The 55262-nt window shown below is 72.4% G+C and carries 45 protein-coding genes; 24 read left to right on the forward strand and 21 right to left on the reverse strand.

Annotated elements, in window-relative coordinates; translation table 11 throughout:
* Position 1: 1 nt before the first annotated feature.
* The 6 genes from NMK44_RS33090 to NMK44_RS33115 all read right to left on the reverse strand — a co-directional run bounded on the left by NMK44_RS33090 (position 2) and on the right by NMK44_RS33115 (position 8006).
* Entirely contained in the window at positions 2–1402 is a 1401-nt protein-coding gene (locus tag NMK44_RS33090) for an FG-GAP-like repeat-containing protein (protein WP_254750067.1), read from the reverse strand.
* 150 nt (positions 1403–1552) lie between these two features.
* Positions 1553–2665, reverse strand: coding sequence for a CobW family GTP-binding protein (locus tag NMK44_RS33095; RefSeq protein WP_254750069.1), 1113 nt, complete (start codon positions 2663–2665; stop codon positions 1553–1555).
* 75 nt (positions 2666–2740) lie between these two features.
* Positions 2741–4855 carry a HelD family protein gene (locus NMK44_RS33100; RefSeq protein WP_374215376.1) on the reverse strand — a complete coding sequence of 705 codons (2115 nt, stop codon included), beginning with the start codon at positions 4853–4855 and terminating at the stop codon, positions 2741–2743.
* Between the two features lie 150 nt (positions 4856–5005).
* Positions 5006–5650, reverse strand: a complete 645-nt coding sequence (locus tag NMK44_RS33105) for a TetR/AcrR family transcriptional regulator (RefSeq protein WP_254750071.1) — start codon at positions 5648–5650, stop codon at positions 5006–5008.
* 64 nt (positions 5651–5714) lie between these two features.
* Positions 5715–6722, reverse strand: a complete 1008-nt coding sequence (locus NMK44_RS33110; RefSeq protein WP_254750073.1) for an aldo/keto reductase — start codon at positions 6720–6722, stop codon at positions 5715–5717.
* Positions 6723–6974: 252 nt separating this feature from the next.
* Positions 6975–8006: a PLL family lectin gene (locus NMK44_RS33115; RefSeq protein WP_254750075.1), complete on the reverse strand. Its 1032-nt coding sequence runs from the start codon at positions 8004–8006 to the stop codon at positions 6975–6977.
* Between the two features lie 233 nt (positions 8007–8239).
* Here NMK44_RS33115 and NMK44_RS33120 point away from each other — a divergent pair, with 233 nt between their 5' ends.
* The 9 genes from NMK44_RS33120 (at position 8240) to NMK44_RS33160 (ending at position 17898) form a co-directional block, all read left to right on the forward strand.
* Entirely contained in the window at positions 8240–9241 is a 1002-nt protein-coding gene (locus NMK44_RS33120) for a hydroxyacid dehydrogenase (RefSeq protein ID WP_254750077.1), read from the forward strand.
* Between the two features lie 146 nt (positions 9242–9387).
* Positions 9388–10473, forward strand: coding sequence for a MerR family transcriptional regulator (locus NMK44_RS33125; protein ID WP_254750079.1), 1086 nt, complete (start codon positions 9388–9390; stop codon positions 10471–10473).
* Positions 10474–10676: 203 nt separating this feature from the next.
* Positions 10677–12590, forward strand: coding sequence for a glycoside hydrolase family 127 protein (locus NMK44_RS33130; RefSeq protein ID WP_254750081.1), 1914 nt, complete (start codon positions 10677–10679; stop codon positions 12588–12590).
* A 106-nt stretch (positions 12591–12696) separates the two neighbouring features.
* Complete coding sequence (locus NMK44_RS33135; protein WP_254750083.1) at positions 12697–12948, forward strand: SGM_3592 family protein; 252 nt, start codon at positions 12697–12699, stop codon at positions 12946–12948.
* Positions 12949–13075: 127 nt separating this feature from the next.
* Positions 13076–13906, forward strand: coding sequence for a basic amino acid ABC transporter substrate-binding protein (locus NMK44_RS33140; protein ID WP_254750085.1), 831 nt, complete (start codon positions 13076–13078; stop codon positions 13904–13906).
* A 40-nt stretch (positions 13907–13946) separates the two neighbouring features.
* Positions 13947–14732 carry an amino acid ABC transporter permease gene (locus NMK44_RS33145; protein WP_254750087.1) on the forward strand — a complete coding sequence of 262 codons (786 nt, stop codon included), beginning with the start codon at positions 13947–13949 and terminating at the stop codon, positions 14730–14732.
* A 5-nt stretch (positions 14733–14737) separates the two neighbouring features.
* Entirely contained in the window at positions 14738–15568 is an 831-nt protein-coding gene (locus NMK44_RS33150; protein WP_254750089.1) for an amino acid ABC transporter ATP-binding protein, read from the forward strand.
* 140 nt (positions 15569–15708) lie between these two features.
* Positions 15709–16677: an acetylxylan esterase gene (locus NMK44_RS33155; RefSeq protein ID WP_254750091.1), complete on the forward strand. Its 969-nt coding sequence runs from the start codon at positions 15709–15711 to the stop codon at positions 16675–16677.
* 81 nt (positions 16678–16758) lie between these two features.
* Positions 16759–17898, forward strand: a complete 1140-nt coding sequence (locus tag NMK44_RS33160; RefSeq protein WP_254750093.1) for a CaiB/BaiF CoA transferase family protein — start codon at positions 16759–16761, stop codon at positions 17896–17898.
* A gap of 42 nt (positions 17899–17940) precedes the next feature.
* Here the strand turns inward: NMK44_RS33160 and NMK44_RS33165 are convergent, their stop codons facing one another.
* Positions 17941–19800, reverse strand: a complete 1860-nt coding sequence (locus NMK44_RS33165) for an ABC transporter ATP-binding protein (protein ID WP_254750095.1) — start codon at positions 19798–19800, stop codon at positions 17941–17943.
* A 140-nt stretch (positions 19801–19940) separates the two neighbouring features.
* Between NMK44_RS33165 and NMK44_RS33170 the strand changes: the two genes are divergently transcribed.
* Complete coding sequence (locus tag NMK44_RS33170; RefSeq protein ID WP_254750097.1) at positions 19941–20381, forward strand: MarR family winged helix-turn-helix transcriptional regulator; 441 nt, start codon at positions 19941–19943, stop codon at positions 20379–20381.
* Positions 20382–20442: 61 nt separating this feature from the next.
* Here the strand turns inward: NMK44_RS33170 and NMK44_RS33175 are convergent, their stop codons facing one another.
* A complete protein-coding gene (locus tag NMK44_RS33175; protein ID WP_254750099.1) occupies positions 20443–21840 on the reverse strand; it encodes an alpha-amylase in 1398 nt (465 codons plus the stop codon).
* 278 nt (positions 21841–22118) lie between these two features.
* Complete coding sequence (locus tag NMK44_RS33180) at positions 22119–22853, reverse strand: L,D-transpeptidase family protein (RefSeq protein WP_254750101.1); 735 nt, start codon at positions 22851–22853, stop codon at positions 22119–22121.
* Between the two features lie 154 nt (positions 22854–23007).
* Here NMK44_RS33180 and NMK44_RS33185 point away from each other — a divergent pair, with 154 nt between their 5' ends.
* Together NMK44_RS33185 and NMK44_RS33190 are read left to right on the forward strand one after the other, a co-directional pair.
* The gene (locus NMK44_RS33185; protein ID WP_254750103.1) at positions 23008–24993 is read left to right on the forward strand and encodes an ABC transporter transmembrane domain-containing protein; all 1986 of its coding nucleotides are present in this window, start codon (positions 23008–23010) and stop codon (positions 24991–24993) included.
* A complete protein-coding gene (locus NMK44_RS33190; protein ID WP_254750106.1) occupies positions 24990–26771 on the forward strand; it encodes an ABC transporter ATP-binding protein in 1782 nt (593 codons plus the stop codon). The genes NMK44_RS33185 and NMK44_RS33190 overlap by 4 nt, the downstream gene beginning before the upstream one ends.
* Positions 26772–26854: 83 nt before the next feature.
* Here NMK44_RS33190 and NMK44_RS33195 read toward each other — a convergent pair whose 3' ends face one another.
* Positions 26855–27646, reverse strand: coding sequence for a metal-dependent hydrolase (locus NMK44_RS33195; RefSeq protein WP_254750108.1), 792 nt, complete (start codon positions 27644–27646; stop codon positions 26855–26857).
* Positions 27647–27782: 136 nt separating this feature from the next.
* Between NMK44_RS33195 and NMK44_RS33200 the strand changes: the two genes are divergently transcribed.
* Positions 27783–30302: a DEAD/DEAH box helicase gene (locus NMK44_RS33200; protein ID WP_254750110.1), complete on the forward strand. Its 2520-nt coding sequence runs from the start codon at positions 27783–27785 to the stop codon at positions 30300–30302.
* Positions 30303–30366: 64 nt separating this feature from the next.
* The gene (locus NMK44_RS33205) at positions 30367–31248 is read left to right on the forward strand and encodes an acyl-CoA thioesterase (RefSeq protein WP_254750112.1); all 882 of its coding nucleotides are present in this window, start codon (positions 30367–30369) and stop codon (positions 31246–31248) included.
* Positions 31249–31285: 37 nt separating this feature from the next.
* On the opposite strand, the gene NMK44_RS33210 is transcribed toward NMK44_RS33205, so the two are convergent.
* Complete coding sequence (locus tag NMK44_RS33210) at positions 31286–32215, reverse strand: DUF6397 family protein (RefSeq protein ID WP_254750114.1); 930 nt, start codon at positions 32213–32215, stop codon at positions 31286–31288.
* A gap of 169 nt (positions 32216–32384) precedes the next feature.
* Complete coding sequence (locus NMK44_RS33215; protein ID WP_254750116.1) at positions 32385–32789, reverse strand: roadblock/LC7 domain-containing protein; 405 nt, start codon at positions 32787–32789, stop codon at positions 32385–32387.
* Between the two features lie 118 nt (positions 32790–32907).
* Here NMK44_RS33215 and NMK44_RS33220 point away from each other — a divergent pair, with 118 nt between their 5' ends.
* Positions 32908–33336: a PPOX class F420-dependent oxidoreductase gene (locus NMK44_RS33220; protein ID WP_254750118.1), complete on the forward strand. Its 429-nt coding sequence runs from the start codon at positions 32908–32910 to the stop codon at positions 33334–33336.
* A gap of 109 nt (positions 33337–33445) precedes the next feature.
* On the opposite strand, the gene NMK44_RS33225 is transcribed toward NMK44_RS33220, so the two are convergent.
* Together NMK44_RS33225 and NMK44_RS33230 are read right to left on the reverse strand one after the other, a co-directional pair.
* The gene (locus NMK44_RS33225) at positions 33446–34636 is read right to left on the reverse strand and encodes a zinc-dependent alcohol dehydrogenase (RefSeq protein ID WP_254750120.1); all 1191 of its coding nucleotides are present in this window, start codon (positions 34634–34636) and stop codon (positions 33446–33448) included.
* On the reverse strand, positions 34605–35123 hold the full coding sequence (locus NMK44_RS33230) for a roadblock/LC7 domain-containing protein (protein WP_254750122.1): 519 nt from the start codon (positions 35121–35123) through the stop codon (positions 34605–34607). The genes NMK44_RS33225 and NMK44_RS33230 overlap by 32 nt, the downstream gene beginning before the upstream one ends.
* A gap of 308 nt (positions 35124–35431) precedes the next feature.
* Between NMK44_RS33230 and NMK44_RS33235 the strand changes: the two genes are divergently transcribed.
* A complete protein-coding gene (locus NMK44_RS33235; RefSeq protein ID WP_254750124.1) occupies positions 35432–36070 on the forward strand; it encodes a class I SAM-dependent methyltransferase in 639 nt (212 codons plus the stop codon).
* 68 nt (positions 36071–36138) lie between these two features.
* On the opposite strand, the gene NMK44_RS33240 is transcribed toward NMK44_RS33235, so the two are convergent.
* Positions 36139–36906 (reverse strand): alpha/beta fold hydrolase, encoded by a 768-nt coding sequence (locus NMK44_RS33240; RefSeq protein WP_254750158.1) that lies wholly within the window; start codon positions 36904–36906, stop codon positions 36139–36141.
* Positions 36907–37013: 107 nt separating this feature from the next.
* Here NMK44_RS33240 and NMK44_RS33245 point away from each other — a divergent pair, with 107 nt between their 5' ends.
* Positions 37014–37550: a PadR family transcriptional regulator gene (locus NMK44_RS33245; RefSeq protein WP_254750126.1), complete on the forward strand. Its 537-nt coding sequence runs from the start codon at positions 37014–37016 to the stop codon at positions 37548–37550.
* Between the two features lie 97 nt (positions 37551–37647).
* A complete protein-coding gene (locus NMK44_RS33250) occupies positions 37648–38442 on the forward strand; it encodes a hypothetical protein (protein WP_254750128.1) in 795 nt (264 codons plus the stop codon).
* A gap of 92 nt (positions 38443–38534) precedes the next feature.
* On the opposite strand, the gene NMK44_RS33255 is transcribed toward NMK44_RS33250, so the two are convergent.
* The gene (locus tag NMK44_RS33255; protein WP_254750130.1) at positions 38535–42158 is read right to left on the reverse strand and encodes a hypothetical protein; all 3624 of its coding nucleotides are present in this window, start codon (positions 42156–42158) and stop codon (positions 38535–38537) included.
* Between the two features lie 205 nt (positions 42159–42363).
* On the opposite strand from NMK44_RS33255, the gene NMK44_RS33260 reads away from it, so the two are divergent.
* Positions 42364–42675, forward strand: coding sequence for an immunity protein CdiI family protein (locus tag NMK44_RS33260; protein ID WP_254750132.1), 312 nt, complete (start codon positions 42364–42366; stop codon positions 42673–42675).
* A 218-nt stretch (positions 42676–42893) separates the two neighbouring features.
* Here NMK44_RS33260 and NMK44_RS33265 read toward each other — a convergent pair whose 3' ends face one another.
* The gene (locus NMK44_RS33265; protein ID WP_254750160.1) at positions 42894–43076 is read right to left on the reverse strand and encodes a tail-anchor membrane protein; all 183 of its coding nucleotides are present in this window, start codon (positions 43074–43076) and stop codon (positions 42894–42896) included.
* 167 nt (positions 43077–43243) lie between these two features.
* On the opposite strand from NMK44_RS33265, the gene NMK44_RS33270 reads away from it, so the two are divergent.
* Together NMK44_RS33270 and NMK44_RS33275 are read left to right on the forward strand one after the other, a co-directional pair.
* A complete protein-coding gene (locus NMK44_RS33270; protein WP_254750134.1) occupies positions 43244–46189 on the forward strand; it encodes an SCO1167/SCO6262 family helicase in 2946 nt (981 codons plus the stop codon).
* On the forward strand, positions 46186–47511 hold the full coding sequence (locus NMK44_RS33275; RefSeq protein WP_254750136.1) for an SWIM zinc finger family protein: 1326 nt from the start codon (positions 46186–46188) through the stop codon (positions 47509–47511). The genes NMK44_RS33270 and NMK44_RS33275 overlap by 4 nt, the downstream gene beginning before the upstream one ends.
* Before the next feature lie 86 nt (positions 47512–47597).
* Here the strand turns inward: NMK44_RS33275 and xylA are convergent, their stop codons facing one another.
* Positions 47598–48770: a xylose isomerase gene (gene xylA / locus NMK44_RS33280; protein WP_254750138.1), complete on the reverse strand. Its 1173-nt coding sequence runs from the start codon at positions 48768–48770 to the stop codon at positions 47598–47600.
* Between the two features lie 141 nt (positions 48771–48911).
* On the opposite strand from xylA, the gene xylB reads away from it, so the two are divergent.
* Positions 48912–50354, forward strand: a complete 1443-nt coding sequence (gene xylB, locus NMK44_RS33285; RefSeq protein WP_374215377.1) for a xylulokinase — start codon at positions 48912–48914, stop codon at positions 50352–50354.
* Positions 50355–50378: 24 nt separating this feature from the next.
* Entirely contained in the window at positions 50379–51620 is a 1242-nt protein-coding gene (locus NMK44_RS33290; RefSeq protein WP_254750142.1) for an ROK family protein, read from the forward strand.
* On the opposite strand, the gene NMK44_RS33295 is transcribed toward NMK44_RS33290, so the two are convergent.
* The 3 genes from NMK44_RS33295 to NMK44_RS33305 all read right to left on the reverse strand — a co-directional run bounded on the left by NMK44_RS33295 (position 51589) and on the right by NMK44_RS33305 (position 54009).
* Complete coding sequence (locus NMK44_RS33295) at positions 51589–52593, reverse strand: GNAT family N-acetyltransferase (RefSeq protein ID WP_254750144.1); 1005 nt, start codon at positions 52591–52593, stop codon at positions 51589–51591. The genes NMK44_RS33290 and NMK44_RS33295 overlap by 32 nt on opposite strands.
* Positions 52590–53078, reverse strand: coding sequence for a GNAT family N-acetyltransferase (locus NMK44_RS33300; protein WP_254750146.1), 489 nt, complete (start codon positions 53076–53078; stop codon positions 52590–52592). The genes NMK44_RS33295 and NMK44_RS33300 overlap by 4 nt, the downstream gene beginning before the upstream one ends.
* Positions 53079–53145: 67 nt before the next feature.
* Positions 53146–54009: a phosphatidylinositol-specific phospholipase C/glycerophosphodiester phosphodiesterase family protein gene (locus NMK44_RS33305; RefSeq protein WP_254750148.1), complete on the reverse strand. Its 864-nt coding sequence runs from the start codon at positions 54007–54009 to the stop codon at positions 53146–53148.
* Between the two features lie 358 nt (positions 54010–54367).
* Between NMK44_RS33305 and NMK44_RS33310 the strand changes: the two genes are divergently transcribed.
* Positions 54368–55262 (forward strand): family 2B encapsulin nanocompartment shell protein (locus NMK44_RS33310; RefSeq protein ID WP_254750150.1); only part of this gene is annotated, 895 nt, incomplete at its 3' end.

Consider the following 55262-nt stretch of genomic DNA (forward strand, 5'->3'; position numbering starts at 1 on the left):
CTCAGCGCTGGAACTCGGTGCCCAGGACCGCGCCGGGCTCGGCGCCGCCGAGCGCGGCGGGGCCGAAGGAGACCGCGCCGTCGGTGGTGAGGCCACCGGGCTGGCCACGCAGGACCCAGGCGGCACCGCTGGAGGTCTGGGTGCCGTCCTCATCGGGGGCGCCCACGGCCAGGTCGGCCTTGCGGTCGCCGTTGGTGTCGCCGAGGCGCACCGCGGCACCGAAGCGGTCGCCCGCCTCACCGGCACCCGGAACACCGGCGGTGTCCTGGGTGAAGGCCTGGGCACCGGTGCCGGACAGACCGCCCGAGCCGCCGTAGAGCTGGACGACGCTGCCCGCGTCCTTGCCGCTGTCGATGTCCTCGTAGGGGATGCCGACGGCGATGTCCGCGTAGCCGTCGCCGTTGGCGTCACCGGCGCTCAGCTCGTAACCGAACTGGTCACCGTCCTCGTTGACGCCCGGCACGCCCGGGGTGTTCTGGTCGATCACCTTGGTGCGGGTGGTGCTCGGACCGGACGCGGTGCCGTAGAGGACCTTGATGGTGCCGTGGTCGTACGGCAGGTTCTCCACGACGTTGTCCGGCACCGTGCGCATCACCAGATCGGCGTGGCCGTCCTTGTCGACATCGCCGATGGCCGCCGAGGCGCCGTGGTCGAGCCGGGCGGAGGACTTGGTCAGGCCGTTGCCGCCGCCCTTCCAGAACAGGGTGGCCTGGGACATCTCCTCGAAGGCATGGGTGGTGACGACGTCGTCCTTGCCGTCTCCGGTGACATCGCCCGTGGTCAGGCTGGTGGGCGCGTCGATCTCCCCGGTGTCGGCGGTGGCCTCGGAGGCGGCGGCGCCGTCGCGGGTGAACGGACCGAACCGGACGCGCAGGGCGGTCGTGGCATCCGGGGCGGTGCCGACCTGGGTGAGGTCGATCAGGTCGGCGTGGCCGTCACCGTTGATGTCACCTCCGGCGATGATGCTGGTGCCGAAGTTGTCACCGTCGCCCTTGGGCAGTTCGGTGCCGCTGGTGAGACCGTTGGCCGAACCCCACAGGACGGTGACGTCCGGTTTGTTGCTGGACTGGACCGCGAGATCGGTGTAGCCGTCGCCGTCGAAGTCACGGGCGACCGTGCGCTGTCCGAACCGGGCGTCGGCCGCCGGGTTCCCGGGGACGCCCGCGGCGTCCTGGCCGATGATCTGCCGGTGGCCGGTGTCGGCGCCGGAAGCGGAGCCGTAGACGACCGCGACGTAACCCGCCTTGGCCTTGCCGGCCACCGTGCCGCCGGGCGCGGAGACGGCCAGGTCGGCGAATCCGTCCTTGTTGAAGTCAGCGTCCTGGCTGGTGGCGGCCGCGGCGGCACGGGTGGAGCCGGCGGCGCCGGCAGAGGGGGCGGCAAAGATGGCGGGGGTGGTCACGAGTGCGACCACCGTCGCGCAGCGCGCAACGGTGGAAAGGGAACGGGGGCGCACACATCCTCCTGCTCATTGGCAAGCGTTTACCTCATAGACACCCATCAGGACTGCTGTGATCGCCTGAGAGTTGCGTGCCGCAGCGCAGGTAATTTCCTAGACCGACGAAATTCCGCCAGTCATATCGGCTCCCTCGAACAGGTCGGACCCATCGGGCTCAACGGACTTATCGGCCTCCTCGGCCTGTACATACCGCAGAACGCCCATCATCTGCCGGTCGTCGACCTCACCGGGGGCGGTCTCCACGCAGTCCGCGAAACGCTTGCCGAGGTTGTCCGAGTTGATACCGGTGCCGATCATCACCAGCTGGGTGGTGCGGGGCTCTCCGCGCTCCCAGGGCACGGGCTGGAAGCGGAGGAACGAACCGACCGCGTGCAGCCCGTACTTGTATTCACCCCCGGCGCCCGCGAAGTGCAGATACCCCTTGATGCGGTACAGACCCGGGGAACGGCTGTCGAGCACATCCATGACGCGCCGGGGGTTCAGCGGTTCGGCGGAGGTGAACTCCACGCTCTCGTAGGCGGTGTGGAGATGACGGCTGTGATCGTCCTCCCCGTCGCCGCACAGATCGGCGAAGGAGAGCTGCCGGAAACGCTCCTCGGGGGTGGTGCGGGGCTGGTGGTCGAAGAGCAGGGCGGGGTCGACCCGGCCGTGCTCGGCGGTCAGGACCGGGACCCCCGGGGCGATCTCCTCGACCGTGCGCAGGACGGACCGGCGCTCCTCCTCCCCCACCCGGTCGGTCTTGTTCAGCACCACGAGGTCGGCAGCGCGCACATGACGGTCGAGCTCGGGATGGCGCTCCCGGGTACGGGGGAACTCCGCGGCGTCCACCACCTCCACCAGCCCGCCGTAGACGATCCGCTCACTGGTGCTGGACAGCAGGGAACGGATCATGCTCTGGGGTTCGGCGAGACCACTGGCCTCGATCACCACCACATCGATGCGCAGGGCGGGGTCGGTGAGCCGCTGGAGCATGTCGTCGATCTCGGAGGCGTCCGCGGCGCAGCACAGACAGCCGTTCTCGATGGGGATCATCGAGTCCACCTGTCCGGCGACGGCCAGGGCATCGATGTTGACGCTGCCGAAGTCATTGACGATGACGCCGATGCGGGTGCCCGCGCTGTCCCGCATCAGATGGTTGAGCATGGTGGTCTTCCCGGAGCCCAGGAAGCCCGTGAGGAGGATGACGGGGATCCGTGGTGTGGCCAAGGGTGCGTCTCCGTACGGCGTGGTGGGGCGGTCGCGGGCGGACCGCTCATGCTATCCGGGCACCCGCTTCCGCGATCACCGCAGGGCGTCCGGCAGCGGGCGGTGATGGAGCACGTCGAGCCGGGAGACGGCCCGGGTGAGGACCACATACAGCCGGTGGAGACCGCGGGGTTCGGCGTCCACGATGGCCGCGGGTTCGGCCACGACGACATGGTCGTACTCCAGGCCCTTGGCCACGATGGCGGGCAGGACGGTGACGCGTGCGACACCGTCCGGCTCCTCGGCCGCGGCGGTCGCGATCCCGGCCCGCTCGAGCGCCTGCGCCAACCGTGCCGTGTCCGCGGCGGCGGCGATCACGGCGATCGAACCGTCCCGCTCCAGGGCGCCGCGGACGGTCGCCACCACCTCCTCGGTGAGTCCTGCCGTCCGGCGGATCCGCAGGCTTCCGTCCCGGCGCAGCGAGCGCGCCACGGGTACGTCGACCGGAAGCGCGGCCAGGAGGCGGTTGGCGAGGTCGACGATGGCCCCGGGGACCCGGAATCCGGTGGTCAACGGCACCACGGTGGCCTCCGGCTTCCCCAGGTGGCCCAGGTGTTCGGCCCAACTGCGGGCGGCCCAGGGGGTGGTGCCCTGCGCGAGATCACCGAGAACGGTGAGGGAGCCGAATCCGGCGCGGCGGGCGATGGCGCGGCACTGCATCGCGGAGAGATCCTGTGCCTCGTCGACCACGATATGGCCGTAGCCCGCGGGTCGTTCGACGAGCCCGGCCACCTCGTCGAGGAGTATCAGGTCCGCCGCCGACCACCGGGCACTCCTGAACGACCGCGGTGGTTTCCGCCAGAGCAGGGCCGACTGCTCCTGTGCGGTGAGCAGTCCGTCGGCGGCGCGGGCCAGCGCGCCGGCGTCGCCGAACAGCTCGGCCAGCACCTCCTCCGGGCGCACGGCGGGCCATACGCCGTTCACGAACGCGGTCATGGCGGCGGACCGCTCCATCCGCCGCAGCCACGCGGTGCTCGGCGGTCCGGCACGGCGCTCGGCCTGACGCTGGAGGAGCCCGACCGCGCGGGACCGCACCCGCTCGCGTCCGATCGCGTACGGCGGGCGGGCGGCGCGCACCTCCTCGACGATCCGCTCCAGTTCATCGAGCGGGATACGGCGGCGGTAGGAGCCGTCGGGCACGGCGAGCGGTTCGGCGGGCGGCCCGACCCGGCCGTAGAGCGCGCGGGCGAGCACGGCCGCCATCCGCGAGTCGTGCTTGAGCTCCGCGGCGGCCGGGGCGTCGGTCGCGCCCACGGGGTGGCGGGCGATCTCGTCCTCCAGCGTGCACTGACGGATATCGGCCTCACCGAGCGCAGGCAGCACCTCGGCGATATAGCGCAGGAAGGCACGGTTGGGGCCGAGGATCAGAAGGCCACCGCGCTGGATGCGCTGGGGGTGGGTGTAGAGCAGATAGGCGGCGCGGTGCAGGCCGACGGCGGTCTTGCCGGTGCCGGGCGCGCCCTGGACACAGACCGAGTCGGTCAGTTCGCCGCGGACCAGGTCGTCCTGCTCGGGCTGGATGGTGGCGGCGATATCGCGCATCGGCCCCACGCGCGGGCGCTCGATCTCGCCGGTGACGATCCGGCTGGGATCCTGACGGGCCCGGCCGGAGGTGAGGTGCTCGTCCTCGATCCCGGTGAGGTCCTCCGCGTCGCCACGGCTGAAGGGCGCCCATCCGAAGCGGCGGCGGACCGCCACGCCCTGGGGGTCACGGGGGCCTGCCTGGTAGAAGGCGCGGGAGACGGGAGCCCGCCAGTCGATCACCATCGGGGGTGCCGAGGGGTGCTCGACGATCCGGCGGCGGCCGATGTGATAGCGCTGACCGCGGTGGTCCCCGGCTTCGGGGTCGTGGCCGAAGTCGAGCCGGCCGAAGAAGAGCGGGGTGTCCGGCTCCTCGGCCAGCTCCTTGGCGTAGCTGCGCAGATGACGGCCGAGGACCTCGGCATCCGCGCCGCTGCCCGACACGTCCTCACCGGTGATGACCTGGTCACCCGCCCCGTGCACCATCCGGTCCAGCGCCGCGCGGCAGGAGTCGTGGTAGGCGCGTTCCTCGGCGAGCTGCCCGGTGAGCGCGTCGGCGGGATCCGCGGTGTCCGCGGGGAGCCCCCGGTCCGGCCCGGCGCCGCGGATGTGCTGTTCGGTCGTGGTCATGGCTGTGCCGCCCCCTCGTGCCGTTCGACCGGACCAGCATAGCGTGACTCAGTCAGTTTTTTAACCCGGTCACGTTTTTTATCGGGGGAACGTCACCGAGACGGATCCCGGCCCGGCAGGGCGCTGCGGATCGGGCGTTGGCAGCGACGCTCAGGCGTAGGGAGTGAGGCCCGAGCGCAGCATGGTGAAGGCACGTTCGGCGGCGGTGACCGCGTCCGGGTGAACGCCCCAGGCGGTGGCTCCCGCCTCCACCCGGCGCCAGTTCTCCTGGGCCAGGATGCGCTGGACGGCGATGATCTGGCCCGCGGCGATGCGGGCGGTGATGTCATCCGGTCCCTCCTTCTCCTCAGCCGCCTCCGCGAGGGCCGCGGCGAGCGCGTCCTCCGAGCGGCCGGTGTACGCGAAGAGCCGTGCGACCAGGCTGGGGGTGCCGTACAGCAGCCGGTGGAAGGCGAGCACCTCGGCGTCGTCGTTGAGCCCGGTCACCGGATCGTGGCGGTCCAGTCCGTCCAGGAAGTGACGCCGCAGCGCCTCCAGGGGCGCCTCCCCCGCCGTCCGACCCCGCACCACCCGGGCCGCCTCGTCCTCGTGGTCGGCGAACCGGTGGAGCGCCAGATCCTCCTTCGAGGCGAAGTAGCGGAACAGGGTGGGCTTGGACACCTCGGCCGCGGCCGCCACATCGGCGACGGACACCTCGTCGAACCCCCGCTGGAGGAACAGCGAGATCGCCGTCTCGGAGATCGTCCGGTACATCCGCTGCTTCTTGCGTTCCCGCAGGCCCGTCTCACCGCTCATGGGTGAACCGTAGCCGCCGGTGCCTCCCCGGCGGGCGTGCGTCCGCCGGGGAGGCACCGGCCCCTCAGGGAAGGTCCACCCCGGCCTCCACGGAGAGCCGGTCGATCTCGGCGAGTTCGGCGTCGGTGAAGCCGGGCGAGTCCAGCACCGCGACGTTCTGCTCGAGCTGGGTGACACTGCTCGCGCCGATCAGCACCGAGACCACCCGTGGGTCCCGCAGCACCCATGCCAGTGCCATCTGGGCGAGGGTCTGACCGCGCCCCTCGGCCAGCTTGTTGAGCGCGCGCAGCAGGGTGAGGCGCTCCTCGGTGAGCGCGTCCCGGGTGAGGAAGTGGCCGAGCGCCATCCGGGAGTCGGCGGGCACCCCGTGCAGATAGCGGTCGGTGAGCTGGCCCTGAGCGAGGGGCGAGAAGGCGATGACGCCGACACCCGCCCGCGCCGAGGACTCCAGCACCCCACCCTCGACCCCGCGCTGGAGCATCGAGTACGGATGCTGGTTGATCAGGTACGGGGTGCGCAGCTCCGTCAGGATCGCGGCCGCCTCGTCGATCGCCTCCGGGGGATAGTTGGACAGCCCCGCGTAGAGCGCCTTGCCCTGCCGCACCGCGCTGTCGAGCGCGCCCATCGTCTCCTCGAGGGGCGTGTCCGGGTCGAAGCGGTGGGAGTAGAAGACATCGACGTGGTCCAGCCCCATCCGGGACAGCGACTGGTCGAGGCTGGCGAGGAGGTACTTGCGGGAACCCCATTCGCCGTACGGGCCGGGCCACATGAGGTACCCGGCCTTGGTGGCGATGAACAGCTCGTCACGGTAGGGGCGGAAGTCCTGGGCGAAGACGGTGCCGAAGTTGGCCTCGGCGCTGCCGGGCGGCGGGCCGTAGTTGTTGGCCAGGTCGATATGGGTGACCCCGAGGTCGACGGCGCGGCGCAGCACCGCGCGCTGTGTCCCGAGCGGGTGGGTGTCACCGAAGTTGTGCCACAGACCGAGCGAGACCTTCGGCAGCAGCACTCCGCTGCGTCCGCAGCGCTGGTACTGCATGGAGTCGTAGCGGTCGTCCGAGGCGATGTGGACCATGCGGCGCTTCCTTGTCCTCGACGGGGCGTCCGGGGCGGACGGATGCCTCCCCGGGCGGAGCGGGGATTCCGCCGCGCCGAGCCTGTCAGGTCTGCGCCGGAGCCGCGACGTCGCGCCCGTCGGCTCATCCGTTAGGGGGCCGGAAACGAAAAGGAGCCGCACACATACAAGAGGCCAGCAGTGTGGGCATCACTGCCGGCGCTCGTCACGGCCTCGGGGTGCGCGATGAGGCCGGTCGCGGTGCGGTGGCCGTCAGACGAACGTCTGGCGCTGGAGCCAGAGGTCCCTGGCGGTTCCGCTGCCCTGGAGGAACACGTACAGCAGGTTCTCCTCGTTGAGGATGGGCACGCTCACACCCGCCGATCCGATCGATCCGCCGAGCGACTGGAACCCGGTGTAGGTCGGGTCGTTCTCGGTGGACTGGACGGCGACCCACAGGGCGTTGTCGGTCGCCTTGATGAACACGTTGATCCGGCCGTCCTGGCCCAGACCGCAGGTGGGGCGCCAGACGATCTGCCCGCCCAGCTGGACCGGGGCGACGAAGGAGTCGTAGTCGTCGCTCTGCCCCACGCGCCACACCGCGGCGTCGGATCCGCGGAAGAAGATCTGCACCCGCCCCGCGGCGTCCAGACACACCGAAGGGCGGCTGGTGACGTTGCTCGCCGCCAGACCGAAGGGCTCCCAGGTGTTGGAGTTCGGGGAGCTCTGCTGGATGGTGTACAGCGTGTCCCCGACACCCTTGGTGGCCACCACGATGCGCCCTCCACCGTCCAGGACGGGCGAGGGGGTGGCGCGGACGGCCCCGCCGAGGGAGGTCGGTCCGGTGTAGGTCTCGTACAGCAGGTCCTGGTTGCGGATGAACCACAGCGCACCGTCGGTGCCGGGGAAGAACACCTGGATGCGGCCGTCGGCGTTGAGCACCGCGGCCGGGTCGTCACCGATGTTGTTCACCAGCCGCTGAGGGCCGCTGTAGCCGCCGTTGAGACTGGTCTGGGTGATGACCTCGAGGTGGTTGTCCGGGGTCCGGTAGAAGACGCGGATCTTGCCGTCCTTGCCGCGGATCGGGGCGGGGATGCCGTCGATCGACACGCCGGTGTACTGGAACCAGCCGAGCCAACTGCCGTCACGCCCCTCGACCCTGCTCCACAGGACGTTGGACCCGCCACGGATGAAGACCTGCACGCGGTCGTCGGCGAACAGGACCGGGGCGGGCTCCGAGTGGATACCGCCTTCCAGGTTGATCCAGGTACCCCACACGGTTCCGGGTGTGGTGGATATGGACATGAGGAACCTCCCTCTTCTCGTGAGACCACGAGAGCGCACAGGTGTGCACGGATACACCCTCAGTGCCCGGGGAAAGCATGGCGAATACCTGAAGAGGGGAAGATTCCGGTATATGACTGACTATTAACAATAAGACTGCTATATGAGATTGAACCGCTTCGCTTTCTGACTGGCCTGTCTCCGCACGGCGAGAGAGGCTGATCGCCTCTCATCTGTGTCACCAGGAGGCCACGGTGCCCGACTCTCCCGCCGCGCTGTTCGTGATGGACCCCGTCCATCTTCCGAAGCTCTTCCCAGTACCGCTGCTGGACCGTCTCGCGACGTCCGTGACGATCCCGGCCGGCGCCGCCGTCCGGCCGTCGGAGGTGACCGGCGCCGACCCGGCCGCCGTGGAGGTACTGATCACCGGCTGGGGCTGTGAACCGCTGACCGCCGAGGTGCTCGACGGACTGCCGAGACTGCGCGCGGTCCTGCACGCCGCGGGCAGCGTCAAGGGCCATATCACCCCCGCCTGCTGGGAACGCGGCCTCCTGGTCTCCTCCGCCGCGGCCGCCAACGCCCTGCCCGTCGCCGAGTTCACCCTCGCCACCATCCTGCTGGCGGGCAAGGACACCTTGCGGCTGCGCGCCCTGTACGCCGCCGAGCACCGTTTCCCCACCCCCGCGAGGACGGCGCACATCGGCAACTTCCGGCGCCTGGTGGGGCTCGTGGGCGCGTCCCGGATCGGCCGCCGGGTGATCGAGCTGTTGCGCCCCTTCGATCTGGACGTGGCGGTGTACGACCCGCATCTGGAGGCCGCCGAGGCGGCGGCGCTCGGCGTCCGCACGCTGCCGCTGGACGAACTCGTGGCCACCAGCGACGTGCTGAGCCTGCACGCCCCGTCGCTGCCCGCCACCCGGCATCTGCTCGACGCGCGCCGACTGGCCCTGATGCCGGACGGCGCCACGCTGATCAACACCGCGCGCGGCACCCTGGTCGACACCGACGCCCTGGTGGCCGAGCTGTCCGGCGGCCGGATCTCCGCGGTCCTGGATGTCACCGAACCGGAGCCACTGCCTTCCAAATCCCCCCTGTTCACCCTCCCCAACGTCCTGCTCACCCCCCATGTCGCGGGGGCGCTGGGCCATGAACTGGAGCGCTTGGGCGCGGCCGTGGCCGACGAGGTGGAGCGGGTGGTGGCGGGGGCGCCGCCGCTCCACCGGGTGCTGCCCGGCGACCTCGGCCGGATCGCCTAGGGCCTGCCCGGCGGGGTCCGGGCGCCGGACACGATCCACCGGACCGGGGTCCCGGGGGAACCGCCGCCGCTCAGTTGACCTTCCTCCCGGGGGAAGGCTCAGCATCGTGGTGACCGGGCGGGGCGCCCGGTCCGAGGAGGGCGGACATGGAGTTGTTGACGATCGGGGCGTTCGCGCGGGCGGCGCGGCTGTCCGCCAAGGCGCTCCGTCGCTACGACGAGCTCGGGCTGCTCACACCCGCCCGGGTCGATCCGTACTCCGGCTACCGCTTCTACGACCCGGCCCAGTTGGAACGGGCCCGGCTGGTGGTCTGGCTGCGGCGGCTGGGCATGCCGCTGGCCCGGATCCAGGCCGTGTGCGAGCTGGAACCCCGGGCCGCGGCCCGGGAGGTCCGCGCGTTCTGGGCACAGGTCGAGGCGGACACGGCGGCCCGGCGGGAACTGGCCGCCTTCCTCGACGACCATCTGTCCGGGAAGGACACCGCGATGTCTTCTGCTCACCCCACCCTGGGAATCCGCTACGCCGTGCTCTCCGACACCGGCTCCGTCCGTGAGAGCAACGAGGACGTCGGCTATGCCGGACCCCGGCTGTTCGCCGTGGCCGACGGTTTCGGCGGCGGTCGGCACGCCAGTGAGGCGGCGGTCGAGGCGCTCAAACCGCTGGAGTCGGAGGTGCCGGGCGGTGAACTGCTGAGCGCGCTGGAGGACGCGGCCCGACGGGTGCACGCCTCGGTCAGCGAACTCGCCGCGTCGGACCCGGCGCTGGCCGGGGTCGGCACCACCCTCACCGCGCTGGTGTGGTCGGGTTCCGAGCTGGGCCTGGTGCATATCGGGGACTCCCGCGCCTATCTGCTGCGCGAGGGCGAGCTGTTCCAGATCACACATGACCACACTCTGGTGCAGTCGATGGTGGACGACGGGCGGCTCACACCGGAGGAGGCCGCCTCCCACCCCCAACGGGCGCTGCTGTTGCGGGCCGTGCGCTGTGGCTCGGACTTCACACCGGACCTCACGCTGCGGGACGCCCGGGACGGTGACCGCTACCTGCTGTGTTCGGACGGGCTGAGCGGTGTCGTGGCCGACGAGGACATCCGGCGCGTCCTGGTCGCGGAGTCCGATCCGGGGCGGGCGGTCCGGACGTTGGTCGCCCTCGCCCAGCGGGCGGGCGGTCCGGACAACGTCACCTGTGTGGTGGCGCACGTCGCCGAGCGGCGCGCCCTGGTCCCGGCCTGAGCGGTCCGGGCCCTCCGGGTCAACCGCCCCCGTTCGCGGGGGCGGTGGGAACGATCCCTGGGGAAGGTGGCACCGATCCCTAGGCGATTGGGGGCTTGTCGCGGGCAAAGTGCCTGCTTATGCTCACCGCGGCGACCGGTTCCCGTGCCTGTGACCAGGAGACCCCACAGGATCACCGGCGGTCGGCCGTAAGGGGAAAGCACATGTCCGCAGGACCGATCCGCCTCTCGCCGGAGGCCCGCACCGCGCTGCGCCCGGCGACTGCGGCCCGTATCACCGGTGGCTTCTGGGCCACCCGACGCCGTATCAACGCGGAAGTCAGTGTTCCGCAGGGGTGGGAGGGGCTCGCGGCGGCGGCCGCCGAGCAGCCTTCGCCGGACGCGGAGGAACACCTGTGGCTGGAGGCGGCGTCCTGGCAGCTCGCCGAGGGCGGTGCGGGCACGGCGTTCCAGGAACTGGCCGAGCGGGTGGGCCGACTGGTCGGCGCGGCGCGCGCCGAGGAGGAGCGCCGGGAGCCGTCCGCCCCGGTCCGGCCCGTGGAACGGCGGTGGCCGGCGTCGGTATCGGAGCGTGCGCCGGCGGTCCCGGAGACCGAGCTGCGCGACGCGGTCCCGCTCCTCCAGGCCGCGGTGGCGCACCGGCGGGCCACCGGCGAGAGCACCCTGCTCGATGTGGCGCAGCGCTCCGCGGATCGCATCGGCGCACTCTTCGACGCGGGGGCCGACATGGAGCCGGTGTGCGGACCCCCGGGGATCGGCGCGGCGCTGGTCGAGCTGTACCGGGAGACCGGGGAGCGGCGTCACCTCGAACTCGCCGAGTACCTCCTGGACCGGCGGGAGCGGGACGGTCTTGACACCGGTGCGCGGGAGGACGGGCCCGACGGGCCCGGCACCGATCCGGAAGGCGCACGGCGCCGGGACCCGCTGCCGGTGCGGGAGGCATCGCAGGTCACCGGACACGCGGTGGACCGGCTGCGACTGCTGACCGGGGTCGCCGATCTGGCGGCCGAGACCGGCGACCGGGGGCTGCGGGAGGCCCTGGTGCGGCTGTGGGAGGACATGGCCGCCACCAAGACCCATGTGACGGGCGGGGTGGCCGCCCGGGACGCCGGGGAGTCCTTCGGGGACGCCTACGAGCTGCCGCCGGACCGGGCGTACGCGGAGATCTGCGCGGCCGTCGCCGCCATCGGGTTCGGCTGGCGGATGGCGCTGCTGACCGGCGACGCCCACTACAGCGATCTCATCGAACGCACCCTGTTCAACGCCTTCGCGGCCGGGGTCTCGCTGGACGGCACGCGCTGGTCCGGGGTGAATCCGCTCCAGGTCCGCGGCCACGACGAGGGAGCACCGGCCGGGCGACCGGGACGCACTCCGTGGTCCGGCGCCGGCTGCTGTCCGCCCCGCGCGGTACGGCTGCTGGCCTCACTGCCGCACTACATGGTGAGCGGCGACGCCGACGGACTCCAGCTGCACCAGTACGCCTCCGGCTCGTACGCGGCGGGTGGCGGCGCCGTGCGGGTCGGCACCGCCTACCCCTGGGAGGGCCGTATCGCGGTGGTGGTGGACGAGGTCCCCGAGGACACCGACTGGACGCTGTCGCTGCGCATCCCGCCCTGGGCGCGGGAGTACGAGGTGACGGTCGGCGGTACGCCCCGGACGGAACGGGCCCGGGACGGCTGGCTGCGGCTTCGGCGGCGCTGGCGGCCCGGTGAGGTGGTGGTGCTGAGCCTGCCGCTGTCCCCGCGGCGGACCCGGCCGGACGCACGGATCGACGCGGTCCGCGGCTGTGTCGCGATCGAGCGGGGACCGCTGGTGTACTGCCTGGAGGGAGCGGACCTGCCGGAGGGGATCCGGCTCGACGACCTCGCGCTGCATCCGGGCGCGCCGCTGGACGAGGAGCACCGGCCGGGACTGCTCGGCGGGGTGACGGTGATCACGACCCGTGGACTGCGCAGAGCGGTCCGCTCCCGCGTGTGGTGGCCCTACACCGACGGTGGCGATGGTGCGGAAGGGGCCGAGGTGCCCACCGACCCGGTGCCGGTCCATCTGACCGGAATCCCCTACTACGCCTGGGCGAACCGCGCGGACGGCCCGATGCGGGTGTGGATCCCGGTGTAGCGCCGTGCCCGGGGCACGGGCCGGACCGGAACTCGGCCGGTGCCCCGTGCGTTCCCCGTTCGAGGGAGTGTGTGCCCCAGCGGCACCGGCGGACGGGAGGTGCCCTGTGAGCACCGGATCCACGGACCGGGGACCGGACGACGACGCGGAGGGCGCGGACGGCGCGGACCGCTGGGACGACGTCGTGCTCGACGAGGACTTCATACGCGGAGCGGAGGTCTCCGAGCCCGCCGCGCGGACCCGGATGCTGAGGGAGCGCTGGCGGAGCGGAGGTCCCGAGCCCCAGCCCTGGCGGGCGGACGAGCCACCGGCAGGCTGGTTCTGGAGCAAGCGCCGCAGGTGGCGACGGCGCCGCTGACCGTCACGCCGTTATCCGCTCGCAACGCACACGACGGGTACATCCGGGCGCCACCGATGGCAGGATGCGGGCCATCTCACTGATCACGCGTTCCGTGGGGTCGTCCCCGACCATGTCCGGAGGTGCCGTGTCCGCTCGCTCCGCACTGTCCGCCACTGCCATCGCCGCAGCGTCCGTCCTGCTGGCCGGGTGCACCAGTACCGCGTCGTCCGGCTCCGGCGGCTCGAAGATCAGCCTGGTGCAGTCCGGGAAACTCACGACCTGTACCCATCTGCCGTACGCGCCCTTCCAGTCCAAGGAGGGCAAGAAGATCGTCGGGTTCGATGTGGACCTGGTCGACCTGGTCGCCTCGTCACTCAAGGTCGAGCAGGAGATCGTCGACACGCCCTTCGAGGGCATCCAGTCCGGGGAGGACCTCAACGCCAACAAGTGCGATGTCGCCGCCGCCGGCATGACCATCAACGACGTGCGGGAGAAGAACCTCGACTTCTCCGACCCCTATTTCGAGGCCACCCAGGCCCTGGTGACCAAGAAAGGCGAGCCCTACTCCTCACTCGGCGATCTTGACGGCAAGAAGCTGGCCGTACAGCAGGGAACCACCGGGGAGGCGTATGCCCAGAAGCGCGCCAAGGGTGCGAAGCTGGTCCAGTTCGAGGACCTCGCGCTGCTGCTGACCGCCGTGAAGACCGGCCAGGTCGACGCGGGCGTCAATGACAACGGTGTGCTCTACGACTACGTCAAGGACAACCCCGACACCGAGGTCACGGCCGAGTTCAACACCGGTGAGCAGTACGGCATCGCCGTGCGCACGGGCAATGACGCCCTGCGCAAGAAGGTCAACAAGGTGCTGAAACAGGCCCGTTCGGACGGCCGCTACGACCGGATCTACAAGAAGTGGTTCGGCACCGCGCCCAAGAAACCCACCAAGAAGGCCGCCACGGAGCCCGCCGCGAACTGACGCCCGCGACCGTCACCGGAGCTGAGGAGTCCGCACAGTTATGGCAATGACCCGTCGGCAGCGGGCGCGGGCGATACGGGCGGTGCAGTACGCCGTGCTCGTCGCCGTGCTGCTCGTCTTCGTCCTGGCCGCGGACTGGGGTGAGCTGCGCCGCGCGTTCTTCGACGCGGAGGTCGCCCGGTCCCTGTTCCCCGATGTCATCACCACCGCCCTGGTCAACACCGTCGTCTACACCCTGCTCGGGTTCGGTTTCGGGCTGGTGCTGGGGCTGGTGCTCGCGTTGATGCGGCTGTCCCAGGTGCCGCCCTACCGCTGGCTGTCGATCGCCTACATCGAGTTCTTCCGCGGCGTTCCGGCGCTGCTGGTCTTCATCGCGCTGGGCTTCGGTGTGCCGCTCGCCTTCCAGGTGGCCCTGGACCGATACGTCACCGTGATGCTGGCGCTCGGCCTGGTGGGCGCCGCCTATATGGCGGAGACGATCCGCGCGGGTATCCAGGCGGTGCCCAAGGGGCAGATGGAGGCGGCGCGTTCGCTGGGCATGTCCCACGGCCGCGCGATGGTCTCGATCATCATTCCGCAGGCGTTCCGGATCGTGCTGCCGCCGCTCACCAATGAGCTGATCCTGCTCACCAAGGACTCGTCCCTGGTCTATCTGCTGGGACTCTCCCTGGACCAGTACGAACTGTCCAAGTTCGGCCGGGACGCGCTCAATCAGCACCGCAGTCTGACCCCGATCCTGGTGGCCGGGGTGTGCTACCTGGTCATCACCGTTCCGCTGGGACATCTGGTGCGGCGGCTCGAGGCCCGTACGGCGAAGGCGAGGTGAGAGGAATGGACAAGGCCACGGAGGAGGCCGGGCGGCCGGACGGTGTCGCCATCCGGGTCGAGAACCTGCACAAGTCCTTCGGTGAACTGGAGGTCCTCAAGGGCATCGACCTCACGGTCCGGCGGGGCGAGGTGGTGTGTGTGATCGGTCCCTCGGGGTCGGGCAAATCCACCCTGCTGCGCTGTGTGAACCTCCTGGAGGAGCCCACCTCCGGCTCGGTGACCGTGGCCGGGGCGGAGGTCACCGATCCGGACGTGGACATCGACCGGGTACGGCGCCGGATCGGCATGGTGTTCCAGGCGTTCAATCTGTTCCCGCACCTCACGGCGCTGGAGAACCTCACCATCGCCCAGCGCCGGGTACTGCGCCGCGACAAGGCGGCGGCGCGCCGTATCGGCCGGGAGAACCTGGCGCGGGTCGGTCTGACCGCCAAGGAGGACGCCTATCCGGCACAGCTCTCCGGCGGACAGCAGCAGCGGGTGGCCATCGCGCGGGCGCTGTCCATGGACCCGGAGCTGATGCTGTTCGACGAGCCGACCTCGGCCCTCGACCCGGAGCTGGTCGGCGATGTCCTCGCCGTCATGCGCGCCCTGGCCGACGAGGGGATGACGATGCTCGTGGTCACCCATGAGATGAGCTTCGCCCGCGAGGTCGCGGACCGGGTCGTCTTCATGGACGACGGAGTGATCGTGGAGGAGGGCGGTCCGGAGCGGGTGGTGGCCGACCCCAGCCATCCACGGACCCGGGCGTTCCTCAACCGGGTGCTGGACCCGGCCGCGGCCCGGGTCGGCGAGGTGCCGGACACCGGACCGCACGACGCCCGGGCCGACCGCTGAGCATGAGCACGGGGCCGCGTGTGACGGTGCGCGGCCCCGCACCGCGGCCCCATGATCATTATTCTCTTGACCACCGGTTCGAACGCTGATCGGATACCCGGATACCCGTTGGTACACGGATACTCCGGAGGTCCTGCCGCGTGTTTGTCGATCTGCCCCTGGACCAGTTGCACAGCTACCGTCCCCGGCTGCCCGAGCCCGAGGGCTTCGACGCCTTCTGGGAGCGCACCCTGACCGAGGCGCGCACGGTCGACCTGGACCCGGTGTTCACGCCGTACGACGCGGGGCTCGACCGGGTGCGGACCGAGGACGTGGAGTTCTCCGGTTTCGGCGGACACCGGATACGCGGCTGGCTGCTGGCCCCGCGGGACGCGACCGGTCCGCTGCCGTGTGTGGTGCAGTACCTCGGCTACAGCCGTGGACGCGGACTGCCGCACGACTGGCTGCTGTGGCCGTCGGTGGGCTACGCCGTCCTCGTGATGGACACCCGCGGCCAGGGTTGGTCGCCGCACTCCCCCGGCGCGACCTCCGATCCGGTGGGCGGTACCGGTCCCGAGTCGCCGGGCATGATGACCAAGGGCGTCCTCTCGCCGGAGGACTACTACTACCGTCGGCTCTACACCGACGCCGTGCGCGCGGTCGAGGCGGCCCGGTCGCATCCGCTGGTGGACCCCGGACGGATCGTGGTCAGTGGTGCCAGCCAGGGCGGCGGTATGGCCCTCGCCGTCGCCGGGCTGGTGTCCGATCTGGCCGGCGCGCTGGTGGATGTGCCGTTCATGACGCACATCCGGCGCGCGATCGAGATCACCGACGACGATCCCTACGGTGAGGTGGCCCGCTTCTGTGCCGGGCAGCGTCATCTGACGGACCAGGTGCTCACCACGCTCGACCACTTCGACGGGCTCAACTTCGCGGCGCGCGCCCAGGCTCCCGCGCTGATCTCGACCGCGCTGCGCGATGAGATCACCCCGACGTCCTGCGGTTTCGCTGCGTACCACCACTACGCGGGCGAGAAGGAACTGAAGGTGTGGCCGTTCAACGGTCATGAGGGCGGTTCCACCCACCAGCAGGCGGAGCAGATCACCTTCCTGCGGCGGCTGCTCGGCTGAGCCGTGCGGGGGCGGCGGCGTTGGCCACCGCCCCGCGCGGGGAAGACAGTGGCCCATCCGCAATCCGAAGGAGCGTCCTCCGTGTCCGCACAGCCGCTGGACGGCATCACCGTCGTCGCCCTGGAACAGGCCGTCGCGGCCCCGTACGCCACCCGCCAGCTCGCCGACCTGGGCGCACGGGTCATCAAGGTCGAACGGCCCGGACGGGGCGACTTCGCGCGTGACTACGACCGTGCGGTCAAGGGGGCCTCGGCCTACTTCGTCTGGATCAACCGCGGCAAGGAGAGCGTCGTCCTGGACGTCAAGGACGACGCCGACCGGGCCGTCCTGGACGGGCTGCTCGCCCGCGCGGACGTCTTCGTGCACAATCTGGCGCCCGGTGCGGTGGAACGGCTCGGTCTCGGCCCCCAGGCCCTGCGGGCAAAGCACCCCCGTCTGATCACCTGTGCCATCTCGGGGTACGGCGACAGCGGGCCGTACCGCGACAAGAAGGCGTACGATCTGCTCATCCAGTGCGAGACCGGGCTGCTGTCCATCACCGGGAGCCCCGCGGAACCGGCCCGGCCCGGGATCTCGATCGCGGATATCGCGGGCGGGATGTACGCCTACAGCGGGATCCTCACCGCGCTGTACGAGCGGGAGCGCACCGGCGAGGGGACGGATCTGAGCGTCAGTCTCCTGGACGCGCTGGGCGAGTGGATGGGGCATCCGTACTTCAGTCAGCAGTACGGCGGAACTCCCGTGGCCCGCAGCGGGGCCCGCCATCCGTCGATCTCCCCATACGGCGCCTACACCTGCGGCGACGGGGCGCAGGTATTCCTGAGCGTCCAGAACGACCGGGAGTGGGTCGCCCTGTGCGAACGGGTGGTGCGCCGCCCGGAGCTGATCCGTGATCCGCGGTTCGCGGACAACCCGCTGCGCCGCGCCCATGACGAGAAGCTGACGGCCGAGCTGGAGGAGTGCTTCGCGGGGCACACCGCCGACGGACTGATCGCGCTGCTGGACGGGGCGGGCATCGCCAACGCCCGGTTGCGGGATGTCTCCCAGTTCGCCGCCCATCCCCAGCTGGAGGCCCGCGACCGCTGGGGGGAGTTCGGCTCCCCCGTCGGACCGCTGCGGGGACTGCTGCCGCCGGTCGAGGTGGCGGGCCGCCGGGCGCCGATGCGTCCGGTACCGGAACTCGGCGAGCACACGGATGCGGTGCGCGCCGAGTTCACCTGACCCGCCGTCCCCCGGGCAGCGCGACGGGCTCCGGCGCAGGCGCTAAGCGGTCGGGGCCGTCTGGACCGCCGGGACCGGGTCCTGGCCCTGGTCCGCCGGGGCGGGTGACTGGGCGTCGCGGCGCACCAGTGCGGCGTAGCGGCCGTCCCGGGCCATCAGCTCCTGGTGGGTGCCGCGCTCGGCGATCCGGCCGCCGTCGAGCACCACGATCTGGTCGGCGTCCCGCACGGTGGACAGCCGGTGGGCGATGGTGATGGTGGTGCGTCCTGCGGACAGGGCGTCGATGGCGTCCTGGACCGCCTGTTCGGTACGGGTGTCGAGGGCGCTGGTGGCCTCGTCGAGGATCAGCACCGGCGGATCGCGCAGGATCGTCCGGGCGATGGCCAGGCGCTGCTTCTCCCCGCCGGAGAACCGGTAGCCCCGTTCGCCGACCAGGGTGTCGTAGCCGTCGGGCAGGGAGGCGATGTGGTCGTGGATCTGAGCGGCCTTCGCCGCGGCCACGAGGTGGTCATGGGTCGCGTCCGGCTTGGCGAAGCGCAGGTTGTCGGCGACGGAGGCGTGGAAGAGGTACGTCTCCTGGGAGACGACGCCGACCGCGCGGGCGAGGGTGTCGAAGTCGAGGTCCCGGACGTCGACTCCGTCGATCAGCACCCGGCCGCCGGTCACGTCGTACAGCCGGGGCACCAGATAGCTGAGGGTGGTCTTACCGGAGCCGGTCGGGCCGACGACGGCCAGGCTGCCGCCCGCGGGGACGGTCAGCTCGACCCCGCGCAGCGTGCCGGCGGCGGACTCGGGTTCCCGGGTGTCGTAGTCGAAGTCGACGCCTTCGAAGCGGACCTCGCCGCGCACGCTCTCCAGCCGCCGGGGCTCGGCGGGTTCGGTGATGTCGATCGGCAGGTCGAGATACTCGAAGATGCGGGCGAAAAGCGCGAGGGAGGTCTGCACCTGGACCCCGGTGGACAGCAGGCTCACCGTGGGCCGGAACAGACCCTGCTGGAGCGAGACGAAGGCGACGAGGGTGCCGATGGAGACCGACGGGCCGCCCGAGCGCAGGGTGATTCCGGCGGCCCAGTAGATGACGGCGGGCATGGCGGCCATCACGATGCCGATGGTGGACATCCGCCAGCGCCCGGCCATGCTGGAGCGGACCTCGAGGCCGACCAGACGCTCGGACTCCCGGGAGAACTCCTCGGTGAGCGAGGCGGAACGGCCCATGGTGCGGCCGAGCAGGATGCCGCTCACCGACAGCGATTCGGTGACCATCGCGGACATCGCGGCCATCTGCTTCTGGCGCTGGGAGGTGATCTTCTTGCGCTCGTCGCCGACGCGGCGGCTGATCCAGACGAACAGCGGCAGCAGGAGCAGCGAGATCACGGTCAGCCGCCAGTCGAGGGCCAGCATGGCGACCACGGTGGCGACGACGCTGGTGAGGTTGGAGACCAGCGAGGTCGCGGTGGACGTGACGGTGGCCTGCATCCCGCCGATGTCATTGGCGATCCGGGACTGGACCTCACCGGTGCGGGTGCGGGTGAAGAAGGCGAGCGGCATCCGCTGGAGGCGGTCGTATACGGCGGTGCGCAGATCGTGCATCACCCGCTGGCCGACCGTGGTGGAGATGAAGGTCTGGAGTACGCCGAAGCAACTGGTGACCACGGCCGCGGCGATCATGCCGAGGGCCAGCAGGGTCAGCAGTCCGGTGCGGCGTTCGGGGATCGCGGTGTCGAGGACCTCGCGCAGCAGGAACGGCGAGGCCACCGAGACCAGCGCCGAGGCGGCGACGAGCAGGCCGACCACGGCGAGGCGGCTGCGGTAGGGGTGGAAGAGCCGGAGGATGCGCCGCACCTGGGCGGGGCGTTCCGGTTCCGCGGGCGATGGGGTCCATGACGAATCGTCGCGGTGCATGGGCTCCTTCTGGTGGCAGGGTCCGGCGGTGGGGAAGGCGCCACCATCGGGGACCGGACGGTCCGGTCGGCGAAGCTATCGGAGCATAGCTCATTGTTACCTAAGCTCACAATGAACACGATCCTGATAGACTTCCGATCATGCCCGAGCCCGAGACCTCCGGCCTCCTGGCGGAGCAATTGCTCCAGCTGACCCGGAAGCTGCACCGCGCCCAGAAGCGCCACCTGGAGCCGCTGGGCATCACCCCCGCGCAGTCCCGGCTGCTGCGCACGGTCGCGCACACCGACGAGCCACCGCGGATGGCGGACCTGGCACGGCGCCTGGATGTGGTGCCGCGCGCGGTGACCACGCTGGTGGACGCCCTGGAGTCACACGGTTCGGTGCGCCGGATGCCGGATCCGACCAACCGGCGGGTGATCCGGGTCGAGCTCACGGACACCGGCCGGTCGACGCTGCGGGCGCTGCGCGAAGCCCGGCGGTCGGCAGCCGAGGACATCCTGGCACCGCTCAGCGCCGAGCAGCGGGAGACCCTGGGCGGCCTGCTGGACACCCTCTCCACCGCGCATGACCGCCCGTGCTGACGCGCCCCGTGGACAGGTCCGGTGTCCACGGGGCGCGTCGGTGACGGTCGGGGGCGGGCGGTCAGCCCTTGGCGCCGGTGTGCAGCGCCAGTGCGCTCCTGGCCGGGAGGGTGGTGCGCAGCGTGCCGTCGTCGGCGACGGTCACCGTATTGCCTTCGCACTTCTCCGGTGACGCCTTGGCCACGTTGCAGTAGGTACCCGCCGGGAGCGAGGTGCGGAAGGTCTCGCTCAGCTCACCGCCGCCGTTGTTGAGGGCGACGAACCCCTTGTCGCCACGGCTGAAGGCGAGGGCACTGCCGCCGTTGTCCCACCAGTCCTTGAGCTCGGCACCGGCGACCTGGTTGCGGAAGCCGACCATGCCGGTGATGTCGGTCCTGGCGTGGGTGCAGGTCCATCCCCCACCGTCGCTACAGCTCGCCGCACCGCCCGCGGGCGGGCCCGCGTCCTTGTCGGTCCACTCGTAGCCGGAGTACACGTTCGGCGAACCGTAGGGCGAGGCGAGCATGAAGACGCTGGCGAGGGTGTAGGACGCGCCGTCCTTGTAGGTGAGGGTCGAGCCATTGCGCTCGGTGTCCCAGTTGTCGACGAAGGTCCGGGCCTTGTCACCGCTCAGCTTTCCGTCGGCCACCGACTTCAGCTGGGCGATGTCGCCGCCCTGGAACGCGCTCTTGAGGTGGCTGCCGTAGCGGAACTCGTCGACGTCGCCGATCCCGGTGTACTCCTCGGGCGAGACGGCCTCGCCCCCGCCGTAGATGACCTCGGAGACCCACAGGCCCGGATCGGCCATCTTGCCCTTGATGGCGGCGAGGTCGTCGGCGGCCATGTGCTTGGCGGCGTCGATGCGGAACCCGTCCACGCCGAGCGAACGGAGGTCGCCGAGGTACGCGGCGATGGCGCCGCGGACGTAGTCGCTGCCGGTGTCGAGGTCGGAGAGGCCGACGAGTTCGCAGTTCTGGACGTCACCGCGGTCGTTGTAGTCGGCGATGTCCTTGCGGCAGCCGTGGAAGTCCTGGTCCTGGTAGGTGCCCGGATAGGTGTACTTGGAGTACGACGTACCGCCGGTGCCGGTACCCGAACCCGACGACATGTGGTTGATGACCGCGTCGGCGATGACCTTCACACCCGCCTGGTGACAGGCGCCCACCATGTTCTTGAAGGCCTCCCGGTCACCGAGCCGTCCGGCGATCCGGTAGCTGACGGGCTGGTAGGAGGTCCACCACTGGCCGCCCTGGATGTGCTCGGAGGCGGGCGAGACCTCCACATAGCCGTAGCCCGCCGGGCCGAGCGAGTCCTTGCACGCCTGCGCGACCGCCTCGTACTTCCACTCGAACAGGGTGGCGGTGACCGTCTTGTCGCCCGGTGGGGTGGCCTGGGAGGGCCAGGGGGCGGCGGTGGCGATGGCGGCTGCGGTCAGCAGCCCGGCCAGTGTTCCGCCCAGCAGACGGGACCGGTGTCGCATAAAGCGGCTCCTTCGGGATCCGGGCACCGAAGTGCCCACGAAGGCAGCCACGCGCCAGGCCACCGTGGGGGGAAGCGGAACTGCCGCCCCGGGGGCGGTGGTTCCGCACGGCAGCCTGCCGGTCTGGCGCTGAACACGTCAAGACATGGCGCAAATGTTTCCAGTCACTTGCAGAAAAATCTTGCGCCGGTGGGGTACGGGCGCCGGGGCGGACGACGGGTGGCGCAGCGTCAGGCCAGCACCACGTCGGGCCGGCACGACGTCGGACCGGCGCGGCCTCAGGCGGCCAGATGCGCGCCGTCCCCCATGACCACCACCGGATGCTGTTTCGGGTCGAGGTTCTTCAGCAGGTACTCCATACCGGACTTGGAGAGGCTGACGCAGCCCGACGTACCGCTGCCGTGGTCCATGTGCAGCCAGATCGACCCACCCTTGCGCTGCCCCTCCGGGCGGGTGGGGTCGAGCGGTGAGGTGCCCTTGACGCGGTTGTAGTCGATGGCGATGACGTAGTTGAAGTCCGTCCAGTGCGACTTGGGCCAGTAGTGCGGGGCGGCGAAGGAGCCGGACGCGGTGTAGGGCAGCCGGGCGCCGGGATCGGGCAGCACCCCGCCCGCGTCGCTGAGCGTGTAGACGCCCACCGGACTGCGCTTGTCACCCTCGTGGTGGCTCGTCGTCCAGCCGCGCTTGCCGTTGTGCGCGACCCAATCCCGGGTGCGCTCCCAGGACTTGCCCCGCTTGGTGTACAGCACGACGGTGGAGTCGGCGGAGTTCACGCCTTTGCCGTAGACCGCGATGACCTGACGGGCGTCGGCGGGGATCCGTGACTGGAGGCCGTCACCGACCTTCGGGATGCGGGTGGGGTCCGGCGCGGGCGCTCCGCCGCGCTGCGCCCGCCCGCCTTCGCCGCCCTTGTCGCCACCGCTGTCGCCCCCACCGCCACAGGCCGTGAGGAGCAGGAGGGCGGCGGCGGCCGCGGCCGCCGTACGGATGGACTTCGTGCCGGACATTCGCATGTCCCCCATCGTCCCATCCCGGCACGAAAGCACCGCGGGCGGAGTGGCGTGTTCCCTGCTCCTGGTGGAAAAACCAGTTGAATTCGCACCTCCCCAAGGGCGAACCTGGCTCGTCCGTCCGCCAGCCCGCGCACCGCCCGAGACCTGGGACGTCATGCACATTCGCGATCTTCCGTACACCGATCCCGGCAGACCCGACGTACGGTCAGGTCCCCGGTTTCTGCTCTGGCTCGGGAGGAACCAGCTGGGCGGGCAGATCAAGGCCGCGCTGTGGGGACTGCTGCACATGGCGGCCCTGGTGTGCTTCCCCGCGGCGATCGGCTTCGGGGTGCAGGCGGTGGTGGACCGCTCCGGTGCGCGGCTCGCGCAGGCCGGCGCGCTGATGGTGGGACTGACCGTGCTCACGGCGCTCGGGGACGCGATGCTGCACCGGGCGGCCGTCACCAACTGGATCACCGCGGCGGCACGGGTGCAGCAGCTGCTGGCCCGCAAGGCCGTGGAACTGGGCTCGGCGCTGACCCGGAGGGTGGCCGCGGGCGAGGTGGTGGCGGTCTCCACCGGCGACGTCGAGAAGATCGGCTGGTTCGTCGAGGCGCTGTCCCGCTTCACCGCGGCCGCCGTCACCACCATCGGGGTGTGCGTGGCCCTGGTCCTCTACCAGCCGGCGCTGGGCGCGGTGGTGGCCGTCGGGGTGCCCGCGCTGGCGCTTGCCGTACTGCCGTTGCTGCCGCCCGCCGCCCGGCGGGCCGAGGAGCAGCGGGACAAGGCGGGACGCGCGACCGAGCTGGCTTCGGACACCGTGGCCGGGCTGCGGGTGCTGCGCGGGATCGGCGGCGAGGAACTGTTCCTCGGGCGCTACCGGCGCGCATCGCAGGAGGTGCGGGTGGCCGCGGTGCGCAGCGCGCGGATGTGGGCGCTGATCGCCGCCGTCCAGGTGGCGCTGCCGGGACTGCTGTTGATCGGTGTTGTCTGGTACGGCGCGGCGCTGGCCCAGGACGGACGGATCGCGGTAGGTGAGCTGGTCACCGTCTACAGCGCGGTCACCTTCCTCCTCTTCCCGCTGCGCCACTTCGAGGAGATCGCCATGGCGTACTCCTTCTCCCGGCCGTCCGCGCGGCGGGCGGCGCGCGTGCTGGCCTTGGAGCGTCCGGCGCCTGGGCAGGGCAACGGCGCCGAGGGGACGCCCGGCGAGGCGCACGGCGCAGGCGCCGGGGACGACCGGCCGGCCCCATCCGGCGGCGATCTGTACGACCCGGCGAGCAGCATGCTGGCACCGGCCGGCCGGCTGACCGCCGTGGTCTGCGGTGATCCAGATGCGGCGGGACGGCTGGCGGACCGGCTGGGCGGGCATCCCCCGGAGCACGGTGCGGATGCCGGAGACGCGAGGCCGGCGCCGTCCGCGCTGCTGGGCGGGGTCGCCCTCGACGGGCTGTCGCTGGCCGCGGCGCGCGGCGCGGTGCTGGTACAGGACAAGGATCCGGTGCTGCTCTCGGGGACGCTCACCGAACTGCTCGATGTACCGCGGTCGGGCCGGGTCACCGCGCGGGAGGCGCTGGACGCGGCCCAGTGCGGCGATGTGCTGGAGGCGCTGGCGCAGGCGTCCCTGGACGAGGAGGGCGAGGCCGACGCGCTGCGCACACGGATCACCGAGCGCGGCCGCTCGCTCTCCGGCGGCCAGCGGCAGCGTCTGGCGCTGGCCCGTTCGCTGGTGACCGACCCGGAGGTGCTGGTGCTCGACGAGCCCACTTCCGCGGTGGATTCGCACACCGAGACACGGATCGCCGAGGGGGTGCGGCGGCTGCGGGAGGGCCGGACCACGGTCGTCCTCACCTCCAGCCCCCTGCTGCTGGACCGGGCCGACCGGGTGGTCTTCGTACGCGAGGGCGAGGCGGCCGGGGCGGGCACCCATCGGGAGCTGCTGCGCGACGACCCCGAGTACCGGGCGGTCGTCACCCGTGAGCCGGAGGAGGAGCCCGGCGGGCGGGCGGCTCCGCCCAACGGGCCGGACGGCACGAAGGAAGTGACCGGTGCCCAGCCGTTGAACGGAGTCGCGGCCCGGTCCGGCTCGCTCCCGTGGCCGGAGAGCGAGGGTCCCGGGGACGCCGGGCGGATCGAGGAACAGATCGAGGAGTCGGCATGATCGGCGTGGCACCCCCCGCCTACGACCCGGCCGCACCGGAGTCGGCGACGACCTTGCCGGTCGGCACACCTCCCACCGTGCGGGCCTACGTCCGCGAGCTGCTGAGCCGGCACCGCCGGGCGTTCACCGTACTGATGGTGGTCAACGCCACCGCCGTACTCGCCTCGATGGTCGGTCCGCACCTGCTCGGCGGTCTCGTCGAGGACCTCTCGGAGGGCCGGGACGATCTGCACATCGGGCGCACCGTCGCGCTGTTCGCGGTGGCGCTGGCGGTACAGACCGTCTTCGTGCGGATGGTGCGGCTGCGCGGCGCGGTCCTGGGCGAGCAGATGCTCGCGGATCTGCGCGAGGACTTCCTCGTACGGTCGGTGGGGTTGCCACCGGGGGTGCTGGAGCGGGCCGGGACCGGTGATCTGCTCTCCCGCATCACCACCGATATCGACCGGCTGGCGAACGCCATGCGTGAGGCCGTGCCCCAGCTGGCCATCGGTGTCGTCTGGACCGGGCTGCTGCTGGGCGCGCTGACCGTGACCGCCCCGCCGCTGGGCCTGGCGGTCCTGGTCGCGCTGCCGGTGCTGGTGGTCGGCTGCCTCTGGTACTACCGGCGGGCGCCGTCCGCCTACCGCTCGGAGGCCGCCGGGTACGCCGCGGTGTCGGCCTCCCTGACCGAGACGGTGGACGCCGGGCGCACCATCGAGTCCCATCGGCTGGGCGACCGCCGGATCGCCCAGTCGGAGCTGCGCATCCGCCAGTGGACCGCGTGGGAAAGGTACACGCTCTGGCTGCGGTCGGTGCTGTTCCCCGTGATCAACGTGACGTACACGCTGATCACCGGTTCGGTGCTGATGATCGGCGGCTACTGCGTGATGCGGGGCTGGATGTCCATCGGGGAACTGACGACCGGGGCCCTGCTGTCGCAGATGCTGGTCGAGCCGATCGGGCTGATCCTGCGCTGGTACGACGAGCTCCAGGTCGCCCAGGTCTCGCTGGCCCGGCTGGTGGGGGTGCGGGAGATCGAGGAGGGGCCCGGTGACGACGGGGTGGCACCCGAGGGCCGGGAGGTCCGCGCCGACGAGGTGCGCTTCGGCTACCGGACGGGCAGCGATGTGCTGCACGGGGTGTCCATGAGGGTGCCGCCGGGGACCCGGCTGGCGCTGGTGGGGCCCTCGGGGGCGGGCAAGTCCACACTGGGACGGCTGCTCGCCGGGATCTACGCGCCCCGGGCGGGCGAGGTGACCCTCGGTGGCGCGGAGCTGGCGCGGATGCCCGCGGAGCGGGTGCGCGAGCATGTCGCGCTGGTCAACCAGGAGCACCATGTGTTCGTGGGCTCGCTGCGGGACAACCTGCTGCTGGCCCGTACCTCCGCACCGGACGCGGAGCTGTGGGCGGCGCTGGGCGCGGTGGACGCCGACGGGTGGGCGCGGGCGCTGGAGAGCGGTCTGGACACCGAGGTGGGCTCGGGCGGGCTGGCGCTCACCCCGGCCCAGGCACAGCAGATCGCGCTCGCCCGGCTGGTGCTCGCCGATCCGCACACCCTGGTGCTGGACGAGGCGACCTCGCTGCTGGACCCGCGGGCGGCGCGCCATCTGGAGCGCTCGCTGGGGCGGGTGCTGGAGGGCCGGACCGTGGTCGCCATCGCCCACCGGCTGCACACCGCGCATGACGCCGATGTGATCGCCGTGGTCGAGGCGGGCCATATCAGCGAACTCGGCAGCCATGACGAACTCGTCGCGGCGGACGGGGCGTACGCGGCGCTGTGGCACTCCTGGCACCGGTGAGTCCGCCGGCGCCGACGCGTCCCGGCTGACGCCCCGGCCCGGTGGAACCCGGGCCGGGGCGGCCGGACGCCGTACGCAAGCGGTCAGATGATGCCGAGTGCGCCCAGGCCGCCCACTCCGCCGAGCACCATGAAGACCGGCATCAGCACCTTCAACTCCACCCAGCTGCCCGCACGGAAGCGCATCGGCTTCGGCGGACCGATCGGGTACCAGCGCTTGCGGCCGATCGGGATGGGCCACAGGATCGGGCAGCCGGAGATGGTCAGGGCGTCGCCGATGTCGTGCACCAGGGCACCGAGGACGATCGGCAGTCCCAGCCAGAGGTATTCCTGGCCGGGCGCGGTGAAGAGCCAGTCGGCACCGTTGCCCGGTTTGTTCAGGATGTCCGCGAGGATCCAGGCGCTCGTCGCGCCGAGCAGCCAGACCAGCACATCGCTGGACACCCGGGCCGCCCGCCACAGCAGCCCCTCGACGGCCAGCACCATATGGACGAAGAGGATCCCGAGGACGGCCCAGCGGCCGCCGACCACGGCGAGCACCGAGGCACCGCCACCGATCAGGACGGCCCAGACCCAGGTGTGGGTGAGGGTGCGGTGCCCGCCGGTACGGCGGGCGTCGCCGGGCTTCCTGGTCGCCTTGTAGACCGAGTACGAGATCTTGTCGATCACTTCGCACAGGCCCCGGGAGATCGGCCCGAAGGCGCGGGATATCGTCGCCGCCTTGTGGTCGAGGTCGGGGGCGAGCGCCGCTCCGGCGCAGATCAGCGCTCCGACGACCAGCACCGGCCAGGGCATCTCGTGGCCGGCCGCCGCGGCCGCCGCCCCCACCCCCAGCCAGGCCGCCGCTCCGGACAGCGAATGCGCCGGTCCCATCATGGTCGTACCCCGCCCCTGTTCGTGCCCGCGCCCAGGCGGGAGTTGGTTGTCTCGGCCCGCCACACCCTAGCGGCGGACGATCTTCGTGCGCACGGCCGGTTCCCGTCCCGCCGGGGAAAGCAGGCAGTATAGGGACGTGACTCTTATCGATCAGCTGCCGAGCGACGCCGACCCCGACGCCCTTTTCGAGGCTTTCTCGTCCTGGGTCGAGGAGCGGGGCATCTCTCTCTACCCCGCCCAGGAGGAAGCGCTGATCGAGGTGGTGTCGGGTGCGAACGTCATCCTGTCCACCCCGACCGGTTCGGGGAAGAGCCTGGTGGCGGCGGGCGCCCACTTCGCAGCCCTCGCCCGTGACCAGGTCACCTTCTACACCGCGCCGATCAAGGCCCTGGTCTCGGAGAAGTTCTTCGAGCTGTGCAAGATGTTCGGCACCGAGAACGTCGGCATGCTGACCGGTGACGCGTCGGTCAACGCGGACGCGCCGGTCATCTGCTGTACGGCCGAGGTGCTGGCGTCCATCGCCCTGCGGGACGGCAAGGACGCCGACATCGGCCAGGTGGTGATGGACGAGTTCCACTTCTATGCGGAGCCGGACCGGGGCTGGGCCTGGCAGATCCCGCTGCTGGAGCTGCCGCAGGCGCAGTTCATCCTGATGTCCGCGACGCTCGGCGATGTGAACCGGTTCGAGGAGGACCTGACCCGGCGCACCGGACGCCCCACCGCGGTGGTCCGGTCGGCGACGCGGCCGGTGCCGCTCAGCTATGAGTACCGCACGACACCGCTCACCGAGACGCTGACCGAACTGCTGGAGACCCGGCAGGCGCCGGTCTACATCGTGCACTTCACGCAGGCCGCCGCGGTGGAGCGGGCGCAGGCGCTGATGAGCATCAATATGTGCACCCGCGAGGAGAAGGATGAGATCGCCTCGCTGATCGGCAACTTCCGGTTCACCACCAAGTTCGGCCGGAACCTCTCCCGTTATGTCCGGCACGGGATCGGGGTGCATCACGCGGGGATGCTGCCCAAGTACCGGCGGCTGGTGGAGAAGCTGGCGCAGGCCGGACTGCTGAAGGTCATCTGCGGTACGGACACCCTCGGAGTGGGCGTGAACGTGCCGATCCGGACGGTGCTGTTCACCGCGCTGACGAAGTACGACGGGCAGCGGGTGCGGACGCTGCGGGCACGGGAGTTCCACCAGATCGCGGGCCGTGCCGGACGGGCCGGTTTCGACACCGCGGGCTTCGTGGTGGCACAGGCGCCCGAGCATGTCGTGGAGAACGAGAAGGCGCTCGCGAAGGCCGGGGACGATCCGAAGAAGCGCCGCAAGGTGGTCCGCAAGAAGGCGCCGGAGGGCTTCGTCAACTGGGGGCAGAACACCTTCGAGAAGCTGATCGCCTCCGACCCCGAGCCGCTCACCTCGCGCTTCCGCGTCACCCACGCGATGCTGCTGTCGATCATCGCCCGCCCGGGCGATGCCTTCGAGGGCATGCGGCGGCTGCTGGAGGACAACCACGAGCCGCGCAAGAACCAGCTGCGGCACATCCGCCGGGCCATCGCCATCTACCGCTCCCTCCTGGACGGCGGTGTGGTCGAGCGGCTCGACACACCGGACGCCGAGGGCCGTATCGTCCGGCTGACGGTGGATCTGCAGCAGGACTTCGCGCTCAACCAGCCGCTGTCCACCTTCGCGCTCGCCGCGTTCGAGCTGCTGGACCCCGAATCGCCGTCCTACGCGCTGGACATGGTCTCGGTCGTGGAGTCGACGCTCGACGACCCGCGGCAGATCCTGGCCGCCCAGCAGAACAAGGCGCGCGGCGAGGCGGTGTCCGCGATGAAGGCGGACGGGGTGGAGTACGAGGAGCGCATGGAGCGCCTCCAGGACGTCTCCTACCCCAAGCCGCTGGAGGAGCTGCTGTCCCACGCCTACGGCCTCTACCGCAAGAGCCATCCGTGGGTCGGGGACCATCCGCTGTCGCCCAAGTCGGTGATCCGCGACATGTACGAACGGGCGATGACCTTCACCGAGTTCACCTCGTTCTACGACCTCGCCCGGACCGAAGGCATCGTGCTGCGCTACCTGGCCGGCGCCTACAAGGCGCTGGACCACACGGTGCCCGACGATCTGAAGTCGGACGACTTCGAGGACATCATCGCCTGGCTCGGTGAGATGGTGCGCCAGGTCGACTCCAGCCTCCTCGACGAATGGGAGCAGCTTGCCAATCCGGAGGAGGAGTCCGCGGAGGAGGCGCAGGAGCGCGCCGACCAGGTCCGGCCGGTCACCGCGAACGCCCGCGCCTTCCGCGTCCTGGTGCGCAACGCCCTGTTCCGCCGGGTGGAGCTGGCCGCACTCGACCACGTCGGCGAACTCGGCGAGATGGACGCCGACGCCGGCTGGGACGAGGACGCCTGGGCAGAGGCGATGGACACGTACTGGGAGGAGTACGAGGACCTGGGCACCGGACCGCAGGCCCGCGGGCCGAAGCTGCTGCGGATCGAGGAGCACCCCGAGGACGGGCTGTGGCGGGTGCGGCAGACCTTCGACGACCCCAAGGGCGACCACGACTGGGGTATCTCGGCGGAGGTCGATCTGACCGCCTCCGACGAGGAGGGCCGCGCCGTGGTCCGGATCACCGACGTGGGTCCGCTGTCGGGGTAGCCTCCTGAGCCCCGTCCCCGCCGCGAGCCGCCTCGCGGGCACCCACAGCGAAGGAACGCCGCTGATGACCAATCCCGCCGAACGTCTGGTGGATCTGCTCGATCTGGAGCGGATCGAGGAGAACATCTTCCGCGGTCTGAGCCCCGACGAGTCGCTCCAGCGGGTCTTCGGCGGCCAGGTGGCCGGGCAGGCGCTGGTGGCGGCCGGGCGCACCACCGACGGACAGCGCCCGGTGCATTCGCTGCACGCGTACTTCCTGCGGCCGGGGCGGCCGGGCGTGCCCATCGTGTACCAGGTGGAGCGCGTCCGGGACGGACGCTCCTTCACCACACGCCGGGTCGTCGCCGTCCAGCAGGGTCGGACGATCTTCAATCTGACGGCCTCCTTCCATCTTCCGGAGCCGGGCATCGAGCAGCAGTTGCCGATGCCGGAGGTACCCGAGCCGGAGAGCCTGCCGAAACTCCCCGACGAGATCCGCGCCCATCTGGGGACCCTCCCCGAGGCCCTCGCGCGGATGGAGCGCCGTCAGCCCTTCGACATCCGCTACGTGGAGCGGCTGCGCTGGACGGATGACGAGCTCAAGGGCGCGGAGCCGCGCAGCGCCGTCTGGATGCGGGCGGTCGGACCGCTCGGGGACGATCCGCTGGTGCACACCTGTGCGCTCACCTACGCGAGCGACATGATGCTGCTGGACGCGGTGCGGGTCCCGGTCGAGCCGCTGTGGGGCCGCCGGGGCTTCGACATGGCCTCACTGGACCACGCCATGTGGTTCCACCGGCCGTTCCGCACCGATGAGTGGTTCCTCTACGACCAGGAGTCTCCCGTGGCCACCGGCGGCCGCGGACTGGCGCGCGGCCGGATCTACAACCGTCAGGGACAGCTGCTGGTCTCGGTGGTGCAAGAGGGGCTCTTCCGGCCGCTGACTCCCCCCGCGGAGAAGGGCTGACGCCGAGGGCACGGATCGCGCGAACGCCGGCCCTGGTTCAGCACCTGCCGAACAGCCTTCGCCACAGCCCTCGCGGCCGGTCCTCGGAGCGGTGACGCCCGCCGCTTCGCGGGGTGTCCTCCGGACACGGTACGGAGCGATCCGCGCGGGCGACCCGTAAGGCCTCGGTGAGCGCTGCCCGGTAGCGCCGGATCTCCCGTGGGTCATCCGCCGTCACCGTCCTGTCGATGACGTCGCGCAGCGGTCCGCCGTCGGACCGGATCCGGATCAGGGCCGGGCGCAGCTCCCGCAGCCGACCCCGCTCATGGGGGTCGTCGACGACGGAGGCCAGATCGTCCGGTCCCAGGGCCGCGGCGAGGACCGCGGCGCGGGCCCAGGGCTCCTCGGTCCGGGCGAGCAACTGCTCGATCCGGCGGGCGCGCCAGGTCTCGGCACGCCGGTCCTCCCCCGCGGCCAGCGCCGCGCTCAGCCCCGGCGGGGTGCGGCCGGACAGCAACTCCGGCTGGCGCGCGGCCAACTCGGTGAGATCCGCGGCGCGATAGAGCCACACCACGGCCCGATAGCGGTTCACATAGAAGCGGACCGGGGCGAAGAAGCCGCCCCGGGCGAGCCGGGTGAGCCGCCCCGGGCTGATGCCCAGCAGCGCTGCCCCGTCCGCCGTGCCGACCACCCGCAGCCGGGCGACCAGCGCATCCGGAAAGCCCTCGGCGGTGGTCAGCCGCGTCAGCTCGGCTTGCTCAACCCGCGGGCCCGCCCCGGTCCTGACGGTGCGCACCTCGCCCAGTTGCACCGCGAGCTCGAACTCCCGCACCCTGAGCCCCAGGGCGCGGGCCGCCGCGCCGAACGCGAGCCCCTCACCGTCTGCGCACGAACCCGATTCCTCGGCCGAGCCGGGCTCCGGCCCTGCCGACCCCGGCCCCAGCGGACCCTGGCGCTCCTTCAACTCCGCGTACATCTGCACGGTCATGGCGATGCCCTCCCCCGCGACCCATCAATCACTGACAGTGACGACGATAGCCGCGTGCCACGACGCCGTGTCAGGCCTGTGGATAACTCCCACAGAGCGCAGGTCGGAGAGAGGTGAGCACCACCGAAGAGCCCACTGCCCGGCATGGTCCGGCCGGGTCCGGCTCGGATCAGCGGGGCGCGCCACTCTCCTGTCTCACCTCGACGCCGAGATGCTCCCCCACCCGGTTGACGAGCAGCGTCATCTCGTAGGCGACCTGGCCCACATCGGCCTCCGGCCCGGTGAGCACGCACAGGCAGCTGCCGTCACCGGCCGCCGTGACGAAGAGGACGCCCTCGTCGAACTCGACCATCGTCTGCCGCACCCGTCCGGTCTTGAAATGCAGACCGGAGCCCTTGGCGAGACTGTGCAGCCCGGAGGCGACCGCCGCCAGATGCTCGGCGTCCTGGCGCTCGAGCGTGGAACTCGCCGCCGTCACCAGCCCGTCGTTCGACAGCACCAGCGCGTGCTGTATCTCCGCGATGCGCTCGGTCAGGTCGTCCAGTAACCAGTCGAGGCCCTTGTGGAGTGCCATGTCGTTTTCCTCCCCGATTCCCCAGAGCTGCGTGCCAGCCTTTCTCACTGCCGCCGTCTGGGCAACCCGCCCTGTCCGTCATCACAGGGATGTGGGCTGTTTGACGCAGGATGGAGACATGGCACAGAAAATGACCAAGGATCAGTGGCAGAAGTTCGTCTCCGAGGGCACCCGCACCGGGAAGCTGTCGACCGTACGGGCCGACGGAAGCCCGCACATCGCACCCGTCTGGTTCCTGCTCGACGGCGACGATCTCGTCTTCAACACGGGCCAGGGCACGGTCAAGGGACGCAATCTGGCCCGGGACGGCCGGGTCAGTCTCTGCGTGGACGACGACCGGCCGCCGTTCTCGTTCGTCACCGTGCAGGGCCGCGCCGAGCTCATCGACGACCTCGCTCAGGTCCGCGAGTGGGCGACCCGGATCGCCGCGCGGTACATGGGCGAGGACCGCGCCGAGGAGTTCGGGGCGCGCAACGGTGTGCCGGGCGAGTTGCTGGTCAGGGTGCGCGTCGAGAAGGTCATCGGCATGGCCGACCTCGCCGACTAGTCAGCGGCTGACGACATTCGACCGAAATCCTTCGCTTCGTGGCGGACTGTTGCCCACTCACCGCCAGAGGCGGCCAGGGACAGTCCAAGGCTGTGAGAGCCCCAGGCGCCTAGGGGCGCATCAGGACCTTGATCGCCCCGTCGTCCTTGTGCTGGAACAACTCGTAGGCGCGGGGAGCCTCGTCCAGGGGCATGCGGTGCGTGGCGAACCCGTCGACGTCCAGCGGGTCCTCGTCCGTCAGCAGCGGCAGGATGTGGTCGACCCAGCGCCGCACGTTCGCCTGGCCCATCCGGAGCTGGACCTGCTTGTCGAACATCGTCATCAGCGGCAGCAGATCGGCGTTCCCTCCGTACACCCCGCTGAGGGAGATGGTGCCGCCGCGCCGTACCAGCGCTACGCCGAGGCGCAGCGCCGCCAGCCGGTCGACCCCGGCCTTCGCCGTGAGCCGGGCGGCCCAGTCCCGCGGGAGGAACCCCGCGGCCCGCTGGGCCGTCCGGCCGAGCGGACTGCCGTGGGCCTCGGTGCCCACCGCGTCGATGACCGCGTCCGGTCCACGGCCGTCGGTGAGGGACACGATCGCCTCGACGAGGTCCTCCTGACGGCCGAAGTCATGGAGGTCGAACACCTCCACACCGTCCGCCCGCGCCCGCCGCAGCCGCTCGGGCACCAGGTCCACCCCGATGACCCGCCCGGCTCCCTGCACGGTCGCGATCCGGCAGGCCATCCCGCCGATGGGGCCGAGTCCGAGCACCGCCACCGTGCCGTCCTGCGGGACGGCCGCATACTCCACCGCCTGCCATGCCGAGGGGAGGACGTCGGAGAGGTACAGGAAGCGGTCGTCCGGCGGGCCCTCCGGCACTTTGATCGGTCCGTACTGGGCCTGCGGCACCCGCAGATACTCCGCCTGGCCGCCCGGTACCGAGCCGTAGAGCTTGCTGTAGCCGAAGATCTCCGCTCCCATGCCCTGCTCGACGACCTGGGTGGTCTCACACTGCGACGGCAGACCGGAATGGCACATCCAGCAGTTGCCGCAGGCGATCTGGAAGGGCACCACGACGCGGTCGCCGGGGCTGAGGTTCGTCACCTCGGGACCGGTCTCCTCCACGATGCCCATGGGTTCGTGGCCGAGGATGTCGCCCGGGGTCATGAAGGGCGTCAGCACTTCGTAGAGGTGGAGGTCGGACCCGCAGAGCCCGGTCGTGGTGATCCGGACGATCGCGTCCGTGGGCTCCTTGATGATCGGGTCGGGGACCGTCTCCACGCTCACCTCACGCCGGCCCTGCCACGTCACCGCTCGCATCACCGTGTCCCTTCGCCGTAGTCCTCGGCAGACCCGGCCGAGTACCCCGCAAGGGCCGTCCGAAGCGGCGCCGGGGCCACGCTCCGCGCCCACCGGCCGGCCGGGCCGCCATCCGCTCCGCGAGCCGGGCGGTCATGGCGGCGACGGCGGCCGGGCCGGCTCCGGCGGCCCCCAGGACGGCCAGACACCCGCCATCGCCGAGCGCCGCGACGCCGAGGCGGCCCGCTTCCGTCTCGATCACGGCCGGCCGGGTCCGGCCGCCACGGGCCCGGCGCCCCGCGCTCCTGGCGAGACCGTGGAAGCCGGAGGCCAGGACGGCGAGCTGCTCCGCCTCCGGGCGGGAGAGACCCCGGGACGCGCTCACCGTGCTCCCGTCACCGGAGAGGATCACGACATGGCGTACGGCGCAGCCTCGTCGTCTCAGCTCGTCCAGGATCCGGTCGAGGTCGATCAGGGAGCGGGCATCGGCGCCACGGTGCTTGGTCATCAGCGGTCTCCCTCGGTCGGCGCCCACCGCATCGGGCAGCGCTCCGGCTGTACCCCGGGCCACGTGTCCCCCTTGGGCCAGGGACGCTAGACCCGGTCAGGGCGCACTCCGGGGTCCACTTACGGAAGCTGCCGGAAATTGACAGGGACAGATGCCATAGCGATCGATCTATGCCCACATGTGTATGTAGATGAAGGTTCAGTACCGGCACCCCGTCACGGGGAGTGATGACACGGGGAGCGATCCGCCATGGGCGATCCACCGGATACGGTCATGCTCACGGTGATCCGGCCAGAGCGAGGAGCGTCATGCCCGAGGACGAGCACCAGCAGCACCGTCACGGCCCCGGCACGGGCGGCGCGGCCGAGGTGCGCGCGTTCTTCACACCCCGGGCCGCCGACTGGGACAGCCGATTCCCCGATGACGGACCCGCCTACGCAGCCGCCGTCGCCGAACTCGGACTGCGTGCCGGGGACGCGGTGCTCGACGCGGGCTGCGGCACCGGCCGGGCGCTGCCCGCCCTGCGCGCCGCCGTCGGTCCGCGGGGCACCGTCCTGGGGGTCGATCTCACCCCCGCCATGCTGGAGGCGGCCGTGCGCGAGGCGAGGGACAAGGCTGCGACGCTCGTCCTCGGCGACGTCACCCGGCTGCCCCTGCGCGACGGCTGTCTCGACGCGGTGTTCGCGGCCGGGCTGATCTCACACCTCGGCGAACCCGGCCCCGCGCTGCGCGCCCTGGCGCGGGTGGTCCGCCCCGGCGGCCGTCTCGCCCTGTTCCACCCGGTCGGCCGGGCCGCGCTGGCCGCCCGGCACGGCCGTCGGCTGACCCCTGACGACCTGCGGGCGGAGCCCAATCTGCGGCCGCTGCTGGCCCGCTCCGGCTGGCATCTGGAGTCGTATACCGATGAGGACACCCGTTTCCTGGCCCTGTCGACGCGTCAGGACTGAACGCCGTCGGGGCTGAACGCCACCGGGACCCGGGCCGCGGGCCGGGTCCGGCCAGGTCCGGGGCCGCCTCACCGTCCCGCGGCGAGAGCCTCGATGAAGCCGGGAGCGTTGTCGAACATGACGTTGTGCCCGGCGCCGGGCACGGTCCGCACCTCCACTCCGGCGGCCGTGAGCTCATCGCACGCGTCCGGCGCGTCCCCCAGCTCACCGACCAGAAAGGTGCGCGGCAGGTCCAGACCCAGGAGCATCCGGCGCACGGTCGGCCGGGTACCGCGGACCAGTCCGACCGCGCTGCGGTACAGCGCGGTGGGATCCGCGAGCCGCATGGTCGCCCGCCACACCGGACCCACCCGCTCGAGCGTCTCCGCGAAGCCGCCGCCGCGCACGAACTCCTCCTCCGTATACGCGGCGATACTGCTGCTGCCCGCCGTTCGGGGCGGATCCGGGTCGAGGTTCGCCTCGGTGAGCACCAGACGGGACACCAGGCCGGGGCGACGCGCCGCGAGGACGACGGCGACCGCCCCGCCCATGCTGTGGCCGACCAGTTCCGCGCCGCGTACCTCTGCCGCGTCGAGCGCCGAGGCGAGTGCGGCGGCGTGATCGTCCAGGGCGTAGCCGAAGTCCGCCGGGCGGTCACTGATCCCGTGGCCGGGCAGGTCGACGAAGAGCGACCGGCGTCCGGCGAGAGCCGGGGACGCGGCGATATGCGCGTGATAGACGGCCGAGGACGCGCCCAGCCCGTGGACATAGACCCGGGGCGCGCCGCCGTCCCCGTCGCCCGGTGTCCCGGTCCACCGGATGTGCGCCCCTGCCGGACCGAACGGCGCGTGCCACATGGTCATCCCCTCCCGTGCGCCCCATCTACGACGATCACCGCAGACAATACATCGGTCACGATGTATTGCGAGATCGATGTACAGCGATGATCGGGCAGAATGCGGGGATGCTCGAACTCGCCATCCTGGGATTTCTCCATGACGCCCCATTGCACGGCTATGAGCTGCGCAAACGCATCGCCGCGCTGACCGGGCACATCAAGCCCGTGGCCGAGAGCACGCTCTATCCGGCGATCAAACGGCTGGAGAAGGCCGGACTGCTGGCCCGCGAAACTCGGCCGGGCGCGGGCGCGGCGCCCCGGCACGTCCTCACGCTCACCGACCAGGGACGCGCCGAGCTGCGGCGCCGTCTCATGGATCCGGCGGAGGCCGACATCACCGACGAGAACCGCTGGTTCACGCTGCTCGCGTTCCTCGGGCACCTGGCGGATCCGGCGGCGCAGGCGGCGGTGCTGGAGCGGCGGCTCGACTTCCTGAACCGCCCGTCCAGCTTCTTCTACGAGGACGACCGGCCGCTGCGCGCCGAGGAGATCGCGGACCCGTTCCGGCGCGGGATCCTCACCATCGCCCGGGCGACCAGCCGGGCCGAACTGTCCTGGCTTCGGAGCACTCTGGGGACGCTGCGCGCCGCTTCGGACGACTGACCTGGTCGCAGCCATCTCGACGCCGTGGCTACCGGCTGGTTAGGGTGCGCCGACGACGGATCGCACATCGGATCCGGGACCGCAAGAGGAGGCTGCCGTGCCCGCCACGGAGGAGTCAGGCGACGATGCGCTGTACGTGCTGACCGCGGTGCTGCTGACACCCGCTCAATTCCCGAGCGTGCTCGGCGACGACTACCCCGAGGCATGCGCCGCCCTCGGCCTCACGCCCTACACGGCCGGCTACGGGCTGGTACTGGGCCAGGACGGCCGCGGCGCGCGCTGGACGGTGGTCACCGACGACGTCTCGCTCGTGGCCATCGCCATCGCGACGTGGGACTGCGGTATGGAGTACGACCTGTCCCTCAACGACCGCACCGTGGTCGCTTCCCTGCCCGGCTGGCCGCTCGCGGTGGCGGTGGCGGCCCCCGGGATTCCCGCACCGCACGACCCGGAACCCGATCCCGCACTCGGGGACCCCGTCCGTCCGCCGCTCACGCCCCCGGACGCCGAGCGGTGGGGACCTGCGCAGCGGCGGCTCGGCGCGGACGAGATCGCCCTCCAGTGGGCGATCTGGCGCGAACAGGTGGACAGCGAGGTCACCTTCGTCGCCCCCGGCGAGAAGCCGCACGGAGGAGTGCGACGGGTACTCGACGAGGTGCGCGGCTATCTGGACACGCCCCCACCGCTCGGCCGGGTGCGCTCCGCATTCGCCGCCGGTGACGCCCGGACCCTCCGGGCCGACGGTCCGGGCTGGAGCATGGTCGCGCGCACCGACGACATCGCGTTCGTACTGCTCGACGACGAACCGGGCGAGGTGCTTCCGGTGGGCCGCGGCCCAGAACTCCCGGGACTGCTGACGGCGCTGGACGAACTGGCCGTACGCCCCCAGTGAGTGCCGTACGCCCCCGGTCAGGCCCGGGGGCGTACGGCAGCACACCGTGGTCCGTCCCGGAGCCCGGTCCGGGACGCTCCGGGACGGACGGGTCAGCGGCGGGCGCGGGCCTCGATGAGCAGGGCCTGTTCGGCCGTGTCCGGGTCGTCGTACCGGCGCAGCGCCTCGAGTTCGGCCCGCCACACCTCCGCCCAGCCACTGTGCGGTCCGATGACGCTCACCAGCATGAGGGCGGTGAGTCCGGCCGCGGCGCCGCCGCGCTCACGCAGCGCGCGGACGACTCCGAGGGTCGCCTCCCGCACCACGGCGTCTTCGTGGCTCAGATAGGTCTCACGGCCCGTCAGCCGGTCGGGGCGTTCCTCGACCAGTGCCAGATAGCGTTCCCAGCGCGCGAACGCACCGTCGCCGCGGCGCAGGGCAGCGGAGGCCGCGATGTACGCGGCTCCGGTCGCCTCGCGCCACAGTCCCGCGGCGAGCAGTCCGTCCACCACGGTGTCCGCCGCGGCGATCTCGGTCCCCCACCACCGGCCGAGCCGCTCGAGGACGGCGGACGCGCAACCGGTGAGACGGCGGAGCGCTTCGGCGCGCCGGTCCTCTCCGGGCGGCGTCCCGTCCCCGCCGTCACCGGTGCGGGCGCGCTCGAGGAGCGTGTCGACGACGCGACGCAAGGCGGCGGGCGCGGCCTCGGTACGGACCGCGGCGAGCCCCGCCGCGGCGTCCCGCCAGACCCTCGCGGGACGACCGGGGTCGAGGACCGCGTCGGCGAGCGCGGCCTCCGCCTCGCCGGATGTCCCCACCGCCGTCCATGCGGGCAGCGCTTCACAGGCGGCCTCGGCGGTCGCGTCCTCCGCGTCGCGGGCGAGCGCGGCGAGCCAGGAGGCGTACGCGGCGTGGTCCCGCACCACGGCCCTCCCCGGGTGCGCGAGGACGGTCGCGTCGCGGACGGCGGGCTCGTGTGCCCGGCTCGTCAGCCGGTCGGCGACACCGGGTTCACCGATACGGGCGAGCAGACCGCGGGCGAGGACGGCACGGACGTCGCGGTGCTGCCCGGGTTCATCCCAGGAGGCGAGCAGGGCGGCGAACGCGGTCTCACCGGGCAGTTCCACGAGTGCGCGGGCGGCCTCCTTACGGCTGCCGACCGGCGCGTCCGTCGCACGGACGACGGGCTCGAGGGCGGCGACGGCCGCACGGTCGGGCACGGAGGCCAGCACCTGCCGCATCGCACCCATGGCGGCCCGGCCGCGGGCGCCACCGGCGCCCGCGTGGTGGAGCAGCAGGGACAGGACGGGACCGGGGAAGCCGTCGGTCTCCGGAAGGCGCGCACTGGTACCGGAGGCCGCGCGCCGGTCGCCGGCGTAGGGCCAGTGCTCATCCGGACCGCGCCCGGCCGGGGCGGCGCCCTCCTCCGGGGCGCAGTGGCCCCATGCCATGAGGGCGGCGGACGCGACGGGGAGCGGGGCACGGTCCACGAGCTCCCGCAACAGGCCGCCGTCGCGCAGCAGGCCCGCAGCGTCCGCCCGTTCCCGCAGGTCCACCTCCTCATCGGCGGCCACCGCGGCGAGATGCGCGGTCAGCAGGCGGCGGGTGCCGGGCAGCCACCGTCCGGTCACCGGCCGCGGCAGCCTCGGCACCCATCCGCGCACCCCGCGCGGGGCGAGGCGTCCTGTCAGACCGTGCCGGGCGGCACGCAGAACGTCCTCGAGCAGATCGGTGCGGCGGGTGGCGAGGGTGTACAGCACCCGCTCCACCAGGGCGAAGGACGGATCGTCGGTCACCAGCCGCGCACAACGCTCCTCCCGGGTGGCAAAGTCCGCCGTCCACACCGCGGCGGCACGGCCCGCGAGGGCCGGGTCCTCGTCCTCCAGGGCGGTACGGCCCATCAGGGCGTCGAGGGCGGGCAGTCCGGCCAGATGCGCGACGAGGAGTTCGGCGAGTGGGACGAGCCGGGAGACGGCGGTGCGGTGCGCTCCACCGCGGGCCACACCGCGGATTTCTCCGTGTGCCTCTCCGTACGTCGTCGCACCGGAGCCCGGTTCACGGAAGCCGTCCGGGGCGGTGGCGGCGGCCCAGACGGCCGCGGCTGCGCGGCGGTCGAGCCGCAGCGGCGCGACCGGGGCGGTTCGCCGTGGATCGGCGAGCACCCGGCACAGCAGCTCCGCCGTGTACGCGGCCCGTTCGGTGTCGCCGCGCGCGGCCGCGCTCTCCGCGGTCCGGCGCAGCCAGCGTTCGGCGGCGGCGAGGGTGTCGGCCCGGGAGTCCCGGGAGTGGACGGTGGCCAGCGTCGCCTCACGCAGGGCGGTCAGCGGTACGGCGGCCAGCAGCCGGGGCGCGGCCGCCGCCACGTGTTTCAGGACGGCACGGCGCACCTCCTCCTGGTCGTGCCAGGCCCGTTCACAGGCGGCCACCGCCCGTGCGAACCCCTCGGGCACGCCGTTCAGCTCGGCGCAGGCGAGCAGGGCGCACCAGGCGTGCTCGCGTTCGTGGTGGCGGTGGCTCTCCACCGCCCGGAGCAGTACGGGTTCGGCCTCGGCGAACGGCATCACGACCGCGAGTTGATTGCGTGTCTCGGGTGAGGGGTGGTCCCCGTCGAACGCCTCGCGTACGAGATCGGCGCGGTCCGCCGGATCGAGCGCCGCGAGCGCGTCGTACCCCGTCCGCCTGCCGGGGCCGCGCGCGGGCATCCCGCGCTCGACGACGCGCCGCCGCTCGGCGGGCGGTAGCAGGGCGAGCAGTGGATCGGGGCGTACGTCGAACCGCCAGGGGCTGGACCTGCGCGCCACGGCCACGCTCTCCTCGGCCAGCGCGGCGCGTTCCTCGGGGGTGAGGGCGCGGAGGGCGCGCAGCGCCGAGCGCGACAGCGGTCGCGCACCGGTGCTCAGCCGGGGACGGTTCGCCCAGCGGCCCCTGCCGTTCCCGATCCGCGGGACGCCGCCGCCCGGTTCCTCGTGTGCGGCCGCCCGGCGGAGGATCGCGAGGACCTCGCGCGGTGCGCGCAGCAGGGACACCACAGCCCGCTCGCCGAGAAGCGCCGGGGCGCGGGCGAACAGGTCGAGTCCCGCCCCGATGTCGCGCTCGGCGATGGCGGTGGCGAGCAGTTCGTAGCGGGTGGCGAGGCGCTGCCGTCCATGGGGGTCCTGTGCCGCGCAGTCGGCGGCGAGCCGCGCGGCGACGGCGGCCGGAGCGGTCCGGGCGAGGGTGTGCAGGACACCGGGCGGCGGATCGAGGCGGGGCAGCCAGTCGGCGACCGTCGCGGGGGTGCAGGCGGGCAGCAGCCGCGCGGCGTCGTCAGGGCCGTGGGCGGCGTGCACCCGGGGCAGCAACCGGTCGGCGAGCGCGCGACGGCGTCCCATGCGCAGCACACGGTAGGTCTCGTGCCGTACGGCGCGGATATCACTCAGGGCGAGTGCGGTCAGGGGTTCATCGGGCACCGGGAGCCGGATGGCGGCGGACAGGGCGCGGCGGCGCAGCACGGGGTCCGTGAGCGCGGCGGCGACGGTGTCCAGATCGCGGCGGACGGTGGCCAGGAAGAGCGCGGTATGCCGGTCACCGTCCTCCGTGGAGGCGTCGAGGGCGTCGCGCAGAGCGGTGTAGGCGTCCGGTGAGAGGCTGCGGGCGTACGCCGCGAGGGCGCTCATCCGGGCGGGGAAGGGCAACGGGTCGAAGTGGGCCCGGAGCCGGGCGGGAGTGGGCGACTGAGGTGTTCCGTATGAGGCCATGGCGATCACCGAGAGATCGCGAGGCCGTCCTTTCCATGCGTCATGTCGGCCATCGTGGACGGCAAGACGGCCCTCGTGCAAGGGATTTACGTCGATCACGCCACGTCCGGAGCTGATCGCGGAATCCTGGCGACCATCACGACGGCGGCCGGGGAGCCGCCACTATTCCGTGGAGCGCCAGCGGACCCCCGTGGGAGGGTGCGGTATGCCCGAACACCTTCGGTTCTTCTTCGAGGCCGGTGTCCCCGACACCCCGCTGTGGCCCCTCGACATGGACAGCCCCTACGGCTGTCCCACGGACCTGGGCCGTCTGCCGATCACGGAGGGCACACGAACCGAACTGGAGCGGTTGTGCGGGTGGTACCAGTCGTCACTCGACTGGGACTATCCGCCGGATCCGTCCCCCTGGTCCGACGAGGAGTGGCAGGCGTTCCGGGGACGCGCGCACGCCGCCCTGGCGGCACTGCACAGTGAACTGGGCGATGACTGGACGGTCGCGGACGAAAGCCTGCTGTGATCGCCGACGCCCGGGAGGGGTGTCGTCCCCCGCCCGTGACCCGGCCGGTACGGCGAGGCGGGTCCGCGCTGCCGTACCGGCCGCGGCCATCCCTCTCCCCCGGCTGGCCGGGTCCCGCATGGGGACTCCGGGCGGCTCGCGACCGGTGCTGCACGGTCACTCCCAGGTGCGTGCCGCCGCGGGTCCCGGGCCCGGCCAGCGGTCCTGAGCGGCCGGGGTCAGCGGCCGAGCTCCTTGCGGGAGACCCGGCGCAGCCTGCGGCGCTGCGAGGGGTCCAGCAGCAGATAGGCCGCCGCGGGCACGCCGACGAGCACCAGCAGCGCCGCCCAGAAGGGCAGCAGCCACATCAGGATCACACCTACCGCCACACCCCCGACGGCGACCTTCGCGCGCGTGGACATCTCACCCGCCTCCTCATCACGGCCCCAGCCGAGCTCCTCACGGCCCTGAGCCGCGTTCACCCTTCACAACGCACACCGGCGGCCTCCGGTTCCTCATTCCTCCCGCGCGTCCTGTACCCTCGACCGCCCCACGCCCAGTAGTCAAATTTGAGGAGTAAATCAGCGCTGTGACACCACCCCGCGCGGCGACGTCCTCCGAGATCGCCGAACTCTGCCGCTCCACCACGGTCTTCCTGCCCGCCGACCCGGCACGCACCGGACGGGTCGCGTTCTGGTCCCCGGACGGCCCGCCCCCGTCCGGGCCCGGCTCCGTCGAAGAGCTGACCGTCGTGGTCCCCGCGGCCCCGGACGGCCCTGGGGCCGACGGTGACCGGGACGCCCGCCCCGACGGTGTCCGCACGCGTACCGTCCCCGCGCTCGTCCTCCCCCTGAGCGCCGCGCTGCCGGTGCTCACCCGCGCCCGCGCGCGGGCGGCCGCGCGCACCGGGGACGGCACCGATCCCACGGCGGCCTTCTGGGGTGCCGCCGCCGTGCTCGCCCTCCAACTCGCCGCGCGTGGGCGGCTGCTGCCCGGTCTCACCGCCGCCGATCACGATGCCTGGCGTGTCGGCCCGCTGACACCCGAGGACCTGGAGCGGCTCAGGGAGCTGGCCGCCGCCATGCCGCCCGCCGCGCACGCCCTGCCGCTGCCCGGTACCGACCCGGTGCTGCTGCCCGAACCGGAACGCCATCTGCGCGCCTTTCTCGACGCGGTGGCGGACGGGCTGCCGCGTTCCCCCGCCGCGGCCCTGGCCGCGGGCGGCCCCGCATTCGCCGCCGCACCGCCCGTACGGCTGCCCGGACAGCGCGCCTGGGCGGCGGACGTGGCCGCCGGGCACGACGCCGGGGTCCGGCTGTCGCTGCGTATCGAGGTGCTGCGCGGCGACCTCCTGGCCGCTGACGACGACGTCCCCGCCGCCGGACCGGACTTCCGCGCCGTCCTCCAGCTGCACAGCCTCACCGACCCGGCCCTCGTCGCGGACGCCGCCGACATCTGGGCCGGTACCTCGCCGGTCGGCGCGGCGCTGGGACCGCGCGCCCGGATGGACGCGCTGCTCACCCTGCGGCGCGCGGCCCGCGCCTGGCCGCCGCTCGCACCCCTGCTCTCGGCCGCCGTGCCCGACGCGATCGACCTCGCCGACGAGGAGGTCACCGACCTGCTCGGCCCGGCGGCGGAGGCGCTGGAGGCCACCGGGGTGCAGGTGCACTGGCCCAGGGAGCTGGTCCGCGGCCTGACCGCTCGCGCCGTCATCGGCCCGGACGAGGACGGCGCCGGCGAGGACGGCTTCGGCCCCCGGATGCCCTCGTTCCTCTCCGCCGACGCGCTGCTCCGCTTCAGCTGGCGGTTCGCCATCGGCGACCAGGACCTCACCCGTGCGGAGCTCGACCGGCTCGCGGAGGCCAGTCGTCCGGTGGTGCGGCTGCGCGACCAGTGGGTCGTCCTGGACCCGGAGTCGGCGCGTCGCGCCCGGGACCGCACGGATCGCAAACTCACCCCCGTGGACGCGCTCGACGCCGTCCTCACCGGCCGTACCGAGGCGGACGGCGCGGCCGTGGACGTCGAGCCCACCGGCTGGCTCGCGGCGCTGCGCGACCGGCTGGCCGACCCGGAGGGGGCCTCCCACCCCGAACAGCCGCCGGTCGCCCAGCCCGCCGCCCTCGCCGCCACCCTGCGCGACTACCAGCTACGCGGTCTGGACTGGCTGGTCCGGATGACCTCGCTGGGCCTCGGCGGCTGTCTCGCCGACGACATGGGGCTCGGCAAGACCATCACCGTGATCGCGCTCCATCTGCACCGGCAGGACGTTCCCGAGGCCGCCGGGCCCACCCTGGTGGTCTGTCCCACCTCCCTGATGGGCAACTGGCGGCGCGAGATCGAGAGGTTCGCCCCGGGCACCCCGGTACGCCGCTACCACGGCAGCCACCGCAGCCTGGACGACTTCGCCGCGGGCGAGTTCGTCCTGACCACCTACGGGACGATGCGGCTCGACGCCGAGCGCCTGGCCGCGGCGGGGCCCTGGGGCATGGTGGTCGCGGACGAGGCCCAGCACGTCAAGAACCCGTTCTCGGCGACCGCCGGACAACTGCGCGTCATCGGGGCGAAGGCCCGTGTCGCGCTCTCCGGAACGCCCATCGAGAACAACCTCTCGGAGCTGTGGGCGATCCTGGACTGGACCACTCCCGGGGTGCTGGGCACCCACGGTGCGTTCCGCAGGCGCTACGCCCAGCCGGTCGAGAGCGGCGACCCGGCCGCCGCCGCGCGGCTGGCGAAGCTGGTCCGGCCGTTCCTGCTGCGGCGCCGCAAGTCCGATCCGGGTATCGCCCCCGAACTGCCGCCGAAGACCGAGACCGACCGCGCGGTCGCCCTCACCACCGAACAGGCCGGGCTCTACGAGGCGGTGGTGCGCGAGACCCTCGCCGAGATCTCCGGCGCCCAGGGACTCCTCCGGCGCGGACTGATCGTCAAGCTGCTCACCGGTCTCAAGCAGATCTGCAACCACCCCGCCCAGTACCTGAAGGAGGAGCGCCCCGCCCTCCCCGGCCGCTCCGGCAAGCTGGAGCTACTGGACGAACTCCTGGACACCATCCTCGCCGAGGACGCGAGCGTGCTGGTGTTCACGCAGTACGTCCAGATGGCCCGCATCCTCGAAACGCACCTGGCCGCGCGCGGGGTGCCGACCCAACTGCTGCACGGGGGCACCACGGTGGCGCGGCGCGAGGAGATGGTGCGGCGCTTCCAGGACGGCGAGGTACCGGTGTTCCTGCTGTCCCTGAAGGCCGCGGGCACCGGACTGAACCTCACCCGGGCCGAGCATGTCGTGCACTACGACCGCTGGTGGAACCCGGCCGTCGAGGCACAGGCCACCGACCGCGCGTACCGGATCGGACAGACCCAGCCGGTACAGGTCCACCGGATCGTCGCGGAGGGCACGGTGGAGGACCGGATCGCGGCGCTGCTGGACCGCAAGCGGGAGCTGGCGGACGCGGTGCTCGGCGGCGGCGACGGCGCGCTGACCGAACTGACCGACGCCGAACTGGCGGAGCTCGTGGAGCTGAGGGGGACCGAGCGATGAGCCGAGAGCACGGTACGCGTGGCACGACGGGTGGGTCCGCCGCGCGCCCGGAGCGCGTCTTCGACGCGCTGCCGCCCGTGGGCGGCCGTGGATTCGCCCGGACCTGGTGGGGCCAGGCGTGGCTGAAGGCCCTGGAGGACACGGCACTCGACGGCAAGCAGCTCAAGAGCGGCCGCAAGCGGGCCCGCGAGGGCGCGGTCGGCGCGGTGAGCGTCCGGCCGGGCCGGATCACCGCGGTGGTGCGGGACCGGGACCGTACGCCCCACCGCTCGGACGTGCTGGTCCAGGAGTTGGGCGAGGACTCCTGGGACCGGCTGCTGGAGGTGGTGGCGGACCGCTCGGGCCACATCGCCGCGCTGCTGGACCGCGATATGCCCCCACAGCTCGTGGAGGACGCGGCCGCCGCGGGGGTCGATCTGCTGCCGGGGATCGGCGATCTGGAACCGGAGTGCGCATGCGAGGCGTGGGACCACTGTGAGCACACCGCCGCGCTCTGCTACCAGCTCGCGCGGCTGCTGGACGAGGACCCGTTCGTGCTGCTGCTGATGCGCGGCCGCGGGGAGCGGGAGCTGCTGGACGAACTCCAGGTGCGCAGTGTGGCGCGGGCCGCCCGGCGCACTCCGGCCGAGGGCGAGGACACGGGGCCGGGCACGGTGCCCGTTCCGGCGGGGGTACCGGCCGGGGAGGCGTTCGCCGTGTCCGGTCCGGTGCCGCTGCCCCCGCCGCCGTCACCCGTGGACGCGCCGGGACGGCCCCCGGCACTGGTCGGCGGTGCGGAACCGGCGCCGGGGCTCGATGTGGCCGCGCTGGAGTTCCTCGCCGCGGACGCGGCGGTCCGCGCCCGGCGGCAGTTGGCCGAGGCGCTGTCACCCGGCCACGCGGTGGCCCCGGCCGCCCCGGAGGCGCTCACGGTGTGGCAGGACACGGTGCGGCTGACGGCGGCCGGACCCCCGGACGGGGTCGCGGCACGGCTCACCGCGGGCTGCGGGCGCGACCGCACCGAACTGGCGCTCGCGGTCCGGGCGTGGGGGCACGGCGGTCCCGCCGCACTCACCGTGCTGGAGGAGGAGTGGACCCCGGACGCGGAGGCGCTGATCCGTGCCCGCGCCCGTCTGACCGCCGCCTGGGAGGACGGCGAGCGCGCACCGCGGTGGCGGACGGCGGGCAACCGGTGGACGGTGGTTGGCTCCGACACCCAGCTCCGTCTGGGACGCGACGGCCGCTGGTGGCCGTACCGCAAGGAACGGGGCCGCTGGTGGCCCGCCGGTCCGCCCGCTGACGACCCGGCGGCGGCCCTGGCATCCCTGCAGGCATCGGACTGAGCCGGGGTGTCCGGACGCTGTGGGGCGGCTCCCTCCCCAGGCCGCCCCACAGCGCTCGGCACGGCCGCTGCCCGGGCGCCCGCTCCTCAGCTCCGCGCCCCCAGCAGATGGTCCATGGCGAGCTGGTCGAGGCGTTCGAAGGCCATACCGCGTACGGCGGCGGCCTCGGCGTCGAAGTCCTCGAAGGCGGAGCGGTCCGCGAGCAGCGCGGCCGGGGTCTCCCCCTCGCCCAGGGTGGGCCGGGCCAGCTCGTCCAGGCGCGAGGCGCGCAGCGCCTCCCGGACCTCCGGATCGGCGCGGAAGGCCGCGGCCCGCTCCTTGAGGATGAGGTAGTTGCGCATACAGCCGGCGGCGGAGGCCCAGACGCCCTCGGCGTCCTCGGTGCGCGGCGGTTTGAAGTCGAAGTGGCGCGGCCCTTGGTACCCGGCCGTCTCCAGGAGGTCGACGAGCCAGAAGGCGGCCCGCAGATCGCCCGCGCCGAAGCGCAGGTCCTGGTCGTACTTGATACCGGACTGGCCGTTGAGGTCGATGTGGAAGAGCTTGTCCGCCCACATCGCCTGGGCGATGCCGTGCGGGAAGTTCAGCCCGGCCATCTGCTCATGGCCGACCTCGGGGTTCACCCCGAACAGCCCGGGCCGCTCCAGCCGCTCGATGAAGGCGAGCGCGTGGCCGACGGTCGGCAGCAGGATGTCGCCACGCGGCTCGTTCGGCTTGGGCTCTATGGCGAAGCGCAGATCGTAGCCCTGCTCAGTGACGTACGCGCCGAGCAGGTCGAACGCCTCCTTCATCCGGTCCAGCGCGGCCCGTACGTCCTTGGCGGCGCCGGACTCCGCACCCTCGCGGCCGCCCCAGGCCACATAGGTGGTGGCGCCCAGTTCGACGGCGAGGTCGATGTTGCGGAGGGTCTTGCGCAGGGCGTAGCGGCGTACGTCCCGGTCGTTGGCGGTGAAGGCGCCGTCCTTGAAGACCGGATGGGTGAACAGGTTGGTGGTGGCCATGGGCACGGTCATCCCGGTGGCCTCCAGGGCCTGGCGGAACCGCTTGACACGGGCGTCGCGCTCGGCCTCCGGGGCACCGTGGGGGATCAGGTCGTCGTCGTGGAACGTGACGCCCCAGGCTCCGAGTTCGGCGAGACGGGTCACGCTCTCCACGGGGTCGAGCGCCGGGCGGGTGGCCTCGCCGAACGGGTCCCGGCCCTGCCAGCCGACGGTCCACAGGCCGAAGCTGAACCGGTCCTCGGGGGTGGGGGTGTAGCGCATCGCGGCTCCCTCGCCTATTTCGTCATGGCGATTTACAAATTAGTATGCGCAAGCATTCCGGGGAAGCCCCGGCCATCCGCAGCGCCGGCGGCGCACCCGCACACCTGGGACGCAGAGGGAGAGCCCGAGATGGCAGCAGCCGTGCCCGTACCGGAAGGACCGCTGGTCATCGGCGTGGACAGCTCCACGCAGTCGACCAAGGCGCTGGTCGTGGACTCCGCGACGGGGCGGGTCGTGGCACGCGGTCAGGCCCCGCACACCGTCACCGGCGGCGGTGACGGCACCGGCAAGGAGTCCGTGCCGGAGCAGTGGTGGGAGGCGCTGACCGAGGCGCTGCGCCAGTGCGGGGCCTCCGCTCACGAGGCGGCCGCGGTCTCCGTCGGCGGTCAGCAGCACGGTCTGGTCACCCTGGACGCCTCCGGCCGCTCGGTCCGGCCCGCGCTGCTCTGGAACGACGTGCGCTCGGCGCCGCAGCGTGACCGGCTGGTGGCGGAGCTGGGCGGCCCGGAGGCGTGCGCGGAACGGATCGGAAGCGTGCCCGCGCCCGCCTTCACCGTCACCAAATGGGCCTGGCTCAGCGAGAACGAACCGGAGGCGGCGCGCGCCACCACGGCCGTACGCCTCCCCCACGACTATCTGACCGAGCGGCTGACCGGCCAGGGCACCACCGACCGCGGGGATGTGTCGGGCACCGGCTGGTGGGCGTCGGCGACCGAGGCGTACGACGAGGAGATCCTGGAGCGGGTGGGGCTGTCCCCGGACGCGCTGCCCCGGGTGCTGCGCCACGGTGAGGCCGCCGGGACCGTACGGGACCTGCCGGACCTCCCGCTGCCCGGCGGCGCCCTGGTGGCCACCGGTACCGGCGACAACATGGCGGCCGCCCTCGGGCTCGGACTGCGCCCCGGTCAGCCGGTGCTCAGTCTGGGGACCTCCGGCACGGTGTACGCGGTCTCGGAGCGGCGGCCCGCCGACGCCACCGGCGTGGTCGCGGGGTTCGCCGATGCCCGGGACGCCTGGCTGCCGCTCGCGTGCACCCTCAACTGCACGCTGGCGGTGGACCGGATCGCCGCGCTGCTCGGCCGGGACCGGGAGGCGGTGGAGCCCGGCGGGTCCGCCGTACTGCTGCCCTTCCTGGACGGCGAGCGCACTCCGCATCTGCCGGACGCCTCCGGACTGCTGCACGGGCTGCGCCATGACACCACACCCGGCCAGGTGCTCCAAGCCGCCTATGACGGCGCGGTGTTCGCCCTCCTCACCGCCTTGGACCGGGTACTGGACGGGGGCGGCTCGTCCGACGTGCCCCTGCTCCTGATCGGCGGCGGCGCCAAGGGGACGGCCTGGCGGGAGACGGTGCGCCGGCTCAGCGGCCGCCCCGTCCAGGTGCCGCGCGCCCAGGAGTTGGTCGCCCTCGGCGCGGCGGCCCAGGCGGCCGGACTGCTGCTGGGCGAGGACCCGGCGGCGGTGGCCCGGCGCTGGGCGACGGCCCAGGGGCCGTCCTACGATGCGGTGCCACGCGAGGACGCGACACTGGAGCGTCTCGCGGGGGTGCTGTCCGACGCCGACGGTCTGCTCCACCGGACCTGACGCCCCCGAGAGGAGACCACGACGGTGGCAGCGCCACTGCCCAACACCCAGCAGGCGATGCGCCGGCGCAATCTGTCCCTCGTCCTGCACGCCGTGGCCGGGCGGGGTCCGCTGTCCCGCGCGGCGGTCGCCGGTGAGGTGGGGCTGACCCGGGCAGCGGTCTCGACCCTCGTCGACGAGCTGATCCGGGACGGCCTGCTGGTCGAGCTGGGCCCCTCCCGGCCCGGTACGGTCGGCCGCCCCGGCAGCGCGCTCCAGCTCGACGACCGCGGTCCGGCCGGACTCGGCGCGGAGCTCGGTGTGGACCGGCTGGCCGTGTGCGCGGTGGACCTGCGCGGGCGGATACGGGCCCGGACCGAGATCGCGGCGGCGAACCGGGACCGCGACCCGGAACCGGTCCTCGGTCAACTGGCGGCGCTGGTACGGCAGGTGGCGGCCGAAGCGGCGGACACCGGGCTGCGCCCGGTGGGACTGACGGTGGCGGTACCCGGTCTGGTGGCGCGTGGCTCGTCCCTGGTCGTCCGTGCCCCCAACCTCGGCTGGGCGGACGTGGACATCGGCCCCCGGCTCCGCGCCGGACTGCCCGGCCTCCCCCTCACGGTCGGCAACGAGGCCAATCTGGGCGCGCTCGCCGAACTGTGGCGCGGTGGCCACGACCCGGAACTCCGTGACTTCGTCCATGTCTCGGCCGAGATCGGCATCGGGGCGGCGGTGGTGCTCGACGGTCGGCTCCTGCGCGGTACACGGGGCTTCGCGGGCGAGCTGGGCCATATGCCGGTACGCCCCGAGGGAGCCGAGTGTCCCTGCGGCGGCCGCGGCTGTCTGGAACGGTACGCGGGCGAGGAGGCGGTGCTCCGGGCGAGCGGCCTCTCCCCCGAGCAGGCCACCGCCGAACACCCCGGCCCCGGCGGCCGGATCGCCCTGCTGGCCGTGCGGGCCGCCGCGGGCGACCGCCGGATCCGGCGCGCGCTGCGCGACGCGGGGACGGCCCTCGGGATCGCGCTCGCGGGCACGGTGAACCTGCTGGACCCGCAGAAGGTGGTGCTCGGCGGAGCACTCACCCCGCTGGCGCCCTGGCTGCTGCCCGCCCTGGAACGGGAGCTGGGACGACGGGTGGCGGACCCGGCCCGGCCGGGCCGGGAGACGGTCACCGTGTCCCGGCTGGGCGCGGAGGGTCCGCTGCTCGGCGCCGCCCACTCGGTCGTCCGGGCGGTCCTCGACGATCCCGCGGCGTTCAAGGACCCGCGACGTGCTCCGGCCCGGTGAGCCGCGGGTCGAGAACGCGGTGCAGCCGGTAGGCGGCCGGACGGAAGCCCCGGCGCGGCCAGAAGACGGAGGACAGCGGATTGGCGGCCCGCCAGTCGGAGGCGCAGACGGTGAAGCCGCGGCGTGCCGCGTCCGCCAGTGCCCACCGGCTCAGCCGGGTTCCGATCCCGGAGCCGCGGGCGTGCGGGGCGGTGGCGGCCAGCATCAGCTCCACCGACCCCCGGGGTTTGACGAGCGTGGACTCCTCCGCCGGGACGGGGCGCATGACGAGGAAGCCGTCGACGCCTCCGCTCCCCTCCGCGATCCAGTAGGCCACGTCCGGGTCGTTCAGCAGCTCCAGATGGCCGGGGCGCAGCACGTCCCACATCGGCTGGTCGGTGAAGGCGAAGACGGGCGGGGCCGTGTGGGCGGCGTTGACGAGACCGAGCAGTGGCTCCAGTGCGCCGATGTCCGCGGGCACGGCGCGGCGGACACCGCTGGGCGGTCGCTCCTCCGCCGTACCACCGGGCAGCTCCAGCAGCGCGTGCACCTGCTCATGGGCGAAGGCGAGCGCGAGCCACGAGGACAGATCGGCGGCGGGTGCCACCGTGTAGTGGTGCAGTCGGCCGTCCGCGACCCATGGACCCGACAGATGCGCGTACAGCCGCTGGAGCACCACGGGGCCCTCGTCCGGCGCGTACGCCGCGTCCTGGAGCCGGGACCAGCAGTGGCGGCCCCGCTGCCCCTCGCCGGTCCGGGCGAGCAGATAGCCCACGACCGCGCCGCCGCGCAGGGCGACCGCGCCACGGGCGCCGTCGTCCCAGGCCCGGCGCAGCAGCTCGGCACAGGCCGCCGGGGAGGTGTGCCGCTCGTCGAGGGCGGGCTCTGTCTCCCGGTCGCGCCGGTGCCGCGCGGCCAGCAGCTCCGCCGCCGCCCCGAGCCGCTCCGGGCCGAACGGTTCGAGGGCGAGGCCCGACGCTCCGGCCGCGCTCACAGATACCGGTGCATGATGTGGAGGCCGACGAAGCCCTTCGCCGGATGCTCGAACGCCTCCGGGACGGTGCCCACCACCTCGAAGCCCAGTGAGCGCCACAGGGCGACCGCCCGGGTGTTGCTCTCGACGACGGCGTTGAACTGCATGCCCCGGTAGCCCTCGGACCGCGCCCACTCCAGGACGTGTTCGCCCAGCGCCCGTCCGACGCCGCGCCCGGCGTGCTCGGGCGCCACCATGAAGCTGGCGCTGGCGATGTGCGCACCGGGACCCATGTGGTTGGGGTTCATCTTGGCCGAGCCGAGCACGGTGCCGTCCGCATCGGTGGCGACGACGGTACGGCTCGGTGGCTCCAGCATCCAGATGTCGCGGGCCCGGTCCTCGTCGAGGTCGCGGGGATAGGTGTAGGTCTCGCCCGCGGCGACGATGCGGTGCAGGAAGGGCCAGATCGCGGGCCAGTCCTCGGGGGTGGCGGTCCTGATGAGCATGGGGGCCAGCATGACGCCGGGGGTGGCGGACCGCGACTGGTTTTCACCGCGCGCCACCCCCGCGCCGTCAGCCGGCTCCGCGCAGGAAGTCCTCCAGGCCCGCCAGGTCATCGGTGTTGAGGTGGTCGACGCCGGCGGCCAGCAGTGCGCGCCACAGGGCCACGCGCTCCGGCCCGGGCACGTCGGGCGTGGCCCAGAAGCGCACCCGCCGGCCGGCACGGTGCGCCGCCGTGACGATCCGGCCCAGTTCCTCCCGCTCCGCGGGCGGCATGGGGCCCGCGCCCTGCCAGGTGAAGGTCTTGTTCCAGTCGGCACTGATGAGTGGGATGAACGAGGCGGGCACCCCCGTGCCGAGGTCCTCCAGCCGCCCGTCGTAGAAGGCGTGGCGCACCTTTTCGGCCTCCATCGGGGCGCGGGCACCCCGGTCGCCGGAGATGACGGCGGTGACCGGGCCGCGGCGCACCCGGCCGCCGATCCCGCCGTGGACGGCGCTGAACATCGGTCCGTAGCGGCGCAGCCGCCCGGCCAGTTCGCGGTAGGTGGCCTCGCCCGGGGTCTTGAGGTCGATCAGCAGCTGGAGGGAGAGGTCGTGGCCGCGGTAGACCCGGCCCCCGTTGGCCTTCACCCGGCGGGCCAGCGGGTCGAGGTAGAGCGACTCCAGGGTGCGGGTGGGGTCCAGGTCGGTGGCGTCGTGGGCGACCAGCAGCGCGCCGTCCACCAGCCAGATGTCGGCCTCGACGCTGCCGAAGCCGTGGGAGAGCGCGTCGGTGAGCGGGCGGGGGTGCTCGTAGTCGTTGTGCGCGTGGGCCCTGGCCAGCGGCGGCGCGGGCCTGTCTGTGGCCCTCGCAGCGGCGCGGGCGGGGACGGCCGCACCGCCCGCCACGGCTGCTCCGAGGGTGACGACAAAGGCGCGGCGCGTACGGCGTTCCATGGGGCCTCCCGGCTCTCGTCCCGGCGTGCTCGGATGTGCGCGCTGAACGCCAGTGAGTATCGGGGCGTGAGGGCCCCAAAGGGCAGAGCCGTGCGAAGAGTTCCGCCTCCGGACCGCGGCCATTCCCCCGCCGTTCCCGCCCGGCCGGGGCGCCCGGATGCACCGTCCGCCGTCCGTGGGCGCCGGAGAGCCCCGCCTCCGGGAACCCGAGTATTTACCCATTCCTTGCCTTCTCCCGAACCCTCCCGGTGGCCACACTTTTGAGTGAATGCGCAGGTCCAAAGGCCGCTGATAGCTTGTGAGTTGCTCAGGGAGAGATTTCTTCTGAGGTCCGTACAGGGGTGGGTGAGCATTCACGATGACGACGTCCGTTGAACCAGGTTCCGGTACCGACAATTCGCGGCCGCTGTCGAGTCTGGGCACGGCGGCGGCGCGGAATCTGGCGACGACGACCAAGTCCGTTCCGCAGATGCAGGGAATTTCCTCGCGGTGGCTGCTGCGCATGCTGCCGTGGGTGCATGTGCCGGGCGGTGCCTACCGGGTGAACCGGCGGGCCTCGCACACCCTCGGGGACGGCAGGGTGGAGTTCACCACCACCGGTGCCGAGGTCCGGGTGATCCCGGTCGAGCTGAGGGAGCTCCCGCTGCTCCGCGGGTTCGAGGACCCCGAGGTCCTCGATGCCCTGGCGAACCGCTTCACCCAGCGGGAGCTGGCTCCCGGCGAGGTGCTGGTGGAGGCCGGGCGTCCGGCCGACGAGCTGTATCTGATCGCCCACGGCAAGGTGGACAAGCTGGCCGAGGGCGCCTTCGACGACCCCGCGGTGGTCGGCACGGCCGCGGGCGGTGACCACCTCGGCGAGCGGGAGCTGGCCTCGGCCGACGGTGGCACCTGGGGCGTCACCGTCAAGGCGGTCACCTCCTGCACCGTGCTGGCGCTGCCCCGGTGGGAGTTCGAGGAGCAGATGGAGCGCTCCGGGGCGCTGCGGGAGCATGTGGAGGCGGTGCGGGCGGCACCGGAGGCACCGCGGAACGAGCATGGCGAAGCGTCCATCGAGCTGTCCGCCGGCCATGCGGGCGAGCCGCTGCTGCCGGGCACCTTCGCCGAGTACGAGCTCGCGCCCCGCGAATACGAGCTGAGCGTGGCCCAGACCGTGCTGCGGGTCCACACCAGGGTCGCCGACCTCTACAACGACCCCATGGACCAGGTGGAGCAGCAGCTCCGCCTGACCATCGAGGCCCTGCGCGAACGCCAGG

The organism is Streptomyces cucumeris, from assembly GCF_024295805.1.
Taxonomy (GTDB): domain Bacteria; phylum Actinomycetota; class Actinomycetes; order Streptomycetales; family Streptomycetaceae; genus Streptomyces; species Streptomyces cucumeris.

Coding starts and splice junctions, on each gene's coding strand:
- NMK44_RS33100 (WP_374215376.1), bottom strand. CDS start 4,855: ATGACCACGACCGAACAGCACATCCGCGGCGCCGGGCCGGACCGGGGG.
- NMK44_RS33105 (WP_254750071.1), bottom strand. CDS start 5,650: ATGAGCGGTGAGACGGGCCTGCGGGAACGCAAGAAGCAGCGGATGTAC.
- NMK44_RS33110 (WP_254750073.1), bottom strand. CDS start 6,722: ATGGTCCACATCGCCTCGGACGACCGCTACGACTCCATGCAGTACCAG.
- NMK44_RS33115 (WP_254750075.1), bottom strand. CDS start 8,006: ATGTCCATATCCACCACACCCGGAACCGTGTGGGGTACCTGGATCAAC.
- NMK44_RS33125 (WP_254750079.1), top strand. CDS start 9,388: ATGGAGTTGTTGACGATCGGGGCGTTCGCGCGGGCGGCGCGGCTGTCC.
- NMK44_RS33130 (WP_254750081.1), top strand. CDS start 10,677: ATGTCCGCAGGACCGATCCGCCTCTCGCCGGAGGCCCGCACCGCGCTG.
- NMK44_RS33145 (WP_254750087.1), top strand. CDS start 13,947: ATGGCAATGACCCGTCGGCAGCGGGCGCGGGCGATACGGGCGGTGCAG.
- NMK44_RS33150 (WP_254750089.1), top strand. CDS start 14,738: ATGGACAAGGCCACGGAGGAGGCCGGGCGGCCGGACGGTGTCGCCATC.
- NMK44_RS33165 (WP_254750095.1), bottom strand. CDS start 19,800: ATGCACCGCGACGATTCGTCATGGACCCCATCGCCCGCGGAACCGGAA.
- NMK44_RS33170 (WP_254750097.1), top strand. CDS start 19,941: ATGCCCGAGCCCGAGACCTCCGGCCTCCTGGCGGAGCAATTGCTCCAG.
- NMK44_RS33175 (WP_254750099.1), bottom strand. CDS start 21,840: ATGCGACACCGGTCCCGTCTGCTGGGCGGAACACTGGCCGGGCTGCTG.
- NMK44_RS33180 (WP_254750101.1), bottom strand. CDS start 22,853: ATGCGAATGTCCGGCACGAAGTCCATCCGTACGGCGGCCGCGGCCGCC.
- NMK44_RS33185 (WP_254750103.1), top strand. CDS start 23,008: ATGCACATTCGCGATCTTCCGTACACCGATCCCGGCAGACCCGACGTA.
- NMK44_RS33190 (WP_254750106.1), top strand. CDS start 24,990: ATGATCGGCGTGGCACCCCCCGCCTACGACCCGGCCGCACCGGAGTCG.
- NMK44_RS33195 (WP_254750108.1), bottom strand. CDS start 27,646: ATGATGGGACCGGCGCATTCGCTGTCCGGAGCGGCGGCCTGGCTGGGG.
- NMK44_RS33205 (WP_254750112.1), top strand. CDS start 30,367: ATGACCAATCCCGCCGAACGTCTGGTGGATCTGCTCGATCTGGAGCGG.
- NMK44_RS33210 (WP_254750114.1), bottom strand. CDS start 32,215: ATGACCGTGCAGATGTACGCGGAGTTGAAGGAGCGCCAGGGTCCGCTG.
- NMK44_RS33215 (WP_254750116.1), bottom strand. CDS start 32,789: ATGGCACTCCACAAGGGCCTCGACTGGTTACTGGACGACCTGACCGAG.
- NMK44_RS33220 (WP_254750118.1), top strand. CDS start 32,908: ATGGCACAGAAAATGACCAAGGATCAGTGGCAGAAGTTCGTCTCCGAG.
- NMK44_RS33225 (WP_254750120.1), bottom strand. CDS start 34,636: ATGCGAGCGGTGACGTGGCAGGGCCGGCGTGAGGTGAGCGTGGAGACG.
- NMK44_RS33230 (WP_254750122.1), bottom strand. CDS start 35,123: ATGACCAAGCACCGTGGCGCCGATGCCCGCTCCCTGATCGACCTCGAC.
- NMK44_RS33235 (WP_254750124.1), top strand. CDS start 35,432: ATGCCCGAGGACGAGCACCAGCAGCACCGTCACGGCCCCGGCACGGGC.
- NMK44_RS33240 (WP_254750158.1), bottom strand. CDS start 36,906: ATGTGGCACGCGCCGTTCGGTCCGGCAGGGGCGCACATCCGGTGGACC.
- NMK44_RS33245 (WP_254750126.1), top strand. CDS start 37,014: ATGCTCGAACTCGCCATCCTGGGATTTCTCCATGACGCCCCATTGCAC.
- NMK44_RS33255 (WP_254750130.1), bottom strand. CDS start 42,158: ATGGCCTCATACGGAACACCTCAGTCGCCCACTCCCGCCCGGCTCCGG.
- NMK44_RS33260 (WP_254750132.1), top strand. CDS start 42,364: ATGCCCGAACACCTTCGGTTCTTCTTCGAGGCCGGTGTCCCCGACACC.
- NMK44_RS33265 (WP_254750160.1), bottom strand. CDS start 43,076: ATGTCCACGCGCGCGAAGGTCGCCGTCGGGGGTGTGGCGGTAGGTGTG.
- NMK44_RS33275 (WP_254750136.1), top strand. CDS start 46,186: ATGAGCCGAGAGCACGGTACGCGTGGCACGACGGGTGGGTCCGCCGCG.
- xylA (WP_254750138.1), bottom strand. CDS start 48,770: ATGCGCTACACCCCCACCCCCGAGGACCGGTTCAGCTTCGGCCTGTGG.
- NMK44_RS33300 (WP_254750146.1), bottom strand. CDS start 53,078: ATGCTCATCAGGACCGCCACCCCCGAGGACTGGCCCGCGATCTGGCCC.
- NMK44_RS33305 (WP_254750148.1), bottom strand. CDS start 54,009: ATGGAACGCCGTACGCGCCGCGCCTTTGTCGTCACCCTCGGAGCAGCC.